The sequence below is a fragment of the uncultured Flavobacterium sp. genome (assembly GCF_951805225.1).
Taxonomy (GTDB): Bacteria; Bacteroidota; Bacteroidia; order Flavobacteriales; family Flavobacteriaceae; genus Flavobacterium.
In genome coordinates, this window is the sequence record NZ_OX638201.1 from 2,249,185 (window position 1) to 2,306,855 (window position 57,671).

Annotated in this window: 26 protein-coding genes (2 of these 26 only partly in view); 5 read left to right on the forward strand and 21 right to left on the reverse strand. The window is 36.0% G+C overall.

All coding sequences use genetic code 11. The features are described from left to right. On the reverse strand, positions 1-20,750 hold the 5' portion of the coding sequence (locus tag WN975_RS09300) for a gliding motility-associated C-terminal domain-containing protein (protein ID WP_337966295.1). The gene continues 1,162 nt to the left of window position 1, outside the view; only the first 20,750 of its 21,912 coding nucleotides appear in the window; its start codon is at positions 20,748-20,750; its stop codon lies beyond the left edge, outside the window. A gap of 1,298 nt (positions 20,751-22,048) precedes the next feature. Between WN975_RS09300 and WN975_RS09305 the strand changes: the two genes are divergently transcribed. Continuing rightward, positions 22,049-22,744 carry a LytTR family DNA-binding domain-containing protein gene (locus WN975_RS09305; RefSeq protein WP_337966296.1) on the forward strand — a complete coding sequence of 232 codons (696 nt, stop codon included), beginning with the start codon at positions 22,049-22,051 and terminating at the stop codon, positions 22,742-22,744. Positions 22,745-22,795: 51 nt separating this feature from the next. Here WN975_RS09305 and WN975_RS09310 read toward each other — a convergent pair whose 3' ends face one another. From WN975_RS09310 to WN975_RS09325, 4 genes are all read right to left on the reverse strand, one after another. Beyond that, positions 22,796-24,874, reverse strand: coding sequence for a hypothetical protein (locus WN975_RS09310; protein WP_337966297.1), 2,079 nt, complete (start codon positions 24,872-24,874; stop codon positions 22,796-22,798). 559 nt (positions 24,875-25,433) lie between these two features. Beyond that, positions 25,434-26,987, reverse strand: coding sequence for a cellulase family glycosylhydrolase (locus tag WN975_RS09315; protein WP_337966298.1), 1,554 nt, complete (start codon positions 26,985-26,987; stop codon positions 25,434-25,436). Beyond that, a complete protein-coding gene (locus WN975_RS09320) occupies positions 26,974-28,203 on the reverse strand; it encodes a hypothetical protein (RefSeq protein ID WP_337966299.1) in 1,230 nt (409 codons plus the stop codon). The genes WN975_RS09315 and WN975_RS09320 overlap by 14 nt, the downstream gene beginning before the upstream one ends. Next, positions 28,203-31,295 (reverse strand): hypothetical protein, encoded by a 3,093-nt coding sequence (locus tag WN975_RS09325; protein WP_337966300.1) that lies wholly within the window; start codon positions 31,293-31,295, stop codon positions 28,203-28,205. The genes WN975_RS09320 and WN975_RS09325 overlap by 1 nt, the downstream gene beginning before the upstream one ends. A gap of 465 nt (positions 31,296-31,760) precedes the next feature. Between WN975_RS09325 and WN975_RS09330 the strand changes: the two genes are divergently transcribed. From WN975_RS09330 to WN975_RS09340, 3 genes are read left to right on the forward strand one after another with little or no spacing between them, the layout of a single operon-like run. Further along, a complete protein-coding gene (locus tag WN975_RS09330) occupies positions 31,761-32,999 on the forward strand; it encodes a sugar isomerase (RefSeq protein WP_338140816.1) in 1,239 nt (412 codons plus the stop codon). A gap of 10 nt (positions 33,000-33,009) precedes the next feature. Further along, entirely contained in the window at positions 33,010-34,176 is a 1,167-nt protein-coding gene (locus tag WN975_RS09335; RefSeq protein ID WP_337966301.1) for a glycosyltransferase, read from the forward strand. Between the two features lie 16 nt (positions 34,177-34,192). Next, positions 34,193-35,365: a response regulator gene (locus WN975_RS09340; protein ID WP_337966302.1), complete on the forward strand. Its 1,173-nt coding sequence runs from the start codon at positions 34,193-34,195 to the stop codon at positions 35,363-35,365. A gap of 239 nt (positions 35,366-35,604) precedes the next feature. On the opposite strand, the gene WN975_RS09345 is transcribed toward WN975_RS09340, so the two are convergent. The 5 genes from WN975_RS09345 to WN975_RS09365 all read right to left on the reverse strand — a co-directional run bounded on the left by WN975_RS09345 (position 35,605) and on the right by WN975_RS09365 (position 41,739). Further along, positions 35,605-35,922: a histidine kinase gene (locus WN975_RS09345; protein ID WP_089479752.1), complete on the reverse strand. Its 318-nt coding sequence runs from the start codon at positions 35,920-35,922 to the stop codon at positions 35,605-35,607. Continuing rightward, complete coding sequence (locus tag WN975_RS09350) at positions 35,909-36,946, reverse strand: ATP-binding protein (protein WP_089479751.1); 1,038 nt, start codon at positions 36,944-36,946, stop codon at positions 35,909-35,911. Before WN975_RS09350 ends, WN975_RS09345 begins: the two co-directional genes overlap by 14 nt. Continuing rightward, complete coding sequence (locus WN975_RS09355) at positions 36,946-38,079, reverse strand: FIST N-terminal domain-containing protein (RefSeq protein ID WP_089479750.1); 1,134 nt, start codon at positions 38,077-38,079, stop codon at positions 36,946-36,948. The genes WN975_RS09350 and WN975_RS09355 overlap by 1 nt, the downstream gene beginning before the upstream one ends. 5 nt (positions 38,080-38,084) lie before the next feature. Next, on the reverse strand, positions 38,085-41,033 hold the full coding sequence (locus WN975_RS09360; RefSeq protein ID WP_337966303.1) for a PAS domain S-box protein: 2,949 nt from the start codon (positions 41,031-41,033) through the stop codon (positions 38,085-38,087). A gap of 292 nt (positions 41,034-41,325) precedes the next feature. Next, complete coding sequence (locus WN975_RS09365) at positions 41,326-41,739, reverse strand: response regulator (protein ID WP_078228836.1); 414 nt, start codon at positions 41,737-41,739, stop codon at positions 41,326-41,328. 648 nt (positions 41,740-42,387) lie between these two features. On the opposite strand from WN975_RS09365, the gene WN975_RS09370 reads away from it, so the two are divergent. Next, the gene (locus tag WN975_RS09370) at positions 42,388-42,627 is read left to right on the forward strand and encodes a hypothetical protein (RefSeq protein ID WP_337966304.1); all 240 of its coding nucleotides are present in this window, start codon (positions 42,388-42,390) and stop codon (positions 42,625-42,627) included. A 417-nt stretch (positions 42,628-43,044) separates the two neighbouring features. Here the strand turns inward: WN975_RS09370 and WN975_RS09375 are convergent, their stop codons facing one another. The 11 genes from WN975_RS09375 to WN975_RS09425 all read right to left on the reverse strand — a co-directional run. Then, positions 43,045-44,259: an ATP-binding protein gene (locus WN975_RS09375; RefSeq protein WP_337966305.1), complete on the reverse strand. Its 1,215-nt coding sequence runs from the start codon at positions 44,257-44,259 to the stop codon at positions 43,045-43,047. A gap of 284 nt (positions 44,260-44,543) precedes the next feature. Further along, on the reverse strand, positions 44,544-45,374 hold the full coding sequence (locus tag WN975_RS09380; protein WP_337966306.1) for an endonuclease/exonuclease/phosphatase family protein: 831 nt from the start codon (positions 45,372-45,374) through the stop codon (positions 44,544-44,546). A gap of 122 nt (positions 45,375-45,496) precedes the next feature. Next, the gene (locus WN975_RS09385; RefSeq protein ID WP_337966307.1) at positions 45,497-47,014 is read right to left on the reverse strand and encodes a SusD/RagB family nutrient-binding outer membrane lipoprotein; all 1,518 of its coding nucleotides are present in this window, start codon (positions 47,012-47,014) and stop codon (positions 45,497-45,499) included. A gap of 33 nt (positions 47,015-47,047) precedes the next feature. Next, the gene (locus WN975_RS09390; protein ID WP_337966308.1) at positions 47,048-50,458 is read right to left on the reverse strand and encodes a SusC/RagA family TonB-linked outer membrane protein; all 3,411 of its coding nucleotides are present in this window, start codon (positions 50,456-50,458) and stop codon (positions 47,048-47,050) included. Between the two features lie 120 nt (positions 50,459-50,578). Beyond that, positions 50,579-51,517, reverse strand: coding sequence for a FecR domain-containing protein (locus WN975_RS09395; RefSeq protein WP_337966309.1), 939 nt, complete (start codon positions 51,515-51,517; stop codon positions 50,579-50,581). A gap of 118 nt (positions 51,518-51,635) precedes the next feature. Next, the gene (locus WN975_RS09400; protein WP_337966310.1) at positions 51,636-52,193 is read right to left on the reverse strand and encodes a sigma-70 family RNA polymerase sigma factor; all 558 of its coding nucleotides are present in this window, start codon (positions 52,191-52,193) and stop codon (positions 51,636-51,638) included. A 1,834-nt stretch (positions 52,194-54,027) separates the two neighbouring features. Further along, entirely contained in the window at positions 54,028-55,332 is a 1,305-nt protein-coding gene (hemA, locus tag WN975_RS09405; protein WP_337966311.1) for a glutamyl-tRNA reductase, read from the reverse strand. Positions 55,333-55,590: 258 nt separating this feature from the next. Beyond that, the gene (locus tag WN975_RS09410) at positions 55,591-56,184 is read right to left on the reverse strand and encodes a hypothetical protein (protein ID WP_035625449.1); all 594 of its coding nucleotides are present in this window, start codon (positions 56,182-56,184) and stop codon (positions 55,591-55,593) included. Between the two features lie 20 nt (positions 56,185-56,204). After that, complete coding sequence (locus WN975_RS09415; protein ID WP_035625451.1) at positions 56,205-56,639, reverse strand: hypothetical protein; 435 nt, start codon at positions 56,637-56,639, stop codon at positions 56,205-56,207. 128 nt (positions 56,640-56,767) lie between these two features. Then, positions 56,768-57,607, reverse strand: a complete 840-nt coding sequence (locus WN975_RS09420) for a DUF5777 family beta-barrel protein (RefSeq protein ID WP_337966312.1) — start codon at positions 57,605-57,607, stop codon at positions 56,768-56,770. Positions 57,608-57,634: 27 nt separating this feature from the next. Continuing rightward, positions 57,635-57,671: the end of a hypothetical protein gene (locus WN975_RS09425; protein ID WP_035625455.1), read on the reverse strand. The gene runs 353 nt beyond the window's last position; only the last 37 of its 390 coding nucleotides appear in the window; its start codon lies beyond the right edge, outside the window; it ends in the stop codon at positions 57,635-57,637.

Sequence of the window (57,671 nt, forward strand, 5' to 3'; positions counted from 1 at the left end):
CTTGATGTGATTTGTACATTCCCTGCTGCAGTACCTACTATTACTGGGCTTCCATTTAAGGTATCGTTGTTCGTTAATGCCGTGGTGGTGCCACCTGGTAATCCATTAACCGAAGGGGTCGTGTCTGTTACCGCAACAATCGCCGGGGCACTTACTACTACCGTAGAGCTAATAGTACTACAATTCAATGGGTTGTTTACTTCACAAATCGTATAGCTTACTGAATAGTTTCCAGATGGGGTGTTGGCCGCAACTGTTACTGTTCCATCTGCATTTACTACTAGTCCTGATCCTACTGGAACCGTACTTGATGTGATTTGTACATTCCCTGCTGCAGTACCTACTATTACTGGGCTTCCATTTAAGGTGTCGTTGCCCGTTAATGCCGTGGTGGTGCCACCTGGTAATCCATTAACCGAAGGGGTCGTTTCTGTTACCGCAACAATCGCCGGGGCACTTACTACTACCGTAGAGCTAATAGTACTACAATTCAATGGGTTGTTTACTTCACAAATCGTATAGCTTACTGAATAGTTTCCAGATGGAGTGTTGGCCGCAACTGTTACTGTTCCATCTGCATTTACTACTAGTCCTGATCCTACTGGAACCGTACTTGATGTGATTTGTACATTCCCTGCTGCAGTACCTACTATTACTGGGCTTCCATTTAAGGTGTCGTTGCCCGTTAATGCCGTGGTGGTGCCACCTGGTAATCCATTAACCGAAGGGGTCGTTTCTGTTACCGCAACAATCGCCGGGGCACTTACTACTACCGTAGAGCTAATAGTACTACAATTCAATGGGTTGTTTACTTCACAAATCGTATAGCTTACTGAATAGTTTCCAGATGGGGTGTTGGCCGCAACTGTTACTGTTCCATCTGAATTTACTACTAGTCCTGATCCTACTGGAACCGTACTTGATGTGATTTGTACATTCCCTGCTGCAGTACCTACTATTACTGGGCTTCCATTTAAGGTGTCGTTGTTCGTTAATGCCGTGGTGGTGCCACCTGGTAATCCATTAACCGAAGGGGTCGTGTCTGTTACCGCAACAATCGCCGGGGCACTTACTACTACCGTAGAGCTAATAGTACTACAATTCAATGGGTTGTTTACTTCACAAATCGTATAGCTTACTGAATAGTTTCCAGATGGGGTGTTGGCCGCAACTGTTACTGTTCCATCTGAATTTACTACTAGTCCTGATCCTACTGGAACCGTACTTGATGTGATTTGTACATTCCCTGCTGCAGTACCTACTATTACTGGGCTTCCATTTAAGGTATCGTTGTTCGTTAATGCCGTGGTGGTGCCACCTGGTAATCCATTAACCGAAGGGGTCGTGTCTGTTACCGCAACAATCGCCGGGGCACTTACTACTACCGTAGAGCTAATAGTACTACAATTCAATGGGTTGTTTACTTCACAAATCGTATAGCTTACTGAATAGTTTCCAGATGGGGTGTTGGCCGCAACTGTTACTGTTCCATCTGCATTTACTACTAGTCCTGATCCTACTGGAACCGTACTTGATGTGATTTGTACATTCCCTGCTGCAGTACCTACTACTACTGGGCTTCCATTTAAGGTGTCGTTGCCCGTTAATGCCGTGGTGGTGCCACCTGGTAATCCATTAACCGAAGGGGTCGTTTCTGTTACCGCAACAATCGCCGGGGCACTTACTACTACCGTAGAGCTAATAGTACTACAATTCAATGGGTTGTTTACTTCACAAATCGTATAGCTTACTGAATAGTTTCCAGATGGAGTGTTAGCCGCAACTGTTACTGTTCCATCTGCATTTACTACTAGTCCTGATCCTACTGGAACCGTACTTGATGTGATTTGTACATTCCCTGCTGCAGTACCTACTATTACTGGGCTTCCATTTAAGGTGTCGTTGCCCGTTAATGCCGTGGTGGTGCCACCTGGTAATCCATTAACCGAAGGGGTCGTTTCTGTTACCGCAACAATCGCCGGGGCACTTACTACTACCGTAGAGCTAATTGTACTACAATTCAATGGGTTGTTTACTTCACAAATCGTATAGCTTACTGAATAGTTTCCAGATGGGGTGTTGGCCGCAACTGTTACTGTTCCATCTGAATTTACTACTAGTCCTGATCCTACTGGAACCGTACTTGATGTAATTTGTACATTCCCTGCTGCAGTACCTACTACTACTGGGCTTCCATTTAAGGTGTCGTTGCCCGTTAATGCCGTGGTGGTGCCACCTGGTAATCCATTAACCGAAGGGGTCGTTTCTGTTACCGCAACAATCGCCGGGGCACTTACTACTACCGTAGAGCTAATAGTACTACAATTCAATGGGTTGTTTACTTCACAAATCGTATAGCTTACTGAATAGTTTCCAGATGGGGTGTTGGCCGCAACTGTTACTGTTCCATCTGCATTTACTACTAGTCCTGATCCTACTGGAACCGTACTTGATGTGATTTGTACATTCCCTGCTGCAGTACCTACTACTACTGGGCTTCCATTTAAGGTGTCGTTGCCCGTTAATGCCGTGGTGGTGCCACCTGGTAATCCATTAACCGAAGGGGTCGTTTCTGTTACCGCAACAATCGCCGGGGCACTTACTACTACCGTAGAGCTAATAGTACTACAATTCAATGGGTTGTTTACTTCACAAATCGTATAGCTTACTGAATAGTTTCCAGATGGGGTGTTGGCCGCAACTGTTACTGTTCCATCTGCATTTACTACTAGTCCTGATCCTACTGGAACCGTACTTGATGTGATTTGTACATTCCCTGCTGCAGTACCTACTATTACTGGGCTTCCATTTAAGGTATCGTTGTTCGTTAATGCCGTGGTGGTGCCACCTGGTAATCCATTAACCGAAGGGGTCGTTTCTGTTACCGCAACAATCGCCGGGGCACTTACTACTACCGTAGAGCTAATAGTACTACAATTCAATGGGTTGTTTACTTCACAAATCGTATAGCTTACTGAATAGTTTCCAGATGGGGTGTTGGCCGCAACTGTTACTGTTCCATCTGAATTTACTACTAGTCCTGATCCTACTGGAACCGTACTTGATGTGATTTGTACATTCCCTGCTGCAGTACCTACTACTACTGGGCTTCCATTTAAGGTGTCGTTGCCCGTTAATGCCGTGGTGGTGCCACCTGGTAATCCATTAACCGAAGGGGTCGTTTCTGTTACCGCAACAATCGCCGGGGCACTTACTACTACCGTAGAGCTAATAGTACTACAATTCAATGGGTTGTTTACTTCACAAATCGTATAGCTTACTGAATAGTTTCCAGATGGGGTGTTGGCCGCAACTGTTACTGTTCCATCTGAATTTACTACTAGTCCTGATCCTACTGGAACCGTACTTGATGTGATTTGTACATTCCCTGCTGCAGTACCTACTATTACTGGGCTTCCATTTAAGGTATCGTTGTTCGTTAATGCCGTGGTGGTGCCACCTGGTAATCCATTAACCGAAGGGGTCGTGTCTGTTACCGCAACAATCGCCGGGGCACTTACTACTACCGTAGAGCTAATAGTACTACAATTCAATGGGTTGTTTACTTCACAAATCGTATAGCTTACTGAATAGTTTCCAGATGGGGTGTTGGCCGCAACTGTTACTGTTCCATCTGCATTTACTACTAGTCCTGATCCTACTGGAACCGTACTTGATGTGATTTGTACATTCCCTGCTGCAGTACCTACTACTACTGGGCTTCCATTTAAGGTGTCGTTGCCCGTTAATGCCGTGGTGGTGCCACCTGGTAATCCATTAACCGAAGGGGTCGTTTCTGTTACCGCAACAATCGCCGGGGCACTTACTACTACCGTAGAGCTAATAGTACTACAATTCAATGGGTTGTTTACTTCACAAATCGTATAGCTTACTGAATAGTTTCCAGATGGAGTGTTGGCCGCAACTGTTACTGTTCCATCTGCATTTACTACTAGTCCTGATCCTACTGGAACCGTACTTGATGTGATTTGTACATTCCCTGCTGCAGTACCTACTATTACTGGGCTTCCATTTAAGGTGTCGTTGCCCGTTAATGCCGTGGTGGTGCCACCTGGTAATCCATTAACCGAAGGGGTCGTTTCTGTTACCGCAACAATCGCCGGGGCACTTACTACTACCGTAGAGCTAATTGTACTACAATTCAATGGGTTGTTTACTTCACAAATCGTATAGCTTACTGAATAGTTTCCAGATGGGGTGTTGGCCGCAACTGTTACTGTTCCATCTGAATTTACTACTAGTCCTGATCCTACTGGAACCGTACTTGATGTAATTTGTACATTCCCTGCTGCAGTACCTACTACTACTGGGCTTCCATTTAAGGTGTCGTTGCCCGTTAATGCCGTGGTGGTGCCACCTGGTAATCCATTAACCGAAGGGGTCGTTTCTGTTACCGCAACAATCGCCGGGGCACTTACTACTACCGTAGAGCTAATAGTACTACAATTCAATGGGTTGTTTACTTCACAAATCGTATAGCTTACTGAATAGTTTCCAGATGGGGTGTTGGCCGCAACTGTTACTGTTCCATCTGCATTTACTACTAGTCCTGATCCTACTGGAACCGTACTTGATGTGATTTGTACATTCCCTGCTGCAGTACCTACTACTACTGGGCTTCCATTTAAGGTGTCGTTGCCCGTTAATGCCGTGGTGGTGCCACCTGGTAATCCATTAACCGAAGGGGTCGTTTCTGTTACCGCAACAATCGCCGGGGCACTTACTACTACCGTAGAGCTAATAGTACTACAATTCAATGGGTTGTTTACTTCACAAATCGTATAGCTTACTGAATAGTTTCCAGATGGGGTGTTGGCCGCAACTGTTACTGTTCCATCTGCATTTACTACTAGTCCTGATCCTACTGGAACCGTACTTGATGTGATTTGTACATTCCCTGCTGCAGTACCTACTATTACTGGGCTTCCATTTAAGGTATCGTTGTTCGTTAATGCCGTGGTGGTGCCACCTGGTAATCCATTAACCGAAGGGGTCGTTTCTGTTACCGCAACAATCGCCGGGGCACTTACTACTACCGTAGAGCTAATAGTACTACAATTCAATGGGTTGTTTACTTCACAAATCGTATAGCTTACTGAATAGTTTCCAGATGGGGTGTTGGCCGCAACTGTTACTGTTCCATCTGAATTTACTACTAGTCCTGATCCTACTGGAACCGTACTTGATGTGATTTGTACATTCCCTGCTGCAGTACCTACTACTACTGGGCTTCCATTTAAGGTGTCGTTGCCCGTTAATGCCGTGGTGGTGCCACCTGGTAATCCATTAACCGAAGGGGTCGTTTCTGTTACCGCAACAATCGCCGGGGCACTTACTACTACCGTAGAGCTAATAGTACTACAATTCAATGGGTTGTTTACTTCACAAATCGTATAGCTTACTGAATAGTTTCCAGATGGGGTGTTGGCCGCAACTGTTACTGTTCCATCTGCATTTACTACTAGTCCTGATCCTACTGGAACCGTACTTGATGTGATTTGTACATTCCCTGCTGCAGTACCTACTACTATTGGGCTTCCATTTAAGGTGTCGTTGCCCGTTAATGCCGTGGTGGTGCCACCTGGTAATCCATTAACCGAAGGGGTCGTTTCTGTTACCGCAACAATCGCCGGGGCACTTACTACTACCGTAGAGCTAATAGTACTACAATTCAATGGGTTGTTTACTTCACAAATCGTATAGCTTACTGAATAGTTTCCAGATGGGGTGTTGGCCGCAACTGTTACTGTTCCATCTGAATTTACTACTAGTCCTGATCCTACTGGAACCGTACTTGATGTGATTTGTACATTCCCTGCTGCAGTACCTACTATTACTGGGCTTCCATTTAAGGTGTCGTTGTTCGTTAATGCCGTGGTGGTGCCACCTGGTAATCCATTAACCGAAGGGGTCGTTTCTGTTACCGCAACAATCGCCGGGGCACTTACTACTACCGTAGAGCTAATAGTACTACAATTCAATGGGTTGTTTACTTCACAAATCGTATAGCTTACTGAATAGTTTCCAGATGGGGTGTTGGCCGCAACTGTTACTGTTCCATCTGAATTTACTACTAGTCCTGATCCTACTGGAACCGTACTTGATGTGATTTGTACATTCCCTGCTGCAGTACCTACTATTACTGGGCTTCCATTTAAGGTATCGTTGTTCGTTAATGCCGTGGTGGTGCCACCTGGTAATCCATTAACCGAAGGGGTCGTGTCTGTTACCGCAACAATCGCCGGGGCACTTACTACTACCGTAGAGCTAATAGTACTACAATTCAATGGGTTGTTTACTTCACAAATCGTATAGCTTACTGAATAGTTTCCAGATGGGGTGTTGGCCGCAACTGTTACTGTTCCATCTGCATTTACTACTAGTCCTGATCCTACTGGAACCGTACTTGATGTGATTTGTACATTCCCTGCTGCAGTACCTACTACTACTGGGCTTCCATTTAAGGTGTCGTTGTTCGTTAATGCCGTGGTGGTGCCACCTGGTAATCCATTAACCGAAGGGGTCGTTTCTGTTACCGCAACAATCGCCGGGGCACTTACTACTACCGTAGAGCTAATAGTACTACAATTCAATGGGTTGTTTACTTCACAAATCGTATAGCTTACTGAATAGTTTCCAGATGGGGTGTTGGCCGCAACTGTTACTGTTCCATCTGAATTTACTACTAGTCCTGATCCTACTGGAACCGTACTTGATGTGATTTGTACATTCCCTGCTGCAGTACCTACTACTACTGGGCTTCCATTTAAGGTGTCGTTGCCCGTTAATGCCGTGGTGGTGCCACCTGGTAATCCATTAACCGAAGGGGTCGTTTCTGTTACCGCAACAATCGCCGGGGCACTTACTACTACCGTAGAGCTAATAGTACTACAATTCAATGGGTTGTTTACTTCACAAATCGTATAGCTTACTGAATAGTTTCCAGATGGGGTGTTGGCCGCAACTGTTACTGTTCCATCTGCATTTACTACTAGTCCTGATCCTACTGGAACCGTACTTGATGTGATTTGTACATTCCCTGCTGCAGTACCTACTACTATTGGGCTTCCATTTAAGGTGTCGTTGCCCGTTAATGCCGTGGTGGTGCCACCTGGTAATCCATTAACCGAAGGGGTCGTTTCTGTTACCGCAACAATCGCCGGGGCACTTACTACTACCGTAGAGCTAATAGTACTACAATTCAATGGGTTGTTTACTTCACAAATCGTATAGCTTACTGAATAGTTTCCAGATGGGGTGTTGGCCGCAACTGTTACTGTTCCATCTGCATTTACTACTAGTCCTGATCCTACTGGAACCGTACTTGATGTGATTTGTACATTCCCTGCTGCAGTACCTACTATTACTGGGCTTCCATTTAAGGTATCGTTGTTCGTTAATGCCGTGGTGGTGCCACCTGGTAATCCATTAACCGAAGGGGTCGTTTCTGTTACCGCAACAATCGCCGGGGCACTTACTACTACCGTAGAGCTAATAGTACTACAATTCAATGGGTTGTTTACTTCACAAATCGTATAGCTTACTGAATAGTTTCCAGATGGGGTGTTGGCCGCAACTGTTACTGTTCCATCTGAATTTACTACTAGTCCTGATCCTACTGGAACCGTACTTGATGTGATTTGTACATTCCCTGCTGCAGTACCTACTACTACTGGGCTTCCATTTAAGGTGTCGTTGCCCGTTAATGCCGTGGTGGTGCCACCTGGTAATCCATTAACCGAAGGGGTCGTTTCTGTTACCGCAACAATCGCCGGGGCACTTACTACTACCGTAGAGCTAATAGTACTACAATTCAATGGGTTGTTTACTTCACAAATCGTATAGCTTACTGAATAGTTTCCAGATGGGGTGTTGGCCGCAACTGTTACTGTTCCATCTGCATTTACTACTAGTCCTGATCCTACTGGAACCGTACTTGATGTGATTTGTACATTCCCTGCTGCAGTACCTACTACTATTGGGCTTCCATTTAAGGTGTCGTTGCCCGTTAATGCCGTGGTGGTGCCACCTGGTAATCCATTAACCGAAGGGGTCGTTTCTGTTACCGCAACAATCGCCGGGGCACTTACTACTACCGTAGAGCTAATTGTACTACAATTCAATGGGTTGTTTACTTCACAAATCGTATAGCTTACTGAATAGTTTCCAGATGGGGTGTTGGCCGCAACTGTTACTGTTCCATCTGAATTTACTACTAGTCCTGATCCTACTGGAACCGTACTTGATGTGATTTGTACATTCCCTGCTGCAGTACCTACTATTACTGGGCTTCCATTTAAGGTATCGTTGTTCGTTAATGCCGTGGTGGTGCCACCTGGTAATCCATTAACCGAAGGGGTCGTGTCTGTTACCGCAACAATCGCCGGGGCACTTACTACTACCGTAGAGCTAATAGTACTACAATTCAATGGGTTGTTTACTTCACAAATCGTATAGCTTACTGAATAGTTTCCAGATGGGGTGTTGGCCGCAACTGTTACTGTTCCATCTGCATTTACTACTAGTCCTGATCCTACTGGAACCGTACTTGATGTGATTTGTACATTCCCTGCTGCAGTACCTACTACTACTGGGCTTCCATTTAAGGTGTCGTTGCCCGTTAATGCCGTGGTGGTGCCACCTGGTAATCCATTAACCGAAGGGGTCGTTTCTGTTACCGCAACAATCGCCGGGGCACTTACTACTACCGTAGAGCTAATAGTACTACAATTCAATGGGTTGTTTACTTCACAAATCGTATAGCTTACTGAATAGTTTCCAGATGGGGTGTTGGCCGCAACTGTTACTGTTCCATCTGAATTTACTACTAGTCCTGATCCTACTGGAACCGTACTTGATGTGATTTGTACATTCCCTGCTGCAGTACCTACTATTACTGGGCTTCCATTTAAGGTGTCGTTGCCCGTTAATGCCGTGGTGGTGCCACCTGGTAATCCATTAACCGAAGGGGTCGTTTCTGTTACCGCAACAATCGCCGGGGCACTTACTACTACCGTAGAGCTAATAGTACTACAATTCAATGGGTTGTTTACTTCACAAATCGTATAGCTTACTGAATAGTTTCCAGATGGGGTGTTGGCCGCAACTGTTACTGTTCCATCTGCATTTACTACTAGTCCTGATCCTACTGGAACCGTACTTGATGTGATTTGTACATTCCCTGCTGCAGTACCTACTACTACTGGGCTTCCATTTAAGGTGTCGTTGCCCGTTAATGCCGTGGTGGTGCCACCTGGTAATCCATTAACCGAAGGGGTCGTTTCTGTTACCGCAACAATCGCCGGGGCACTTACTACTACCGTAGAGCTAATAGTACTACAATTCAATGGGTTGTTTACTTCACAAATCGTATAGCTTACTGAATAGTTTCCAGATGGGGTGTTGGCCGCAACTGTTACTGTTCCATCTGCATTTACTACTAGTCCTGATCCTACTGGAACCGTACTTGATGTGATTTGTACATTCCCTGCTGCAGTACCTACTATTACTGGGCTTCCATTTAAGGTATCGTTGTTCGTTAATGCCGTGGTGGTGCCACCTGGTAATCCATTAACCGAAGGGGTCGTTTCTGTTACCGCAACAATCGCCGGGGCACTTACTACTACCGTAGAGCTAATAGTACTACAATTCAATGGGTTGTTTACTTCACAAATCGTATAGCTTACTGAATAGTTTCCAGATGGGGTGTTGGCCGCAACTGTTACTGTTCCATCTGAATTTACTACTAGTCCTGATCCTACTGGAACCGTACTTGATGTGATTTGTACATTCCCTGCTGCAGTACCTACTATTACTGGGCTTCCATTTAAGGTGTCGTTGTTCGTTAATGCCGTGGTGGTGCCACCTGGTAATCCATTAACCGAAGGGGTCGTGTCTGTTACCGCAACAATCGCCGGGGCACTTACTACTACCGTAGAGCTAATAGTACTACAATTCAATGGGTTGTTTACTTCACAAATCGTATAGCTTACTGAATAGTTTCCAGATGGGGTGTTGGCCGCAACTGTTACTGTTCCATCTGCATTTACTACTAGTCCTGATCCTACTGGAACCGTACTTGATGTGATTTGTACATTCCCTGCTGCAGTACCTACTATTACTGGGCTTCCATTTAAGGTGTCGTTGCCCGTTAATGCCGTGGTGGTGCCACCTGGTAATCCATTAACCGAAGGGGTCGTGTCTGTTACCGCAACAATCGCCGGGGCACTTACTACTACCGTAGAGCTAATAGTACTACAATTCAATGGGTTGTTTACTTCACAAATCGTATAGCTTACTGAATAGTTTCCAGATGGGGTGTTGGCCGCAACTGTTACTGTTCCATCTGCATTTACTACTAGTCCTGATCCTACTGGAACCGTACTTGATGTGATTTGTACATTCCCTGCTGCAGTACCTACTACTACTGGGCTTCCATTTAAGGTGTCGTTGTTCGTTAATGCCGTGGTGGTGCCACCTGGTAATCCATTAACCGAAGGGGTCGTTTCTGTTACCGCAACAATCGCCGGGGCACTTACTACTACCGTAGAGCTAATAGTACTACAATTCAATGGGTTGTTTACTTCACAAATCGTATAGCTTACTGAATAGTTTCCAGATGGAGTGTTGGCCGCAACTGTTACTGTTCCATCTGCATTTACTACTAGTCCTGATCCTACTGGAACCGTACTTGATGTGATTTGTACATTCCCTGCTGCAGTACCTACTATTACTGGGCTTCCATTTAAGGTGTCGTTGCCCGTTAATGCCGTGGTGGTGCCACCTGGTAATCCATTAACCGAAGGGGTCGTTTCTGTTACCGCAACAATCGCCGGGGCACTTACTACTACCGTAGAGCTAATAGTACTACAATTCAATGGGTTGTTTACTTCACAAATCGTATAGCTTACTGAATAGTTTCCAGATGGGGTGTTGGCCGCAACTGTTACTGTTCCATCTGCATTTACTACTAGTCCTGATCCTACTGGAACCGTACTTGATGTGATTTGTACATTCCCTGCTGCAGTACCTACTATTACTGGGCTTCCATTTAAGGTGTCGTTGTTCGTTAATGCCGTGGTGGTGCCACCTGGTAATCCATTAACCGAAGGGGTCGTTTCTGTTACCGCAACAATCGCCGGGGCACTTACTACTACCGTAGAGCTAATAGTACTACAATTCAATGGGTTGTTTACTTCACAAATCGTATAGCTTACTGAATAGTTTCCAGATGGGGTGTTGGCCGCAACTGTTACTGTTCCATCTGCATTTACTACTAGTCCTGATCCTACTGGAACCGTACTTGATGTGATTTGTACATTCCCTGCTGCAGTACCTACTACTACTGGGCTTCCATTTAAGGTATCGTTGCCCGTTAATGCCGTGGTGGTGCCACCTGGTAATCCATTAACCGAAGGGGTCGTTTCTGTTACCGCAACAATTATATTTATGGGTGTTGGGGTAACACTAGAGGTATTATTTCCAGGGGTAGGATCTGCTTCATTGGCAGTTATACTCGCACTGTTGGTATACGTTCCTGAGGCATTGACTGTGGCAATGATAGATAAGGTAGCATTAGCGCCATTGGCTAAAGTACCAATCGCCCAGATTCCAGTTCCACTTGTATAGGTTCCGCTAACTGTGCTGGCACTTACAAAAGTATAACCGGAAGGTAAAATATCTGTTACACTTACTCCTGTTGCGTTGCTTGGACCTGCATTGGTTGCTGTTAAAGTAAAAGTAACATTACTGCCAACATTAGGCGTAGCGCTACTTGCGGTTTTGGTTATACCAACATTAGACTGCGCAACCGGTGTTGGGGTAACACTAGAGGTATTATTTCCAGGGGTAGGATCTGCTTCATTGGCAGTTATACTCGCACTGTTGGTATACGTTCCTGAGGCATTGACTGTGGCAATGATAGATAAGGTAGCATTCGCTCCATTGGCTAAAGCACCAATCGCCCAGATTCCAGTTCCATTTGTATAGGTTCCTGCAGCTGTGCTGGAACTTACAAAAGTATAACCGGAAGGTAAAATATCTGTTACACTTACTCCTGTTGCGTTGCTTGGACCTGCATTGGTTGCTGTTAAAGTAAAAGTAACATTACTGCCAACATTAGGCGTAGCGCTACTTGCGGTTTTGGTTATACCAACATTAGACTGAGCAACCGGTGTTGGGGTAACACTAGAGGTATTATTTCCAGGGGTAGGATCTGCTTCATTGGCAGTTATACTCGCACTGTTGGTATACGTTCCTGAGGCATTGACTGTGGCAATGATAGATAATGTAGCATTCGCTCCATTGGCTAAAGCACCAATCGCCCAGATTCCAGTTCCACTTGTATAGGTTCCGCTAACTGTGCTGGCACTTACAAAAGTATAGCCGGAAGGTAAAATATCTGTTACACTTACTCCTGTTGCAGCACTTGGGCCTGCATTAGTTGCTGTTAAGGTAAAAGTAACATTACTGCCAACATTAGGCGTAGCGCTACTTGCGGTTTTGGTTATACCAACATTAGACTGCGCAACCGGGGTTGGGGTAACACTAGAGGTATTATTTCCAGGGGTAGGATCTGCTTCATTGGCAGTTATACTCGCACTGTTGGTATACGTTCCTGAGGCATTGACTGTGGCAATGATAGATAATGTAGCATTCGCTCCATTGGCTAAAGCACCAATCGCCCAGATTCCAGTTCCACTTGTATAGGTTCCGCTAACTGTGCTGGCACTTACAAAAGTATAACCGGAAGGTAAAATATCTGTTACACTTACTCCTGTTGCGTTGCTTGGACCTGCATTGGTTGCTGTTAAAGTAAAAGTAACATTACTGCCAACATTAGGCGTAGCGCTACTTGCGGTTTTGGTTATACCAACATTAGACTGAGCAACCGGTGTTGGGGTAACACTAGAGGTATTATTTCCAGGGGTAGGATCTGCTTCATTGGCAGTTATACTCGCACTGTTGGTATACGTTCCTGAGGCATTGACTGTGGCAATGATAGATAAGGTAGCATTAGCTCCATTGGCTAAAGCACCAATCGCCCAGATTCCAGTTCCACTTGTATAGGTTCCGCTAACTGTGCTGGCACTTACAAAAGTATAACCGGAAGGTAAAATATCTGTTACACTTACTCCTGTTGCGTTGCTTGGACCTGCATTGGTTGCTGTTAAAGTAAAAGTAACATTACTGCCAACATTAGGCGTAGCGCTACTTGCGGTTTTGGTTATACCAACATTAGACTGAGCAACCGGTGTTGGGGTAACACTAGAGGTATTATTTCCAGGGGTAGGATCTGCTTCATTGGCAGTTATACTCGCACTGTTGGTATACGTTCCTGAGGCATTGACTGTGGCAATGATAGATAAGGTAGCATTAGCTCCATTGGCTAAAGCACCAATCGCCCAGATTCCAGTTCCATTTGTATAGGTTCCGCTAACTGTGCTGGCACTTACAAAAGTATAACCGGAAGGTAAAATATCTGTTACACTTACTCCTGTTGCGTTGCTTGGACCTGCATTGGTTGCTGTTAAAGTAAAAGTAACATTACTGCCAACATTAGGCGTAGCGCTACTTGCGGTTTTGGTTATACCAACATTAGACTGAGCAACCGGTGTTGGGGTAACACTAGAGGTATTATTTCCAGGGGTAGGATCTGCTTCATTGGCAGCGATACTCGCACTGTTGGTATACGTTCCAGAGGCATTGACTGTGGCAATGATAGATAAGGTAGCATTCGCTCCATTGGCTAAAGCACCAATCGCCCAGATTCCAGTTCCACTTGTATAGGTTCCGCTAACTGTGCTGGCACTTACAAAAGTATAACCGGAAGGTAAAATATCTGTTACACTTACTCCTGTTGCGTTGCTTGGACCTGCATTGGTTGCTGTTAAAGTAAAAGTAACATTACTGCCAACATTAGGCGTAGCGCTACTTGCGGTTTTGGTTATACCAACATTAGACTGCGCAACCGGTGTTGGGGTAACACTAGAGGTATTATTTCCAGGGGTAGGATCTGCTTCATTGGCAGTTATACTCGCACTGTTGGTATACGTTCCTGAGGCATTGACTGTGGCAATGATAGATAAGGTAGCATTAGCGCCATTGGCTAAAGTACCAATCGCCCAGATTCCAGTTCCACTTGTATAGGTTCCGCTAACTGTGCTGGCACTTACAAAAGTATAACCGGAAGGTAAAATATCTGTTACACTTACTCCTGTTGCGTTGCTTGGACCTGCATTGGTTGCTGTTAAAGTAAAAGTAACATTACTGCCAACATTAGGCGTAGCGCTACTTGCGGTTTTGGTTATACCAACATTAGACTGCGCAACCGGTGTTGGGGTAACACTAGAGGTATTATTTCCAGGGGTAGGATCTGCTTCATTGGCAGTTATACTCGCACTGTTGGTATACGTTCCTGAGGCATTGACTGTGGCAATGATAGATAAGGTAGCATTCGCTCCATTGGCTAAAGCACCAATCGCCCAGATTCCAGTTCCATTTGTATAGGTTCCTGCAGCTGTGCTGGAACTTACAAAAGTATAACCGGAAGGTAAAATATCTGTTACACTTACTCCTGTTGCGTTGCTTGGACCTGCATTGGTTGCTGTTAAAGTAAAAGTAACATTACTGCCAACATTAGGCGTAGCGCTACTTGCGGTTTTGGTTATACCAACATTAGACTGAGCAACCGGTGTTGGGGTAACACTAGAGGTATTATTTCCAGGGGTAGGATCTGCTTCATTGGCAGTTATACTCGCACTGTTGGTATACGTTCCTGAGGCATTGACTGTGGCAATGATAGATAAGGTAGCATTCGCTCCATTGGCTAAAGCACCAATCGCCCAGATTCCAGTTCCACTTGTATAGGTTCCGCTAACTGTGCTGGCACTTACAAAAGTATAACCGGAAGGTAAAATATCTGTTACACTTACTCCTGTTGCGTTGCTTGGACCTGCATTGGTTGCTGTTAAAGTAAAAGTAACATTACTGCCAACATTAGGCGTAGCGCTACTTGCGGTTTTGGTTATACCAACATTAGACTGCGCAACCGGTGTTGGGGTAACACTAGAGGTATTATTTCCAGGGGTAGGATCTGCTTCATTGGCAGTTATACTCGCACTGTTGGTATACGTTCCTGAGGCATTGACTGTGGCAATGATAGATAAGGTAGCATTAGCTCCATTGGCTAAAGCACCAATCGCCCAGATTCCAGTTCCACTTGTATAGGTTCCGCTAACTGTGCTGGCACTTACAAAAGTATAACCGGAAGGTAAAATATCTGTTACACTTACTCCTGTTGCGTTGCTTGGACCTGCATTGGTTGCTGTTAAAGTAAAAGTAACATTACTGCCAACATTAGGCGTAGCGCTACTTGCGGTTTTGGTTATACCAACATTAGACTGAGCAACCGGTGTTGGGGTAACACTAGAGGTATTATTTCCAGGGGTAGGATCTGCTTCATTGGCAGTTATACTCGCACTGTTGGTATACGTTCCTGAGGCATTGACTGTGGCAATGATAGATAAGGTAGCATTAGCTCCATTGGCTAAAGTACCAATCGCCCAGATTCCAGTTCCACTTGTATAGGTTCCGCTAACTGTGCTGGCACTTACAAAAGTATAACCGGAAGGTAAAATATCTGTTACACTTACTCCTGTTGCGTTGCTTGGACCTGCATTGGTTGCTGTTAAAGTAAAAGTAACATTACTGCCAACATTAGGCGTAGCGCTACTTGCGGTTTTGGTTATACCAACATTAGACTGCGCAACCGGTGTTGGGGTAACACTAGAGGTATTATTTCCAGGGGTAGGATCTGCTTCATTGGCAGTTATACTCGCACTGTTGGTATACGTTCCTGAGGCATTGACTGTGGCAATGATAGATAAGGTAGCATTCGCTCCATTGGCTAAAGCACCAATCGCCCAGATTCCAGTTCCACTTGTATAGGTTCCGCTAACTGTGCTGGCACTTACAAAAGTATAACCGGAAGGTAAAATATCTGTTACACTTACTCCTGTTGCGTTGCTTGGACCTGCATTGGTTGCTGTTAAAGTAAAAGTAACATTACTGCCAACATTAGGCGTAGCGCTACTTGCGGTTTTGGTTATACCAACATTAGACTGCGCAACCGGTGTTGGGGTAACACTAGAGGTATTATTTCCAGGGGTAGGATCTGCTTCATTGGCAGTTATACTCGCACTGTTGGTATACGTTCCTGAGGCATTGACTGTGGCAATGATAGATAAGGTAGCATTCGCTCCATTGGCTAAAGCACCAATCGCCCAGATTCCAGTTCCACTTGTATAGGTTCCGCTAACTGTGCTGGCACTTACAAAAGTATAACCGGAAGGTAAAATATCTGTTACACTTACTCCTGTTGCGTTGCTTGGACCTGCATTGGTTGCTGTTAAAGTAAAAGTAACATTACTGCCAACATTAGGCGTAGCGCTACTTGCGGTTTTGGTTATACCAACATTAGACTGAGCAACCGGTGTTGGGGTAACACTAGAGGTATTATTTCCAGGGGTAGGATCTGCTTCATTGGCAGTTATACTCGCACTGTTGGTATACGTTCCTGAGGCATTGACTGTGGCAATGATAGATAAGGTAGCATTAGCTCCATTGGCTAAAGCACCAATCGCCCAGATTCCAGTTCCACTTGTATAGGTTCCGCTAACTGTGCTGGCACTTACAAAAGTATAACCGGAAGGTAAAATATCTGTTACACTTACTCCTGTTGCGTTGCTTGGACCTGCATTGGTTGCTGTTAAAGTAAAAGTAACATTACTGCCAACATTAGGCGTAGCGCTACTTGCGGTTTTGGTTATACCAACATTAGACTGCGCAACCGGTGTTGGGGTAACACTAGAGGTATTATTTCCAGGGGTAGGATCTGCTTCATTGGCAGTTATACTCGCACTGTTGGTATACGTTCCTGAGGCATTGACTGTGGCAATGATAGATAAGGTAGCATTAGCGCCATTGGCTAAAGTACCAATCGCCCAGATTCCAGTTCCACTTGTATAGGTTCCGCTAACTGTGCTGGCACTTACAAAAGTATAACCGGAAGGTAAAATATCTGTTACACTTACTCCTGTTGCGTTGCTTGGACCTGCATTGGTTGCTGTTAAAGTAAAAGTAACATTACTGCCAACATTAGGCGTAGCGCTACTTGCGGTTTTGGTTATACCAACATTAGACTGCGCAACCGGTGTTGGGGTAACACTAGAGGTATTATTTCCAGGGGTAGGATCTGCTTCATTGGCAGTTATACTCGCACTGTTGGTATACGTTCCTGAGGCATTGACTGTGGCAATGATAGATAAGGTAGCATTCGCTCCATTGGCTAAAGCACCAATCGCCCAGATTCCAGTTCCATTTGTATAGGTTCCTGCAGCTGTGCTGGAACTTACAAAAGTATAACCGGAAGGTAAAATATCTGTTACACTTACTCCTGTTGCGTTGCTTGGACCTGCATTGGTTGCTGTTAAAGTAAAAGTAACATTACTGCCAACATTAGGCGTAGCGCTACTTGCGGTTTTGGTTATACCAACATTAGACTGAGCAACCGGTGTTGGGGTAACACTAGAGGTATTATTTCCAGGGGTAGGATCTGCTTCATTGGCAGTTATACTCGCACTGTTGGTATACGTTCCTGAGGCATTGACTGTGGCAATGATAGATAAGGTAGCATTCGCTCCATTGGCTAAAGCACCAATCGCCCAGATTCCAGTTCCACTTGTATAGGTTCCGCTAACTGTGCTGGCACTTACAAAAGTATAGCCGGAAGGTAAAATATCTGTTACACTTACTCCTGTTGCAGCACTTGGGCCTGCATTAGTTGCTGTTAAGGTAAAAGTAACATTACTGCCAACATTAGGCGTAGCGCTACTTGCGGTTTTGGTTATACCAACATTAGACTGCGCAACCGGGGTTGGGGTAACACTAGAGGTATTATTTCCAGGGGTAGGATCTGCTTCATTGGCAGTTATACTCGCACTGTTGGTATACGTTCCTGAGGCATTGACTGTGGCAATGATAGATAATGTAGCATTCGCTCCATTGGCTAAAGCACCAATCGCCCAGATTCCAGTTCCACTTGTATAGGTTCCGCTAACTGTGCTGGCACTTACAAAAGTATAGCCGGAAGGTAAAATATCTGTTACACTTACTCCTGTTGCGTTGCTTGGACCTGCATTGGTTGCTGTTAAAGTAAAAGTAACATTACTGCCAACATTAGGCGTAGCGCTACTTGCGGTTTTGGTTATACCAACATTAGACTGAGCAACCGGTGTTGGGGTAACACTAGAGGTATTATTTCCAGGGGTAGGATCTGCTTCATTGGCAGTTATACTCGCACTGTTGGTATACGTTCCAGAGGCATTGACTGTGGCAATGATAGATAAGGTAGCATTAGCTCCATTGGCTAAAGTACCAATCGCCCAGATTCCAGTTCCACTTGTATAGGTTCCGCTAACTGTGCTGGCACTTACAAAAGTATAACCGGAAGGTAAAATATCTGTTACACTTACTCCTGTTGCGTTGCTTGGACCTGCATTGGTTGCTGTTAAAGTAAAAGTAACATTACTGCCAACATTAGGCGTAGCGCTACTTGCGGTTTTGGTTATACCAACATTAGACTGCGCAACCGGTGTTGGGGTAACACTAGAGGTATTATTTCCAGGGGTAGGATCTGCTTCATTGGCAGTTATACTCGCACTGTTGGTATACGTTCCTGAGGCATTGACTGTGGCAATGATAGATAAGGTAGCATTCGCTCCATTGGCTAAAGCACCAATCGCCCAGATTCCAGTTCCACTTGTATAGGTTCCGCTAACTGTGCTGGCACTTACAAAAGTATAACCGGAAGGTAAAATATCTGTTACACTTACTCCTGTTGCGTTGCTTGGACCTGCATTGGTTGCTGTTAAAGTAAAAGTAACATTACTGCCAACATTAGGCGTAGCGCTACTTGCGGTTTTGGTTATACCAACATTAGACTGAGCAACCGGTGTTGGGGTAACACTAGAGGTATTATTTCCAGGGGTAGGATCTGCTTCATTGGCAGTTATACTCGCACTGTTGGTATACGTTCCTGAGGCATTGACTGTGGCAATGATAGATAAGGTAGCATTAGCTCCATTGGCTAAAGCACCAATCGCCCAGATTCCAGTTCCACTTGTATAGGTTCCGCTAACTGTGCTGGCACTTACAAAAGTATAGCCGGAAGGTAAAATATCTGTTACACTCACTCCTGTTGCAGCACTTGGGCCTGCATTAGTTGCTGTTAAGGTAAAAGTAACATTACTGCCAACATTAGGCGTAGCGCTACTTGCGGTTTTGGTTATACCAACATTAGACTGCGCAACCGGGGTTGGGGTAACACTAGAGGTATTATTTCCAGTCGCAGTATCTGCAATATCAGGAGAATCAATAGAGGCACTATTTAAATAGGAACCTACAGCATTTACCGTAGCAGTAATTTGTAAAGTTGGAGAAGAGCCTATATTTAATAAACCAATGTCCCAAACTCCTGTAGATGAATTGTAGGTCCCAACACTCGGAGTAGCCGACACAAAAGTATAGCCAGATGGCAACAAATCAGTAACTTTGGTGTTTGGTGCATTCCCGGGACCGGTATTGCCCGCTGTAAGTGTAAAGACAACATTACTTCCCACGTTTGGAGTTGGGTTACTTACAGTTTTAGAAATGGAGAGATCTGCAGAAATGATTCCTTCTATAATATTTAAAAAAACACCCGAATCCAACAATGCATCACCAGAATCAGCAATTACAATTTTAAAAGTATAAGTGCCACCAGGAGTTAAGCCCTTAATAGTTTTTTTTATCAATCTTGTTAAACCATTATGTTCCGTAAAAATCGGAAAAGGACCCGGTTGAGGTGCAGTATTCTGGTTGTATTTACCTCCAGTAATAGTTGTAGTATGACCATTATTTATATACAAAGAAGATTGAGAACCATCGTATGCAGCTACAGGCGTTGCGGGTGAGCCGAATCCAGGAATACCAGCATTCACTTTATTTATTGATGTGGCACTACCATTGGGTAATGTTGCGAAATTCTGAACTCCAGAAATACCTGGACCAGAAACAAAAAAACCAAAAGCATCATCAAAATTAGACCCCACAAAATCTGGATACTCCTCTGAACCAAATTGATAACTAAAAAGTAGCCCTGAAACATTCGGTGCTAAAGTTATTGTAAAAGAATACGATACTAAGTCACGGGTTGCAGTAGGATCAATTATAGATAAGTTGGGATCTGATACTGTAGCAGTTCCAGCTGGGTTAAAACTTTTTTGAATAGCCGTATTTCTATTTGCTAATTCGAAAGGCGCACTCCCTGTAGTAAAATACACACCACTCGCTATATCCAAACCAGCACCACCAACTCCATTCGAAAAGGTGGCAACTTGATTTGCACGTAAAGTTGCAGCAGCTGCACCTCCCGACAATGTTCCACCAACGATAACTATTCCAGGCCCATTTAAAGCAGTATTTATCTGCAAATTTGAAGGATTTGTTACAATAGTAGCTTGAGCATATATTGAAGATGATATATTAAAAAGAAAAAAAACATTTATAAAAAAAGAAAAAGAATTAAAATTTAATAACTTATTCAAAATCAATAGTCCTTTGCTAAATAGAAAATAGAAAATCGATAATAAACTTTTAATTACAGAATTAATGAGTGTAAAATTATTCATACTATAGAAATTTTAATTAAAAATTGGATATCAAATTAAAATACGAGATAAATTATAAATTGGTTTTTATAACGAAGAAAAAATCCGACAAAAAAAAACTAAAAACAACATCATAAACTTACAAATAAAAAGCAAAATCTTGCTAATTTTAAAAAAAAAGAGTTTTTTTTTTTTAATCATCCACGGACATCAATAACCACAAGGATTATTAATTTGAAATTCGAATTAAATACTATATAATATTTAATTTTATGAAAAAAAATATTAAAACTTATAGTTAAAATTTAGCCACTTGTACGAAATTATTTGCTTCATATTATTGGTTGCAAATAAGTATTAAACTTTTACCTACAGAAACAATGAGATTAAACTTTTGGCATTTTGCAATTAAAAACTTTAAATTAATTTAATAAATAAGGTATACTATTTTTTAAAAAAGTTATTTGTACTGATAGATTTGAAATACTTTTATAATAAATATTTCTGAATACATATCGATGAGTTAAATCTATTATCTAATACCAAAATTATCATCTATTTTTTTAGACGATTAAACATTTTCGTTAAGTCATTAACAAGTTACGGCAAATCACCAAAAAATATCGACAAACGGTTTCTAGCCTACTGACGTTGAACAAAAAATTAAAGAATATCGAACTTATCATCTGCAAGGGAATAGAGCTTGAATTCAGATCGAATTACAGCAAATGAAATAATATTAAAATATAGATAAGCAAAATATCTTAAGCTTTCAATTATTGCATATCAAAAAATTTTAAATTACATTCCATCAATACAAATCCGCTTTAAAACAATAAAAACTTCTTGCCACTTCTATCGTAATAAGTAATTTACAACTTAATTTAGTAGGGAAAATGTTTACAATATTCTAAATTCACTATGGATTAATCTTAGATTAGATATTGTCGCAAAAATATTTTTGGGTTCAAAGATTTAAAAATATCCGAACTATCAGTAATCTAGAAATCAATACTGATATATTAACAAAATCTTAATAATAATAATTTCAAAAAAACCAACAAGAAACTGCAAAACGCTTTAAAATAATAGAAAGATTAATTAAACTTTTACTTTAAACTATTCAAAAAAACTTTTTTAGAATCATTTAAAAATTAAAATCTAAAATTTCCATATTAGGTCTTGCAAAAAGTTCATATATTGCTAAAAAATAAGAAGAAAATTAAAAAAAGAAATAGTACTAACCGACAATATGAACTTTAGATTACTTTTAGGAACTACAATAGACTTGTAATATAATTATAATATCTTATTAAACTATGAATTGCATTATTATTGATGACGAAGAAATGGCAAGATCCATAATAGAAAAAATGATTGAAAATACATCTCAATTAAACTTGTTAAAAGAATTCTCAAATGCTATTCATGCCATAAAGTATTTAAATGAAAATAATGTCGATTTAATTTTTCTAGACATCCACATGCCTGATTTTACAGGTTTTGATTTTATTAAAACAATTAAAAGTCCACCCAAAATTATACTGATAACTTCTGATAAAAATTTTGCTATCGAAGCTTTTGAATACGACTGTATTGTAGATTATTTAGTAAAACCAATTACCGAAGATCGCTTTCAAAAAGCAATTCAAAAAGCGAATACTACAACAACAATTTTAAATAGAAGTGCTAATGAAGATAATGCAAACGAATTTTACATCAATATTGATCGCCGTCTGATCAAAATTGAATTTGCTTTCGTCAATATTATAGAAGCTAAAGGAGATTATATTCATATCAAAACGGAAAACAAAAACTATGTGGTCCACTCAACCCTTAAAAAAATAGAATACAAATTACCTAAAGATTTGTTTTTGAAAGTGCATCGTTCCTTTATTATCAATACAAAAAAAATTATTGACATTGAAGACAATAGTGTCTTAATTGGCAAAGACGTCATTCCTGTAAGTCGCGCCAATAGACCAGATTTAATGAAACGACTGAACTTATTGTAGCATTTTATAAAAGAAAATACTACCTCTTTAATACTAAGTTGAAAAAAGCTGTTATTTCTCGTTTTTCTTCACTTTGAATACTGGTTTAGATGTCAACATCCATCTAAGACGCAAACCTACTTCTGTATATTGAAACCCGGCAGCAGTAGCAGACGCAATATTACTTTTAACACCATAAAAATTCGCCAAAAAACGATCTGAAAATTTATAGCCAAATTTAGCTTGCACTCGATAAGTCGATTGCTTGCTATCATTTTCAATGTATTGAAATCCTGTTGCAGCACTTAGTGTGTAAAAGATAGCATTGTTTTCAGCCGATTTTTCATCTTTCAAAAAATCAACAAAAATCTCATAAGCATTAAATTTACTTGGACTAAAATAAATTGTTGGCACTTGTTTTTGAAAGGCAATAAATTGATAATTAAAGCCTGCTTTCAAAATTGGTTTTGATAAAAAATTATAATATAATGAGGTAAATAATAAGTTTCGCTGGTTACTATCACTTTGCGCGCTGTAATAATATTGTGTAAACCATCCTAATTTGAAGTTTGTGCCAATATTATAATTGAAATAAAAATTATTAGCTGTTATCTCTCTACTTACCAGATCAGCATTGAAGTTCTGAATATCTCGCTTATACCCTAATTCTAAATCTTGCAATTTTAAGGGCTTTATTTTGAAAAATACGTCTACTAATAATTGACTATAATTACTAACGAAAGATCTTGCATTACTTGAACCTACTAAAACATTAAAATTTATTTTGGGATGAAATTGCCATTGTGCGCCGACCTTGAAGTCATTAGAGACTGCCGAATTTTTAGTGACTGTATTTTCAGTTTTTCTGTATTGATACATTCCTAAAAAAGCCCATTCCGTCGATATTGGAAAATTCAAAACTGTATTATTAGCGTAGGCTTCATTCTTTCCATTATCAAATGAATAACTTATTATCTCCTCTACACTTGGTGTGAAATTTTCATTTATTTTTTTTAGAAATCCAATAGCATCTTTTTGGTTTTCAAATATTTTCAAGGTAGTATCAACTGCTTCATAAGCTTTTAATGGTTCGCCATCTGCAAAGTAAGCATTCGATATTCCTAAGTTTCCATCAAATGATTTTGCATCGTTGACCAATATATTTTGGTAGTCAGCAATACTTTCTTTAAAATCACTACGATACATTCCTAAAGTTGCAGAAAGCGCTAATACCCAATTTTCATTGGGATTACTAATTTGGTATTCCTTTATTTTTGCTGCTGCTTCTTTGTACTTTTTATTCCAAATTAGTGCCTGAACATAGCGTTCTTTTGTTTGACTTTGTAATTTTATGTCCTCAATAAATTGGCTATTTTTTAATGCTTTTTTAGCTATAGATAAAGCTTCGCTATCTCTTTCGGCTATATGCGAAACTAATGACAATCCGTTTAAAGAAAACAAGCTATCCTTTTTGGATACTGCTAATTCTTGATATGCCTTGGTTGCATTTTTTTTATCCTTAGTGATTAAATAAATATTAGCTTTATTCATTAATGTTTCCTTGTCTTTCGGAAAATCCTCAAAATTTTCATCTAATAAAGAAAGTGCAGTTTTATAATTTTGTTGTTGTACCAATTGATTGGCGTATCCCATGCGAATGTATTTCTTAGAAACTAAGGCATTTGGATTTTTAACAGAAACTGCCAAAGCTTTATTTACATATATTAAAGCCTCCGTATATTCTTTTAAATTAGACAAAGTATTTGCATAGCCTAGTAAAGCCGGAAAACTTTCGGGATGCTTTGCTATCAGGCCAAAGTAATAAGGTTTTGCCTCAGAAAAATTTTTATTCCATAACATGCATTCAGCATAATTCAGCTGGATTTCAAAATCATCTGGATACGTTTTTAGTAGTTCAGAAAAAATCACTGTAGCTTTTTCAGGACTTGAATTTAAACCGACGGCTCTCCCATAACATAGCTTTGCCGTTTTATTATCTGGATATGTCTTTAAAATTTTGCTGAAAAAATTTTCGGCTTGAGCAAATTCTCCTTTCTCTAAATTGTTAAAACCCTCTTGCATATCTTGCGCTTGGATTGATAATCCAAGGAGAAAGCAAAAAACTAAGACTATTTCCTTTTTAATGTTCATTTTTTAACATCTAATTTGTAATTAACTGCAAGTTAAGCATAAACATTGATTATCCGTCTACAGTAAACTGCCGATCATCGAAAAAATAAAAAAAAATCTTATACGCAACTTAGATTTGTATCAGAATTAAGAAACAAAAAAAATAAATATTAATTATAAATAACAGATGAAATTTCCTGAGTATGTAATACTATCAAGAAAAGAAACAATTTTAAAAGCTGTCTGAAAGATGACAAACTAAATCACTTTTTTATTTCACTTTTGTCATTGCCATTATCCTGTTTACACCAATATTATGCCACTATTGCAGTTACTTCCAGAATTACATTGCCGTTTATTGTTTGACTTTTGTATTTAAAATCAATTTTGAAATTGCCTGCAAATTCAAAAAAGACTTGCTAAGTACCAAAAACATGATCGCCTTTTTTGCCCCAAAAGCTATACGTTTTTTTTTAAATTAAAATCAGTACAGGCAATGTAATTCTAATGAAGTACTATTTTAAAAGTTTAATTCAATGTCAAATAAAAAGACTTAATTGTTTTTATTTAAAAATTAAAATCAATAATTTATATACAAAAAAGAAGGTTTGTTTTTTCCTTCTGAATCGATGAATCCAAACTGTTTTTGTTTGTTTTTTATCCACGGCCATTTTCCAGCAACTTTATCTGGAATTTTCGGAAAATCATATAAAGTCCAGGAAACAAATGCAAGTTGCTTCTTTTTGAATATAGATTGCATTTTTTTATGATAATTAGCCTGCTCTTCTTTTGAATTACCAAACCAACTCCACAGTCCTCGATTGGACGAAAGCCCATATTCTTGCATTACCAAAGGCTTTTTGGCTGCTTTTTCTAAAACAGCAAGTTTGTCTTCAAAAAGCGAAATATCTTCATAATAATGATACGATACAAAATCTACCTTATCTTTTAGTATCTCTCCCGCTGCAATATTAGAATATCCAATAGTGACCAAATGATTAGCATCGAATTTCTTGACTGCTGCAATCATTTGTTCCAACCACGGCTTTACATTTTGTTCCCCACGTGATTCAAAATCTAAATCAGGTTCGTTTTTAATATCCCAAGCAATAATATTTTTGCAGTCCTTAAAAGTCGTTACAATTTTCTCTGCATGTCGATGCGTTAAATTCCAGCTTTCTGGAGCATAATCTCCATAAAAATCGAATAATGTAACGATTACAGCTAGTTTTTTTTCTTCGGCCAAGTCTAAAACTATTTTTAGCTTGTCTAATTTCTCTTGTGAAACCTCTGCTTTACCAAATTCTTCATAAGGAACAAAAATCCTAATCGTATTGAGTTTTGCTTTTGTTATAATCTCAAAATCAGCAGCTATAGTATCTTTATTAAATTTATTTCCAAACATATCCCAAGCAGAATTTTTAGGATAATAATTAATACCTTTTATGATATAGGGAGCACCATTTTTTAAAATTTCATTTCCTTTTACCGTGTATATTTTTTTATTCAATTCTACAGCAACCAAACTCTTTTCTTTTTGCATCCGAACATAGTGTCGAATACGCCAAAAACCATCCTCTAGCAACATTAAAACCTTATAATTTGCAGTATCCCGAACAGAAGTTATAAGCTTATTATCTTGATAAATATTTTGAAATTCAACTACATTTTTATCGGTAATAACGACTTGTTGGCCGTCTTCGCTATAAAAATCTAACGATGCATGATGTTCTATTGTTGTACTCTGGATCGAAATTTTTTTGGCCTTATTATATGCTATAATTTGTTCTAATTGCTTTCTCGAACTTTCTGTAAAATAATCGTCAATTCCATCATTGACATTGTTTTTAAGAGCATTATTTTTTATTACATAAGAAAACAAATAATGCTTCTCAATTTTCTGGATGGTTTGATTTTCCATCCGTCTACCTTGATTTTTGAAGGTTTCCCACGTTACTTTGGGTAAATATGTATCTGAAGTCTCTTTCTCTAAATGCAGCATCGAACTTCTATCTGCTCCCGAATTTAAATAGCCCAAAATTTCACTCATTCCAAATAATACCAAAATATTAATCGCAATAAATGAAACTATTAAAATTGCCCGATAATTATTTTTATTGTTAATTACTATCATAATTTTTTTCTTCTACTTTTTGAATACTTCCTAAGGTTGAAATTTCAAATGAATATTTTTTTTCTTTATAATATTCAGATGAAATAGTAAAAACAGCATGGCCTTTTACGCTATCTTCTTGCAAAGTTGCTACGAGTTGATTATGATGATACACTTTTAGAGTCACTTTAATTCCGTCTGGAACTAACTGATTCATAAAACTACGCAACGGGCCGACTATTATAGTGCGCTTATCTTTTGAAAATTCAAATTCAATTTTCGGATTAATCGGTTCGTAGTTAATTGCTATAGAATTACTTTCTGCTATTCCCGCTACATACGCTTTTGCAGTATAAACATCTTGGTGATCAGGATGCAAAATCTGAGCAGTTGCAACTCCGTTTATAGTTGTGCCAAATGATTTTAAAACCATATTATTAGCAGTAGAAATCACAAATGAGACCATGGTTCCGTCGCTTACAACGTTACCAAATTTATCTTTAATAACAGCTGTTTTTAAGGTCGTAATTTGATTTCCATCAGCATATTGATGATTTCTAGTAAAAGAAATTATGAAATTTGTAGCGATTCCAGGAAAAATTACAGCGTTAAATTCTTTAGTAATGGTAGCATTGCATTGAGCAGAAACCAAAACTATTCCAGATTTTGTAGGAGCATCAATTATTTTCCAAGCAATGAGATTTTTCGTTTTTACCGTTTGATTTGTAATAGTATTTAAAAACTGACTTCTAAAAATTACAGGAGTATTTTCTGGTTTCGGATTATCAAAGCCATCTGTCGGAATGGTAACGTACATTACAAAATGACCATCTCCTACCAATGTACTTGGTGGACCTAAATAATTTTCGATATCCGTTTTAGTGTCGTTATTGGGCAAAATTTCAAAGTTTCCCTTTAGTTTATTTTCTCCGTTTACAACCAAAAACCAATCAATACGACCCGATTTTTTAGCATAACTTTTAGGGAGGGCAAAAGTTAATTTATCATTTTTTACGGTGGCATCTAAAAGTGTTTTTCCTAAAGAATGAATTAAAAACAACTGCGGTCTATTTGACGAATTTACCTTAAAATCTAAAGCTATTTTGGCACCTGCTATAAAAGTCTTTTGTTGGGTCATTAGTATAATAGCGCCCGTTTGTTTTTTAGGCAATAAAGTGACTGATACCAATAATATGGTAAACAAACAAAAACAAAATATATAGATTTTATTCTTCATTATCTAGGATTTCCAATGTAATTATTAATTTCAATTTTAATAAACGAATACCCTTTATGTCCTTTAACCCTTTGCATTTGTGCACTTTCTTGTTTACTGTTTCGTACCGGAATTACCGCACGAGCAAGAGCTTCTGATTTTAAACCATTTACAAAACAATTTTCTGTTGAAGATTTTATAATCACAGGATTCAAATCTCTTGGCAAATTATAAGTAAAATATTGCTTACGCTGAATGCGAACACCCTCTTTTATAAACTGGTGATCAACATAAACCAATTCTTTTTTATCATTGTAATATGAAATTAAGAGCTCTGGAATGGTTACTTCTTGAATTCCGTAATTGAATAAAGTACCTTTGATCTGGTTGTTATCTATCACTAAATCTGAAATAGCAACCGAATTATACAAGTCGGTGGTTGCGACATTTCCAGCACTTTGAATATCAAATGTAGCTGGAATATTTTTCAATTCTTTTGGTGTAAATTCATTGGGGTTAAAAGTTGTTGGCTTTACATCAGTTGGCTTTAACCACGCAATATCTTCAAAATTCACCTTAAAACTCGTGACTTCTTTTGGCATCAACTTATGTTTAATATTATACTTTGCGTTGAAAACGGCAATCGATTTATCATTTCGATCATATAAAGTAGCTTTCAAGACCACATCTGCAGGAACATTATCTATATTTTGAACTTCACCAATCACGATATATTGACTGTCTATTTTTACCAAACTTGCAGATATAATTTCTAAATCTGGTTGGCGCAGTACATCTTCATGATAGGTCTGCTGGGTAGTTATCTTTCGTCTCCCTTGCTTGTAATACGAATTAATATTATCTGAAATAAATTCGTCTGGAGGAATATCGGTATCTTTTTTATCTGGAATAATAAACCATTTCCCTTTTATTTTCTGAACGTTATGTGTGTACTTTTTTTCAATTAATTCTAATGGTGTAACCCATTTGGTCGTTGCAATAACTCTGGCTTTGTCTTTACTTTGCTGAACAATTTTAGTTTCGATAGCATCTAACTTGGCGTAAGAATTAAGAATACCATCAGAAACAGAAATTTCCAGCATAAACTGAGCCACCGAGTATTCTTTATTAGGAACAACATAAGAGTGCGCTTTATCATAAAACTTAAAATCTAGAGCATCATAATACGCTTTTACAACATTTTCAGGACTAATCTGCCTAGCATTTTTGATGTAAATGCGATATACTCCAAAGCTTATAATTAGCAGTAAAATCCCTGTCCAAATGTGTAGAAATTTTATCATCGCTCTTGGAAAATTAGCATAAACAATTCCATACTTATTGAAAGAAGGTTTTTCTAAAGGCTTTATTTTTAAGGCCTGCAACCAAATCATCTGAACATTAAGTATAAAAGCCAGAAGAATGGTTAACATCGGAATTATTCCCCACATTAATTTCAAATAGATCGGTACTTCATCTTTTGGAAGAATTTTAGACAAGGGCTGCACATTTAGTTTTTCCCACACCATTATACCATTTTCTAATTGTGATAATCGATGCCAACCGCAGAAATATAGAATTGGATCGTAGAATTTATCGTTAGAAAAAACATATTTCAAATTGTATTTTTCAGGAACGGTTAGAAATTGCTGCAAGGAACCAATACCTTCGAGTCCTCGAAATTTAGAGTTTTCAAGCCGCTCTACTGCACGAGAAGTTAATTCTGGTAATCTTCTTGCAGAATGGTAATTTCCATCAACCGTCATTGCCTTTGTTTGTGTCGATAAGTAGGCCATCTGATCGCCAAAACCTAATGGTAGAAACCTCCAATGATCATGCTGATCCTGATTTAAGAAATTGACAATTGGCAAAAAGTTAATTTTTTGCGGTTGCAAGGGTCTAAAATAACCTAACGTGATGGTAAACACTCCAAAAAGCAAAAAGCAACCAGCAAATAACCCGCCTACGATTCTCCTATAAACACTCCCAAATTTTACTTGCAAAGCCGTTCTTAAGTCACCTTCAACTAATCGGTACACAAATTCACCAAAAATGGGCAAACTCATTATAGAAGCCCAAAGTGTAAAGCGATCCAAGGTTAGGATATTAAAAGCATTTTCTCCTAAAATTGCTAAGGGAATTGGAGTTGTGCCGCCAGTTCCTAAAACAGTTAGCAAGGTTAAGGATAATCCGAAAAAAATATACCTTTTGCTGAAATATCTATAAAATATATAAGGCAATATAAAAAGTAATATTCCCCAAGGTATCAAGAAGAACATCAAGCCCGAAGAGGTTACTTCTATAAAATTGTCGCGACTCCCATGCGGAATAGGAACCTGAGTGATGGGATTGGCTTTAGAATTAATCCAATACGGCAGTATACAAAATACTAGCAGAAAAACGGCGCTACCACAGAAAAGAATAATCCGTTTTAATAATGATAGAAATTTTTTATAGAATATTTTGAATGTGATTTCCTTGAATGAATTGACATTTTCGCGAGCGGTATCCATTACTATCATACCGATTAAAGGCGAAACAAAAAATACCATTCCAAATAAAGGTGTAACATGATGCGAACAAACGGTTACGGCCATCAAAGACAGAGAGGTGAAGTAATATTTCTTTTTGCCTGTTTTGATAAAAAGATAAATCTCTGGAAGTGCATGCATTAAAACAGAAACTCCAATAATACTGGGCAGCTGTCCAAAAATATGCAATGTTTCTACAAAAGAAGAAGAAACCACCGCCAGAATAGCAGAATAGCCTGCAACGGTTCTATTTCCAGTTATTAAAAATGAAAATCTAAAAGTTCCTGTAATGAATAAAATAATCCCAACGATGGCAACAGTAAACATACCAAATTTCAAACCTCCAATTAAAGAAAGTAACCCAATGGTTTGGTGCACTAATGGAGGATAACTCATCACATTAAAACCCGTATACCAACTATAATTCCAAGGTTCAAACCAACTGTGGGCATAATGATTTCCGAAAAACATATGAATTAGAGCATCGTAAGTACTTTCTAAAGTAAAAAAAATAGCGCTGCCATGGAAAATCAATCCAAAAAGTAAGGCTACTATCAAATATTTATTAGAAGTCTCTTTCAATCACTCTTGTTTTAGATTATTGTTTTTGTAAATATAGCGATATCGTTCTATAGACGAAAACAATATAACTGTACAAAATGTCCTTTCATCGAAAGAAACAGTACCAAACATCTAAAATATGAAAAAAAGTCATACAAGAGCTCTAATTTTACATCAGAATAATATTCTAAAAATAAGTATTGCCAGAATCATGTAATTAGAGCATTTACAATGATGTTATTTTCAAAAAAACAAAACATCGTTTGTTAAATCTCTTGTAGAGACTTTCGTTGAAAGTACTGTTTAATTTCAAAAATTACAATTCATAATAAATATGTTGATTTAGTTAATTGTTGCCGAAAAGGAATTTATCTTATAAATTCCTTTTCATTTTTGTTAAAGTTTTCTTATTTTTCTTATATTTGTTTATAAGAATAAGCTTTTTAAAATTTCATCATACTATTTTTTTAATACTACACACTTGAATTGAATATTAAAAATACTTATAAAAAGATCACTGCGGAGAATTTTTTTATGCTTACAATTTTATTTGTAAATGCAGGAAATTATTTGTACAATTTGCTATTAGGAAGAATACTTGGTCCTTCTGAGTTTGCTGACGCTGCGATTTTAATAACTTTACTTTTAGTATTGTCTTTTGTTGGAATGACATTTCAGGTTACTACTGCTAAATATGCAGTTTTGCTGGAAGGAAACCAATTGCATATCTTTTTAAAATTAATTTTTAAATACGCATTACTCTTTGGTATATTATTGGGGTGTATTGTACTATTACTCAGCCATCAATTGCAAGAAATTTTTAAAACCAAAACCTCACTAATGTTCGTTTTGTTTGGTTTGGGACTTCCAATGTATTTTATAATGAGTATTAATAGGGGTTTATATCAGGGGAAAAATGATCTGAGAAATTTGTCAAAAACCTACTATTTTGAAATGTTATGTCGTTTGATTTTGACACTTTTGTTACTCTGCCTTTTACCTCAAATTCAATCTTCTATTATCATCGCACTAGGAATTTTAATTTCTTTTGCCTTTGGTTTGATTCCCTTTCAAAAAATAATTAACAGCAAAAACAACCAAACTCTAAGTGACAATTTAGATACAAAATCCATTATTACATTTTTCGCTTTAACAGCCTTCTATGAATTAACGCAAATAATCATTAACAATAGTGATATTATGTTGGTTAAACATTATTTTGATAATGAAAAAGCAGGCTTATATGCTTCTTTAGCATTAATAGGCAGGGTAGTATATTTTGTCGCTTGGATGTTTGTAATGCTCCTTTTGCCTAAAGTAATACAGTTAAAAAAACAAGGAGCAGATACACTTCCGATTCTGTTAAAATATGTTTTATATATTGTTTGCTTGTCTACAATAATTGTTTTAAGTGCGCTCTTATTTCCCGAAATCGTAGTGCGATTAATGTTTGGCGATAAATACCTGCCCATTGCTTTCTTATTGTGGAAATATGCATTGGCAACTTCAATTTTTGCCATCGCAAATATTTTTGCTTACTATTTTCTTTCTATAAATAAATATATACCTGTCATAATATCAGCCTTTCTTGGACTTGCACAAATAATTCTAATAGTCCTCTATCATAATTCACTCGAACAGGTTGTTGTAATGCAAATCATTGCAATGGTGGTATTATTATTATTTCAATTGTTTTTTTTCTTTTTTAATAACAATAAAAAGTAACATTTTAAATATGAAAGTAGCTGTAGTCACTGCATTTCCGCCAAGTAAAGTTACACTGAATGAATATGGTTATCATTTGGTAAAAAACTTTGTTCAAAACTCAGAAGTATCCGAATTAATTTTATTATCCGATAAAACATCTGAAGCGAAACAATTAGACTTTGACCAAAAAGAAAAGGTAAAAGTAAAAGAATGTTGGAGATTTAACAGTTACATCACTATTTTTTCTGTTCTTAATGCAGTTCGAGAAGAACAACCAGATGTGATTTTGTTTAATCTTCAGTTTGTAAAATTTGGAGACAAAAAAACACCTTCTGCCTTAGGATTATTGTTACCCATGATTTTGAGATTTTTTGGATACAAAACAGTGGTTTTATTACACAATATCTTAGAACAAGTTGATCTAGAAAAAGCAGGATTCACAGAGAGTAAAATTATGCAGAAGATCTATAATTTTATTGGAACTAACATTACCAGATGCATTTTGAAAGCCAATAAAGTTGCTGTAACTATTCATAAATATGTAGATGTTTTAAATGCTAAATACCATACCCAAAATGTAATGCTAATCCCTCATGGGACATTCGAATCAGTCAAAAATCCTAATTTTGAAATTAAATCTGGCCCTAAACAAATTATGGCTTTTGGGAAATTTGGAACCTACAAAAAAGTGGGAATTTTAATTGATGCAGTCGAAATTGTTAGAAAAACAAATCCAGAAAAATTAGAAGTTGTAATTGCTGGAACAGATAGTCCAAACACACCTGGATATTTAGATGCAGTACAAGAAAAATACAAAAACGTTGAGGGAATTATTTTTACCGGCTATGTTGAAGAAAATGATGTAGAACGAATTTTTACTGATAGTACAATTGTCGTATTTCCTTATACATCTACGACTGGCAGTTCTGGAGTTTTGCATCAAGCAGGAAGCTACGGCAAAGCAGTTATCATGCCTGATTTGGGCGATTTGGCCTTGCTAATTAAAGATGAAGGGTATAAAGGAGAATTTTTTAATCCGGAAAGTGCCGATTCTTTAGCTATAGCGATTGACAAAATTATTTCAAACGATACCTATCGAAAAGAATTAGCAATTGCTAATTTTCAGGCCGCAAGCGCCCTATCAATGGACAAAATTATAATGATGTATATAGAATGTTTTAAATCAATACAATAAACTTAAATGTAATATTATGAAAATACTAATAGTAGATGATCAGCAATTGGTTCTGTTGTCTTTAGAAAAATTGTTAAGTGGTTTAGGATATGAAGTTATAAGTGCAGACAATATAATGGATGCTATTACTAGATATGACAGTGAAAAACCAAATTTAGTTATTGTTGACATTAATATGTCTAATCTTTCTAATACAGAATCTATAAATGAGCATGCGTCTGGTCTGGAAGTAGTCAAGCATATTAAACAAATCAAAAAAGACAATACACCTGTAATGGTTTTATCTGGTAATACTGATGAAGAAGTCATTATAAAAGGTTTTGATTTGGGAATTGATGATTACATGAAAAAACCTTTGAGCTTAAGCGAAATTGGCGCAAGAGTAAAAAGATTAATAGGCTCTACTATCGAAAAAAGTGTTACGGAAAAACCCAATTCGAAAGAGCGATATATCCAAAACAAGTGTGTTGGAGTTGTTATTCCGTGTTATAACGAGGAAACTCGTTTGTCTAGTGATGAATTTAAGTCTTTTGTACATAAAAATTTAGGATACCATTTGTGTTTTGTAAACGATGGAAGTAAAGACAATACACTAGCTGTATTGCATGAATTAACAAAAGGAAAAGAAGAATATATTAGCGTGTATGATTGTGAAAAAAATGGTGGAAAAGCAGAAGCTGTCCGTCTGGGAATGTTACACTTGGCCAAGCAAAATCAATTTGACTACATCGGTTTTTTAGACGCCGATTTATCTACCAATTTCGATGATTTTCAAGATTTGGCAGATACAATTTATAACTCTAAATACAAATTGGTTTTTGGCTCCAGAATTTCAAGAATGGGAGCTGATATTACCAAACAATCCGCAAGAGCTATCATTAGCAAAACCATAAATTATATCATCAGAAAAATTCTTGGAATGGAAATTAACGATACACAATGTGGCGCCAAAATAATGACAAAAGAAATTATAGAAAAAACCTTTAATGAAAAATTCATAACAAAATGGGTTTTTGATGTAGAGATTTTTATGCGAATGAAAAAAATATATGGCTCTACAAAGACTCAAGAGTTAATTTTAGAAAAACCCTTAAACAGATGGATTCACATGGATGGTTCGAAATTGTCATTTAAAGATTCCATAAAAATTATTGGCCAAATTGGCCAAATCGCAATTCATTACAGGTAAAAAACTACAACCAATAAAGTATAGAGCAAGTTAAAACCATAACTTGCTTTTCGCTTTTTTATTAAATAAGTACTTTTATGACAAACGGTTAAAGATTATTTTGACTCTATTTGTTTTTTAATATCTCTGACATATAATAGGAGAATGTAAAGTATGATCATATATGTTTTAACTACCAACCAATAATAATAATAATAATAATAATAATAATAATAATACCATTCGTAAACTAAGCTTTTTTACAAATCGTTTACAAAGTTTTGCATTAACTGTAAAATACTTTCAAATTTGTCTTCAGACTCAAGTGTGCCATTTAATAAGTGATTTTCGTATTCATGAGTAATATCATAGCTTTTTTCAAGGTCAAAAATAGATATTTTATGCTTTAATTTATGAACACACTCTGCAGCCAGCTTATAATGCTGCTCTTGCATAAATTTATGATAGGAATCTATTTCAAGAGGGAGTTCTTTTTTAATAATTGCAATCATTTTTTGCTTAAATGCATCGTCTTCTCCGCAGAGTTGGTCAATATAATTTAAATTAGGCTGTTCCATAGTTTTTAGGTAAGGTAAAATAAAATGTTGTTCCAATGTTTTCTTTACTTTCAAGCCAGATTGAACCTTTATAATACTCAATAATTTTGTTAACTATAGAAAGCCCTACTCCTGAATTTTGATTGTTGCTTTCTAATTTTGTGAATATTTTAAAAATTTTGTCGTGGTATTTTTCAGCGATTCCGATGCCATTATCTTTGATGTAAAATTCAAAATCTTGCTCTTTTTCTCTACAACCAATTTCAATTTGGCCTTGAGACTTATCATTATAATGGATGCTATTTTCAATTAAATTTTGCATTAATTGTTTGAATCGCCATGTATTTCCTTTTATTTTTGGTAAATCATTGATTATCGAAATTTCAATATTTTTCGGAATATGAATATCTCTCTTTATTTCGTCAATTACCTCATTAAGATCAATTAATCTTTCTTCAGATTCTAACTTGTCTACAGTAGAATAATCTAAAATTCCTTTGATGAGCAAATCCATTTTTTCGACATTAAAAAGTACCTGATTAAGCGAGTTTAAGCAACTTTCACCCATTTCTTTATTATCCTCAATGACCCAATTAATAAGGGTGTCTATATTTCTGAGTGGTGCTTTTAAATCATGAGAAACAACATGAGCATATTCGTTAAGTTCTTTATTATGATTTTCTAAACTCTTTAGTAATTCTTCTCTTTGCTTATTCATAGTCACAATTTCTATAGATTGTTTTTTTAAGAAATCGGATTGATTAAAATCTTTTTCATTACCTAATTTTTCAGCATCCAAATTCATAGAATTCAATATTTCTGTCAAATTTGAATTTATTTCTTTTAAACTATTGGCTTCATCGCGTAGTTTTTTATTGGCTTGGAAAAGTTCGTCAGAACTAATTTTCATCGCTCGCTGCAACATGTTCATCTGATCCTCGTGATTATCATAAGATTCATTGACTGCGTGCAAAAAATGCTTTAAATCTTTTAAGTGCTCAGGGTTTATAAATTTAGCAATTTGCCTTTTTAAAAGAGTATTCATTATTCGCTGATTAGGGTTAAAGTCATGGTTTGATTATGTAATTCACAAAAAGTATTCTCGCTAAATGGAGCCATTTCGCCATACGAGTAAAACCCGGTAATTGCTACTTCATTTCCTATTATTTCTTGCACTTGCTCTATTTCCTCTTCAACCCGTTGATTCATAACTAATTTTCTTCCTACGCAACTCACTAGTAAAGCAAGTTGTGGGTGATTTATTCTATTTTGCATTGCTAACATTGCCGCTTGTGAAGCTCCCTCGGCAATAGCATCTACAGAAGCCATCATGAGCTGTACTTTGGCATTTTCAGGCACTTCTCCAGCTAAAATCATCGACTGATCTTCGTTATTGATATTTAAAATGGTACGAACTACAGCTTGTGATTTACCTTCGGGCGTAACATTTAAAGGATATAACAAAGAAGCTTGCGGCAACTCATTAGCTTTGTCTCCTAAGTATTTTTTATACAAATCTAAAGCAGGTTGTCCATCGATTTCATACAATATATTGGCTTCTGATCTGGTAATAATTCTTTCGGGACCAAATGAGCTCCATCCTCCAAAACTGGAAAACGAAATTTCTAAAGTTTCTCCATAAAACCCAATTAAAACGACTTCTCCTTCTTTTGGATTTTCTTTATAAGAAGCCAATGTCTTCTCAAATTTTGCATCGTCTCCACACATTCCTCCTGAGATAGGCACTTTATTTTGAATGCCATTCTCAAGACCCTCAATAAGTGAGCTTCCGTTTACGAAACTACCTTCTGAAAGTACAAATAAATGCTTTAAGTTTTCTTTGGGTATTTGTTGGTAAAGAGATTCCCCTAAAGCATTTGCATCTTTATTATGATTAAAAATATTATCGGTTTTAATTGCAAACGTACTTTTTTCAAATTCTATAGCACTAACAACAATAGAATCATCAAAGACATTTGCATCTAAAATTTCACCCGCTGTAGAGCCAAAAACCAGATGTTCATAAGGAAACTCCTTTCTAATAGCATCAATGACTTCTGGAAGCTCTAATTGCATCCTATTGGCAAAAACAAGTACCAGCGGATTTTTTAATTCTTCCTTATTTGTTAGGTACTGCCAATTTTCATTCTTTTTTTTATAAGCTTGAATTATTTTCATAGTTTCTATTTTGGTAATTTAATAAAGAAGGTTGTACCTTTAGTCAGTTCACTTTCTATCCAAATGTTTCCTTTGTAATTCTCGACTATTTTTTTTACTATAGACAATCCAATACCTGTTGATTTTTTATTAGATGTAAAAGACTGAAATATTTTAAAAATTTTTTCCTGATTCTCTGTAGCAATTCCAGGACCATTATCCTTAATAGCAAAAATATAATGCTTTTTTTCCTCTTCAAAACTTATTTGAATAATTCCGAGAGGCTTATCAATATAATTCACCGCATTGCTGATGATATTTAGAAACAACTGTTGCATTCTAAATCGCTCAGCTTTGATTGTCGGTAGTTCGTTTTTTACTATAACTTCAATATTCTTAGGTATATGAATAATATCAATTATTTTATTGATTTCAACATTCAAATTAATATTCTCAGTAATCATCTCAATATCATCTACTTTAGAATAAGTTAGAATTCCTTCAATCAAATGATCCATTTTCTCGACTTTGTCTTCAATCATATCAAGATATTGACTCGTTTGCGCATTAAACTCTTTTTCATTATCTTCTTTAATCCATGTAACTAAAGAATGTATGCTCTGTAGTGGTGACTTTAAATCATGCGATACAATTTGAGCATAATCATTGAGCTGCTCGTTCTGTTTTTCTAATTTTTTAAGTAATTCTTCTTTTTGCAATTCCAGGCTCTTTTGTCGAGTTATGTCTAAATGTATAACTATCGAACCAATTACTTCACCATTTACATTATAATTTGGAGCGCCGCTAATTAACCAATATCTTGTTTCTCCTTTTTTATTGATAGAAGTAACTTCATACGAATCTGACTTACCTTTAACCCGTTCTTTATTTTTAAAATTTACTAATTTTTTATCCTCAGGATGCAACAAAATTTCAGATGCATTGTTGCCTAACAAATCAATTAAAGAGAAACCACTCATATCACAAAAAGACTGATTGGCTAATTGTATTACGTCATCCATATCCACTTCCAATAAACCCATATTCATATTGGCAATAATATTTCTATATTTTTCTTTTTCTGCTTCTAGACTTTCTTTGTACTTTTTCTTGATGGTAATATCTTCAAAACTCCATAAATGACCATCATTTTTCTTGCCTTTGGCTATCGGAATAAAACTCCTTTCGTAAACGCGTCCATCGGCCAATTCAATTTCTTCAGAAAAGACGTTTTTTTTATTTCTTAAAATTTCTTCTACCCTTTCAATAAATTCATCTGGTCTTTTAAAAAAGTGTTTATTTTCTTCAGTAGCCATTTTAGAATCAAAACCTATCATCTCTTCTGGTTCTCCTTTAAAATCGAATAAATTACAAAACCTTTTATTGGCAATTAGCACCTTTCTATCCTCATCTTCTAGTAAAATGCCTGATTGAAGATTGGTTATTAATGACGTTAAACGATTCTCAGAATCTATAAGCTGTTGATTGAACTCTTTTTCTTGGCTTATATTTTCTTCGATAGCAAAATATTTAATCACCTCTCCTTGTTTGTTATGAAGCGCCTGTCCTTGTACTCTAACCCAGTATTTCTTTTTATATTTTGTATAATTTAAGATCTCACAAGTAAAAGGAAGTCCTTGTTTTATTTGATTCTTTAAATAAGCAATCGTTTTTGGATTGGTTGCTTCACCTTGTAATAAACGACCAGGACTCTTACCAATCAATTCTTCCTTGGAGTAGCCAGTCATTGTGGTAAAACTACTATTGGCCCACTCAATTTTACCTTCACTGTCGCAAATAATGACTGCACTAATATTTTTATCTGCTATCGAGGAAAGTAATAAAACTTGTTCTTCTTTTTGTTTATCTTCAGAAATATCCTCAATCATTGCAAAATATTGAATCACCTTTTTGGAGGAATCAAAAATGGGTTGTCCCACTGTTTTAGACCAAAAAGTGCCACCGTTTTTTTTAGCATGCAAAATTTCTACTTCAAAAGTATTTCCCTCGTAAAATGCATTGATCATTCTGTGAATCTCCTCTTTATTCGATAGAGCGTCCGAACCTACTTCAACAGGTGTTTTACCAATGATTTCATCGTTCTCATATCCTGTCAATTTAAGATATGCATCATTACACCAAAATATCTTTCCATCCGGATAAGTGAATACAATGCCGTTTTTATTCGTTTTTGCTACCAAGGACAACTTATTTAGCTCTTCTTGATTTCTTTTTTGTTCTGTAATATCACGTCCATAGATATTTACACAGCCCTCTTGTTGCAGACTTTTACAAACAAAAGAATAGCACTTACCATTATTCTCCGCCTCAAACATCCATCTTTCTTTTCTCTTATCAATTTGATGAATGATAAATTTTAAAAAATCCTCAATTTCATAATCAATTCCCTGAAATATAAGATTTTTTAAATCTTCGGCTGCTGGATTCATTTTTAATAGATGACCCTCAAAATCAATGCGAATTAATGGATCTGGACTTTGAGTAGTAAAAAGAGCAATATCAACAATTTTCTTATTGGCTTCTTTTAATTGATTTTCTTGCTGATGTATTGTATTCAAAGAATTTTGTAATGCTGCATCGTAGTGAGCGAAATCATAAAGAGAGATTTTTTTTTCTTCAAAATAATTCAAGGAAGTATGCGATAGGCTACCTATAAATAAATAGCCATTTTCATAGTTTTCAAATTGTCCTCGAAGCGAAATTTTATCTTTAACAGATTCTATTATAACTAATTGATTGGTAACTTTATAAAAATTGTCAACATTTAGCTCTTCGATAAATGGATTGGTAATTGTAAATGATCTCAGGAAATATCCTCTGCATTTTAAGTCCGGAAGCACTTTGATTAAACCTTCACCTCGGTCTTGAATAAGTAAGTTGTGGTCTAGTAAAACATAAAAAGGGAAAATCCTATTGAATGTTTCACTATCAAAATGAAATTGAGAATTTTCCATGTTGTTACCTCCTTAGTTTTAAAAATTTCATGAATACGGCATCTGAATACATTCTATTATTTCGAATGTTTTTGATTACGAAAAGTAGATAAGACTACTGCTAAACCCAACTCAAATTCCAGCTATTCAACTCTTTTAGAATTGTAACGTAAAGTACTACTTTTTTCTTACACTACAAATGTTTTAAATCTCAAGTGGTTTTCAATTTGTTTATGACATAAAAAACAAAAAATATTTTAAAGCTTTAATTCTTATCTCTAGTACTAGATTCAAAAAATAACGCTACTTATTTTTACTGAGAAATTAATTCATTCGTGCTCCAATAATCTAGTATTTTTTTTATCCTATCTACATAATCCTCATATTTCAAAGGCTTTAAAATGTAGCCCGCAATACCTATTTTATAACACTCCATCACGTCTCTATGATTGTTAGAAGTAGTTAAGATAATTGCTGGTATATATTTTAATACATCATCTGCTTTTAAGATAGATAAAAACTCGATACCGTTTAGTTTAGGCATATTAAGGTCTAAAATAATAACATCTGGTATTATTTCTTTCCTTTTTAATACATCAACTGCTTCTTCTCCATTATTTGCTTCAATGATGCGATGATTGAGTTCTAAACTTTTTAGTACTCTATTGAATTTCATTACTTCAATTGCATCATCTTCTATTAATAGTATATTCAACGATTTTGCCATTTTATTAATTTTAAAGTTTGATGCATACTTATTCAACTTCAAAGGTATTTATTCCTTTTAAAGCAAGAGTCTTTTTTAGTTAATTCATAATAAAGTGTAGACAACTGCAAAAAAAGTGTCGACGAATGGTATTTTATATGTAATTCATTCATAAAAAATATCCGGAAGCCAGTAAAAACGAAATCTAAAAAGGGATCCTAATACTTCAATCTAATTTTTATCGAATAGCCATTGCATCTGATTTTTAAAATTTCTTATATATAAGTAGAACGTCTGTAACTATATAATAAGTAAACTGAATATTAAAAAAAACAAAAAAAAGGACGATTTCCATTTTTAATATTAATTTATCGACACAAAATCATAATCAACTGTAATTCAGACATAAATATTGATTATTGATCGACAGCAAACTGCTATTCATCGAAAAAACAAAAAACAATTCTTATAATCGTCTTAGATTTGTGTCAGAATTAAGGAACAAAAAAAATCAAAATAAAAATTAATAAAATAATTATTTCCAAAAACAATTTAACAATGTCAGCAGTGATTGCAACTTCGATAGATAATCTATTCGATTTAGTAAACACTCAAAATTAAAACTATTTATTAACAAGAAATGAAGTTTCATTCAAATACCACTGAAAAATGAAAACAGCAATTACTTTAGCAAACACAATTCCTATTGGAATCAAATCTGAGCACTATTTAGTATTCTCCATGATTATTATAACTATTGGAAAAAACCTAGAGCCAAAGATCCCTATCGAAGCAAACACTTTGATTATAATTTTTTTAGCCATTTCATTAATCGGAATAACACTTCAAATTGTTAATAACCGTTTAAAAAAGAAAATTTTATTCGATACATTTCAAAAACGGTATTAGTTACCATAAGTTATAGTATCAAGCAAAGAATTTTTTATAAGTTATTTGAAAAATGACAAACTAAAACTAATTTTTGTTTCATTTTTGTCACTGCCATTACCCTGTTTGCGCCAATATTGTTCCACTATTGCAGTTACTTCCAGAATTACATTGCCATTTATTGTTGTACTTTGCGCTTTTAAAAATCAATTTTGAAATTGCCTACACCTTCAAAAAAGAGTTGCTAAGTACCAAAAAATATTACCGCCTTTTTTGCCCAAAAAGCTCTGAGCTTTTATCCAAATTAAAATCATTAAAAGGCGATGTAATTCTAGTGAAGTGCTATTTTCTTGCTTCACAAACAAATTTTCGATACTACTTTTATTAAAAGAAAAAGTAAAATGCTTGTTGTAGGCTGATAAAATCTTCCGTCAAAAATTAACAGTTATACTCTTTTGGTAAAACAAAACAAAAGCAAGCACCTTTTTTATTATCTTCTCTATTCTTCAAATAAATAGTACCCACTACTCGATCTACTATGGCTTTTATTGTTGACAAGCCAATACCGGCATTTTTACCATATTTTGAGTTAACTGTTTCAAACAACTCAAATACTTTTAACCAATATTTTTCTGGTATACCTGGCCCATCATCTTCATAAACAAAAGAATAATTAGTTTCATTTTCTGTTAGTGAAATCCAAACATTACATTCTTCTTTGTCGGTATGTTTCGTTGTATTTGATAAAAGATTTTGAATAATTTGAACAAAACCTATTTTTGAATGCCTTATAAAGGTATCGCAATTCCTAAAATTTATATGAGTCGGAATATGTAAAGCACCATTATTAACTATATATTGAATAGTGCTTTCGACATTAAAATCTTCAAAACAAATTTGATCGTTACTAACTTTTGTATATTCTAAGATTCCATTAATTAAGAAATCCATGTATTCATTTCGAGAATAAATTAAATCGATGCAAGCTTCTAATTCTGTGTCTTCAAGGAGTGTTTTATAATCTTCTTTTATAAAAATTAATAATGAATTTATACCTCGTATTGGTACTTTTAAATCATGAGTAAGCCGATAAGCAAATTGGTCCAACTGCACATTTTTTTTAATAATTTCATCATTCAAATCTTCTAAAAATCTATTTTTTTTACGAAGTTCAAATTGCGAAATCACTTGATTGGCCAATGCCTTTAATGATTCTTGTTGGTTCTCTGTAAGACCTTCTCTTGGTTTTGTATCAATAACACAAAGCGTCCCTAAAGAATAACCGTCTTTGGTATTTAACGGAGCGCCTGCATAAAACACTACGTTTGGGTCATTAATTGTTAACGGATTATCATGAAACCTTTCGTCTTTAGTGGCATCCGGAATAATAAATAATTCATCCGGTGTGTTTATTGCATGTGCACAAAAAGCAAAATCCCTTGGAGTTTCGGTTGCATTTAAACCATGATGCGATTTGAACCATTGTCGATTATGATCAACTAAAGTGACCAATGCGATGGGTGTACCACAAATTTGTGCTGCTATTTTGGTTAAGGCATCATACTCATCTTCAGGCAATGTATCTAGTATTTTATAAGCATCTAAGGCTTCGAAACGAAGATGCTCGTTATCTGGTATTTCAGGTTTGTGCATATAACTGAATTTTTATTTTTTTCTATTATACCAAACGTAATTATGTAAGGAAGTTCTATTTCTTTTAACGATAAAAATAACTAATTTTCCTTAATAATATACCTAATTATTTTAAAACTAGCCTACATATAAAATTCAATCTTGTTCAAAGCGAATTTGTTTGTATCAAAATGAGGCTTCATTTTGTTCTTACTATCCCGTTTACCCTAATCCTACTTTAAATATATTAGTTTTTTTCTTACAAATTATCAAAAGGTTTTCTATTTAATCGGATATATATTCCTTCAATAACTCAATTCTACATAAGCAGGCAAATGGTCGGATGGATATTTTAAGTCTTTTGAATCACTTAAAACAGCAAATTTTTCTACTTTAAAACCAGTATCTTTAGATATCAAAATATAATCCAGCAATCGTGTTACGGGTTCATTGTGCTTAAAACCGTTAAAAGTTCCAGAAGGACCAAAAGGTAGTGTTTTTGAAACTTCTCTGGTATCTTTCATTTCTTTCTTTAGAAGAAAAATGCCCTCTGATTCAGGCTCTGAATTTAAATCTCCAGTAAAAATGACCGAATAATTTTTATTATTCACTTCTTTAATTTTAGCAAGAATAAGTTTTATACCATTAATTTTTGCCTGTTCACCAACATGATCTAAATGGGTATTGAAAATCCAGAAAAGCTGCTTGGTTTTTAGATCTTTAAACAAAGCATAGGTGCAAACTCTTTTATATGCCGCATCCCAACCCAAAGAAATTTCACCGGGTGTTTCTGAAAGCCAAAATGTTTTATTTAAAAGCATTTTTAAACGATCTCTATTATAAAAAATAGTAGAGGATTCCCCTTTTCCAACACCTTCTCTTCCTATACCAACAAAACTATATTGAGCAAGGTTACTTGCAATATCATTTACCTGATTTGGTGCCGCTTCCTGAATTCCAAATACATCGGGCTGATAAAACTGAATTTGGGATGTAAAAAAATCTTTGCGGTGGCTCCAGTCATTATCCCCATCAACTGCTAGGTCTACACGAATATTGTAAGTCATTATTTTTAAATTCTGTCCATTGATTTGCATGGCCAAAAGAATCACTATCAAAAATTTTACTCTTCTCATAACTTTATTTTTATTCTGTATTGAATTGAATTATTATTTTCTATTATTTGCCAATAAAAACGCTGCTCTAATTATAAAGAGCAGCGTTAAAAAAAACAAAACTAATCAATATGGTCTTTTTGCTAATTTGCTAAAAGCCACATTGTTTTATTAATTTCATCATAACCTCCAAATTGACGGTTTAAGGCCTCCATCAACTTTTGACTGTTATAATTCAATTCTGAAGAAGGATATAAATATCTCACTGGCATACTACCAAGGCTTTTAACATTTAAGTTCGTTGTTGGGTCAATATTAAAATCCGGGTATTTATTTCTTCTATATTCAAAATAAGAAGTTTCTGCATCAACTAAAAAATTCAGCAGATACCGCTGGATCCAAACTTGCTTTAATTGAGTATCTGCATCAGCAGCAAATGCTGCCTCACCGGTAAAATAAGTATCAATATCATTTTGTGCAATAGGATTTCCATGTGCAAAAGAAGCATCTGTACTCATAACATTTTTTAAGGCAGCTTTAACTCCGTTTTCATAATAAAGCTGCGCACTTGATGTAGTAATCCAGCCTTTGATACGCGCTTCAGCCAAAATCAATTCCTGCTCAGCATATGTAAGGAGTCTTCTTGGATCACTATTTTGTTTGGTTTGGTATCTCAGGTTTATTTTAGAATATTTACCCGCTGAATAATTGGCATTCATTAGTCCATAATCTAATGAAGTTTTTACACCTGTATAAGCCATAAAACTGTTTTGAGCTAATCCTTTTGCAATTTGATCTGCTGAGGGTTCTGCAAAATAAAACAATCGTTTATCATTTAGTCTTTTAAGATTATCCACTACAATATCACTTAAAATAGTTCTTCCGGTAAACATATCATTTGTACTGTATAATGGATGAAGGTTTACTGTATTATACTCTAAGCCAAAATAATCAGAATCATCTTTAAGAAGTATATTTTCATTAACAATATTGGCAAATTTCTCTTTAATTTTTAAATCAGCATCACTCTCTTTTGCACTGAGAGTCATTAGAACTTTAAGTTCAAATGCATTGCAGGCTCTCCTCCATCTTTCGGGATTTCCTTTAAAAATGGTCGGATCACCATCAAAGACTATCCCTTGTGAAAAATCAATACGTGCTTGCTCCAATTCACTAAGAATCCCCATAAAAACCTCTTTTTGAGAGTCGTATTTTGGTTTGTAATTTCCCTGCGTCCCAAGATTTGCTTCACTGTATGGAATATCTCCCATCTTCATAGTGAGAAGATAAAAAGTATATGCTCTTATAAAATGACCTACCCCTTTATATGAGTTTTCGGCTGGGTTGCCTTTTGCAGCCAGTAACATTTTATCAATATCAGGCAAAATGGTCATTTTGTTAAAACTTGAATTTGCTATGAAGTTATATTGAGTTCCTAATTGTCCCTCATTTGCATAACCAACATATTTTGGCAAAGCATTCTCAGCAATAAATTCTTTTGAATCAGTACCTTGATATTTAGCAATACTCAGAATTATATTTGTAGCTAATAGTGAAGCACTTACCCCGGTAGGCGTATTAGGGTTGGTATTGATTTCATCAAAATTACTACAGCTGGAAAACATTAGTATACCTGTAATTGCAACGATTATTTTTTTCATATCAATAATTTTAAATTATGTTTACTTTTCAATTTAGAATTCAAGCTTAATATTACAACCTACAAAACGTTGTGAGGGATCGCTAAAATTATCAACTCCTCCATCTGGATCAGAATATTTAAAATCTTTTGCCCAAAGGAATAAATTTTGACCTATTGCTGATACGGTAGCATTTTTTGCTTTTATAAAACGATATACTGACTTAGGAACATTATAAGTAAGTGAGACTTCTCTTAATTTCAAAAAAGTAGTGCTGTAAGTATCTCCAGGAGATGGATTACCTCCCCAGGCTGTACCCTTATGAATTCTTTTTACATAATTCTCATAAGTAACAGGAACGTCATTTGAAGCATATTGTCTGGTATCACTGGTAATATTTCCATACGCATTATAAGTTACTGCACCTGAAATTACTTTTACCCCATCTCCAATATAATTGCTTGTACCTGTGGTAATATCTTTATAACGAATATCATTTACAGAGTCAGGATGGTTTCCAGACTGCCACATATACATTTCGGTTGTAGTTTGTGCCAAACCTCCTACTCGACCATCAACAGAAATATTCAAAGTAAGATTTTTATAACGAAGTGAAGATGTCAGCCCCCAAATCCAATCAGGATCACCATATCCATAAACGGATTCATAAGCAGAATAGACCGGTAATCCATTCTCATAAATAACAGCTCCATCGGCACTTTTCTGGAAATCATTTAAAACAAATGCATCAACTCTGTTTCCTACTTTCACCCAAGGCCTGTCGGCCGAAAATTCTTTGTCCAGCTTGGTGTAATAGCGAGCATATTTAGACCAGTTTGCCATTACATCCCATTGCCAGTCAGCTGTTTTTATTGGGGTAAAGTTTAGTGTAAGCTCAACTCCTCTACGGGTAATTTCCTGATCTATATTAATATAATTTGAGCTAAAACCTGAAGCACTGCTAACATTTGTTGCCGTTAAAAAGTCGTACATTCTCTTTGAATAATAGGTAAAATCAAATGACAAACGTTTTTTGAACAAACTTGCAGTTGTTCCCATTTCCCAAGTACTTGCTGATTCGGGTCTAACCTGGTTTCCACGTATAACATCAGGATAAGAAGCCGAGTTTAAACCTCCCCATGCATTGGTTGTAATATTGTAAACCGAATTAACATCATAAACTCCTGCCGGGGTTTTAGATGATGTCCAGGAATCTCGAAGTTTCCATAAGGATAACCAATCAAATTTTGGCAAAACTTCTGAGACTAAAAAACTGCCTGAAACAGATGGATAAAGATAAGAACGTGTAGATTCAGGAAGTGTCGAACTCCAGTCCTTTCGTAAAGTACCTTCAAGAAAAGCCATTGCTTTCCATGATACGGCCAGTCTTCCATAAAAACTGTTTACCTGTCTTTTGTAAAGAGAAGAGTTTACAACAGCATTAGTAACAGAAGATTTTAAAGAATAGAAACCCGGAACAGAAAGTCCTCCCTGGGTTCTGGCCTCAATACCTTCATCCTGTGTATAATAAATAGTTCCTCCAAAAAGACCCTCAATATCAAAATCATTAATTTTTTTATTTCCAGTTAAGATAAAATCAGTATTAGAGCTATAACCACTTCCTAAACCTTCATTATAAGATCCTTTTAAAGATTCTCCCCAAATCTCAGTCCCGTTAAGAATAACTGTAGAGGTACCCGCACCAACCAGAGATCCTTTTGAAATCCTAACAGTCTGCTTATTATTATAGGTATCAAAACCAGTTCTGACAGTAGCATTAAGCCAGGGAGCTATTTGATAACTTGCCGAAACAAAACCGTTAAAAACATTTCGATCTAAACTGTGTAATCTTTCAAATCTGTCAAAGTAAGGATTATTATTTGTACCGGTATAACTGTTATTTTGCGACTCATTTTTTACAAGCCAATAATCTTTATATTTTCGTATGTCGTAATCCGGAGATGACCAAACCAGAATATTATACATTGGATCATAGCCCTTATAACCATTAAATCCAATATTTGGTGAACTTTGCTTATTTATCGATATTGACGAGGATAATTTGAATTTATCTAAACTAATGTCTCCTGCTAATGAATAGGTATATTTATCATATTGAGAATTTGGATATTGTCCTTTGTTGTTAACCCAGGTTGCAGATGATCTAAGATTCCCGAATTCTCCTTGCTGTGTTACACTTAAGTTGTTATTTAAAATATAACCCTGATGCAGAAAGTTTTTAAAATTATCCTTTCCTATTGGTAAATAAGGCATCGATTTATAGGATTTACTAACCGGATCCCACTGAACAACTTCTTGCCCCTGCATTGGTACTCCCCAAGAGCCTGTTCCTTTATACATATTGGTGGTAGCGTCTATCTGTCTTCCAAAAGTTGTTTGGGTTTCAGGAATTGCCAGATAACCCGCTGTAAACATTGTACTGCTATTTAGTGATACGGTAAGGCCTTTTTTAGAGCTTCCTTTTTTGGTTGTTACAACTATAGCACCGCTGGCACCACGATAGCCATACAAAGCTGATGCAGTTGCTCCTTTGAGTACACTCAAAGATTCGATATCATCAGCAGGAATGTCCCTGAGAGTCATGTTTCCATAAGGCACTCCATCAATAACCAATAAGGCACTTTCACCTCGAATTTCAACAGTAGGGGCTTCTGCAAATTCAGTACTGTTTTTCACAAGTAAACCTGATACCTTACCAGTTAATGAGGTTGCAACATCTACTCCTTTTACCGTTTGCATGGAAGATCCCTCGACTTTTTGTACAGCATATCCAAGAGCCTTTTCTTCTCGTTTAATTCCTAAGGCAGTAATTACTAACTCGTTTAGTGCTTCAGCTTCCTCTTCAAGGGTAATATTGATTATCCTTTCTTTTTCAACTTTTTGTTTAACGGTCTTAAATCCCATATAAACAAAAACTAGTATTTCTCCTTCCTGAGCCTCAATGCTGTATTTTCCGTCTAAATCTGTTTGCGCGCCTATTGATGTTCCTTCAATGAGAATTGTAGCTCCCGGAATAGGGTTACCTAAATTATCGGTAACTGTCCCTGAGATTTTTATTTGCTTTGCGACATTTACTGCCTTTTTACCTTTAACAGGACTATTTATTTTAAAAGTAATCAAACCATCATTTATTTGATAAGCAACGTTAAATTTAACAGCAGCTTCCTTAAGTAATAATGCTATTGTTTGTGTTCCAGAGCTAACAGGAACCTGAGTTTTAAGTTTTGCAACCTCATCGGAATAAAGAAGCGAAAAATCAGTTTGACTTTCAATAGCTTTAAATAATGCTTTGAGTTCATAAACATTTTTTGAAATTGATACTGGAGTAGATTCTGTGCTTTGCGAGGTGAATGCTGAGGCAAAAGTCACTTGTGTCCATAGTGTAACCAAAAAAAAGAAAAGTATGTTCTTTTTATTATTGTTTTTATTTCTTACAAGATACATAATTTGAATATATTTGTTTTATGTTAATTATTTGCAATTAATGTGACCCGATGATTGGTGGCCGCCATGTTCGGGTTTTTTTTATGTTTTTTTGAGTAGTTTTTCAGTTTTGCATAGGCGCTAGTTTTTACAGGGTTTTAGTTTAATTTTTATAGTGTTATTCTGAGTTGTGCTATATTCCATATCATTGATAAAACGAATACTGCTTAAGATTTTTTCGATGTCATTGCCTGAGAAATTTCCACTAATAGTATTGCATTGATACAGTTTTGAATCCAATTTCAGTACTACATTGTATTTCCTTTGAAGTGTTAGCAATACCTGATCTATCGGGGCGTGATCAAAAAAGATTCTTCCTTGTTTCCATGCCAGGTAATTTGATGATTCTATAGTATTGGATCTTATAAGAGACCCCGAAATATCATCATAAGTCACCCTCTGATTTTTAGTAATAATTTCAGATTTAGAGCAGTGCTGATCTGTAACTTTTACCTTTCCCGAAACAACCGTTACCGAAGCAACACCTTTTTCATAATTGGTCACAATAAATCTGGTCCCAAGAACCTGTGTTTTTAAATGGCCTGAAGAAATGATAAAGGGATGTTTTTCTTTGTGTACAACTTCAAAATAAGCTTCTCCTTTTAAAGTAATTTCCCTGGAATCTTCTCCAAAGTGCTCCGGATAAACTATACTGCTTCCCGAATTTAAATAAACCATGGAGGAATCAGGTAATCTCACATTTTTTTGCTCGCCAAATTGGGCAGCAACAGTAATAAAATGATTCTTTTTAAAAATAGAATTAAAAGTAAACAGCAAGCATCCTAAAAGTATAACCGCCGCAACAGATGCCGAAATTCCATAATAATAGGCTTTCTTTTTTCTTTCTAAACGCTCTTCTATTTTAAGCAAAATACGATCTCCCAAAACATTATCAATATCATCCTTGGTAATACCGTTATCCTGAATTTTGTTAAAATAAGTGTTTACTATTTTTTTTTCCTTTTCAAAAGATTTCTCTTCACTGTATCTTTTAAAAAGATGCTTGTACTGTTTTTGCATATGACTATCAAATAAGGTCTTTATTATATAGTACACGAAAAGCAGGCAGCACCTATAAAATTTTTAAAGCATTACAATTTGTTAACATTCTTAACAAAAAGCTTGAAAAGAACTCTAACTAAGAACAAAAAATAAGGATGGCTAATAATTTAATGTAGTAATCATTTTCTGTCTTTAACATTTTTAAAGCCTTATTGATTTGATTTTCGACCGTACTTACCGATATGTTTTTAAGTTCAGCAATATCTTTAATACTCATATTTTCATAAAACCTAAGAGTAAAGATGTCAAGGCACTTTGGGGGTAAAATTTCATCTGCCTTTTCTCTGACTAGCTCAGCTAACTGCTCTTTTGGAAATTCAGCAAATTCCTGTTCCTCTATCAATTGTATAGATTCTTCTAACACTTGTAATTCAAAAGCTGTTAGTTTCTTATATATAAACCTTTTAGCGCATTGGTTTCGAACTGCCTGAAATAAATATGCAGTGTAACTTTGAATTTCAGTATCATTCATTCTGATCCAAAAATCAATAAATATTTCCTGAATAATATCTTCTGCTGATTCTTTATCACGCAAAATATTAAAAGCAAAAGCATATAAAGCTTTCCAGTTCTGCTGGTAAACTTTATTGAAAACAGGTTTTTTGTCTAAAAAAGTATTGTATTCTGCGTTCACTATATTAGTTTTAGTTTAATGCAAAACTATATGGCCCTTACCTAACTTTACTATTTATCAATATGATATTTTTATTAAATTTTTAATAAATCAGAAAACAGGCTTGATAACTTAAAAATGATCTTGATAAAGAGGTCAAATGTTATAATAATAAGTTCTATAGAATCTGTAAGCATAAAATATAAGCCTTTAAGTAATTTTAAAATTAAACTATTAATTTACAGAATGATGTAAACATAGTTATCCATGATCTAACCTCCTGAATCTTTCTAGGCATATGGATTTTAATCTTTGAGAATGACTTTTTTGTTATATACTTTTATGACTGCACTTTATTGTATTAAAGATGCTGGACACTCAGATTTGGATCACAAAATTGAATTAATTCCATTCGATAAGTTAGAGTCATTTTAAAAAAAATATTTATATTAAGAAATCTTAAGTTTTTAAAAAGTATAAATGAAGTACTGTTAAAGGAACTACAATTAAAACTAAGTGAAAAGACAATTAAATAATTTAAGCTCATGAATTTTTACATCAATCCCCAACGGAACATCCAAACCAAATTCATAAAGCCAATGGAAGAAAGACACTAAATATAGTAAGCTAATCACTTCAAACCTCCATAAATTTTGTTGAAATTTATCCCGTTCCTGTCACCACACTGCCAAAAGGCGCCAATTGAAGACAATTGACGCCTTTTTTATTATACTTTATAAATTTATTAGTCTAAAGAGCAGCACTATGCTATATTTTATTGCATCAGTATTAAAAGTTGCGTATTTAGTAGTTCTGAAAGGTACGTTCCAATGTTTAGATTCTTCATTTATTCTTTGCCGAAAGTACTAATAGCTTTAAGAGAATTGCAGCGTATGATATTAAAAAAAGTGATAATTTACAAAAAATACAACAATTGGCTTCGAATATGCAGTTTTCAAAAGATAAAATAGGACCTTTAGGCGGCCCTTAGCCCTGATAACAGTGAAAATCTTTTTGTGCCAGTGTTCTGCGCAAAAGATTGGAACCTAAAGCGGGAAGAAATCCAAATAATAATAATAATAATAATAATAATAAACCTAAAAAATAATATTATATACAATTGACGATGCTCACCACTCCAAAATAAATTCCGCCAACAACTCTTAACGCCTGATTAACTCAATACTCGATTACTCAAGCCCTGCAGAACGCTCCCGGCTTTTGTACAATCAAAAAGAGAAAAACTTTATTTTTTCGACAGCAAAACAAAGATCCCTAAATGTCCGAAAATAGCTATTGCGTGCATTTAAATCGGCATAAGCGCAATGTTGGATCCTAGCATAAACCACAATCACAGCCCTTATCTTTATTATTTCTTCAATATCCCGATAACTTAAAGTAAACCTAACTTTAAAATATACTGCCAGCCGAATAATTGACTGAGGATAACAATGAACTTCGGTATTCATTTTTCGCTAGGTTTAAAATTATAAAGATAAAGTTATCCTAATGCGACAGAACCATTTTTTTTCGATTTAAGACATTGTAAAATAAAAAAACAGCCCGAACGGCCGTTTTAATTTTTATGCGATATTACTATAAATCTATGATTTTCTTTAAATGTTAGATAGAATAATTAACCATCAATACATCTGGTATATTATCATAATACATTTTCTTTAGATTAAAATTTTTAGATACTTAAACTTCTTCCACTATCAATAATTTTCCCAGAACAAGCTGTGTGATCATTTAGAAAAATTTGGGCATCATTTTCAGTGCCGCTAAATCAACATTATCTTTAGAAAGTTATACTTTTAAAATTCCAGAATTAAGGCCTATTATTTTAGAATTTTTATGACAGGTTAATTTTATATTTTTCTTCTACTGGTGAAAGGCTTATTTTTTGCGTAAACTGTCCAATTTGGAACACTTTTTCAATAAACTCGATCTTTTCATCCAAGGAAGTATTTTCATTTTTTAAGTGGACTGCAAAATGGTTTGTTAATTTTTGAATAATTCTGGAACTGATTAAATCAATCTGAAGATCATCAAAATTGGTTGTTTTCTTTTTTTGAAAAGCAAATTCAGCCGATACAATATCATTTAGTTTCGCTTTCAATGCATGGATGGTTGGTGCACATTTTCGACCGTTTACCCATGTATTTAGTTCTAATTTCATATCGTCAATAATAGCTTCTGCAGCTGGAATATGCTGTTTTCTTCTTTCCAGCGTGTCATCAGTAATTTGAGATAAATAATCCAGATGTATTAAAGTTACACTGGGTACTTCTTCTACATTAGTATTTACATTACGTGGAATGGATAAGTCCAGAATCAATAAGGGTTTCTGTAAATTAAGCGATGTTTTGTCAATAGTCGGGTTTTGTGCTCCTGTAGCTACAACCAGCACATCTGCCTGCTGCAGTTCTTCTTTCAAATCGTCGTAATCTTTTACAATAACATTCAGTTTTCCAGCCAATAATTCGGCCTTATTTTTTGTTCTGTTTATAAGAGCGATATGGCTGTTTTTAGTATGTTTTACTAAGTTTTCGCAAGTATTTCTTCCTATTTTTCCTGTTCCGAATAACAAAATATTTTTATTTCCAATATCAGCTACATTTCGGATAATATACTGCACTGATGCAAAAGAAACGGATGTTGCGCCAGAAGAAATTTTAGTTTCTGTTTTAACTTTTTTGCTCGCTTGGATAACAGTATTTACCAAACGGTCCAGAAAAGTGTTTACCAAACCTTCTTGTTTACTATGATTAAAAGCGATTTTTATCTGGCTGATAATTTCAAAATCGCCCAGAATCTGACTGTCTAAGCCTGTCCCTACCCTAAACATATGATTGACAGCTTCTTCATTCTTATATATATAAGCAGCCTGCTGAAACTCTTCAACAGAACCATTGCTATTTTCGCAAAGCAATTTGATGAGTTCATAAGGATGATGGGCAAAACCATAAACTTCAGTTCTATTACAAGTAGAAGTCACAATCAATGATTCTATGCCTTCTGCTTTGGCCTGCATCAATAAATCAGATTGTGCTTGAGTATCTAAACTAAATTTTCCTCTAATTTCTGCATCTGCTTTCTTATAGCTTAGCCCTAATGCGTAAAAAGTGGTGGAACTGGACATATTAAAATTTTCCATATTTATGCTTTCCTTAAAAAGTTCAAAAAATTATTACTGACTAATTTATATATAACAACGCTAGAAGGACTTAATATATCGCTGTGGAATAAATTGATTCAAATTGGCAATTTTATATAATTTCCTGCCATTATACATTACATGAGAGTTTCAAAATATTTATATACTGATTCTATAATATTGTAAAGAATCCGGCACTGTAATAGTATTGAAATATAAAACGCTGCCTTTTTCAGGCAGCGTGTTTTGAGAAGAAAATTATTTTTGAACTATAGGAGTTCTCAATGATTCTAAAACAGCAACTATATCAGTATAAAGCTCTGTATTTGAAGCAACACCATTTGCATTGGCTGCAGCTCCAACATATCCTTCAAATTTTGTATAATCTGCACTGCTGGATTTTGTTCCCATACGAGGGTTTTTTGCAGGATCATGCGCCGCTGACATACTCAAGCCTGAATATGTATTTACAGCATTGGTACCTCCAGTGTTAAATGAAAAGAAATCAGTCAGATTATCTGATAATTTAGCAATATTGGTAGACTGGGTAGTTCCCGTTTCTGCTAATAAAGGAGCAAAATGTGCCTGCAGATTCCCTGAAGCATTCGATTGGATATCAGCAACAATCAATCCGATAGTTGAATTTACCACTTTGCGGAAACTCAAACGTCCCTGCTCAATCATCTGGCCGGAATTATCAGGATCAGAAACCATTTTAGTCCCGCCTAAGCGTTCATAAATTGATGCCTTTACAGGAGGTGCAGGGGTTTCGTCGTCATTACTGCTGCAGGAAATCATAGCTGCAGATGCAGCAAGCAATACACTAAGTGTAAGTTTTGAATAAATTTTCATAAATTTAAGGTATTAAAGGGTTAATTAAAAAAACGATTTATTTTTTGAGATAATTTATAACTCAAGCTATTTTGATTCATTGGGCAGACTTCTTTGTTTGCTAAATTTGCAGGTAGAATATAACGCTTAGCATCATAGTGTCTTTTAGACATCAACTCATTGAAAACTTTCTGTGAGTTTGTAATTTTATTATTGTGGAAATACACCACAACATTTCTTTTAACGATAATAGAGTCAGATGTCAGGCCTTTTATACTTCTTAAATCGGCACAGATTTGTCTGGCCTGCAGAGAATCGATATCTGATTGAAAATCGATTCTGCTTACCTGCAGATTTGGCGTATCATAAACGGGTGGTTTTACTGTTATAATGTGAAAAAGCAAAATGGCAATAAATAGCCCAAATATTCCGCTTAGTATAAAAAGTCCCTTTTTGATTATTTTATTAATTTTCATAATTTTTATGTTTTTAAAATTATCTACGTCTACTTAATCGCTGCGGTTTTAGAAATACTTGCAAATTGATCAATTTAGAATCGTTTTAAATACAGAAATTACCTAATAATTTAATTATAAAGGCGATACTAGAAAACTCTGGCAAGATTAAATCCAAAAAATATATCTCCTTTTCTCCAATCGCCTGTTGTTCTTCCCAGATATCCAGCTTCATCAATTGCCTGTGAACTGGTAAAATGCATCTGGAAAACATGCCCGCCGGTTTCTAAATCAAAACCGATAGACAGCGGGTTTTTATAAAGAGAATTCGGTGCCCTGTTTAAATGCGCTGCATAATCCATATTTAAAGACCAGCGTTTGGCGAATTTATATCTTCCTCCAAAACCTATAGCATATTGAGTATTGCTTTGGTCAACGTCGTCAACAAAATTCTGGTGAAAGAATGACGGCACAATTTCTAAAGACAGCTTTTCAGAAAATTTTCTGGAAATCAGCAGCTGTGCTACATAAGTAAGCCTGTCTTTAAATTCAAGTTTAGGGTACAAGCTTTCTTTTAACGTGTTATTAATAGACAAACTATTGAACCCGGCTATAGTGACGGGAAAACCATCTTTTATTTGAGGTAATAGCATATACTTTGTTGCAAAGTCATATGCAAATTCACTTCTGGCCGCACTTACATTAAGTCCATTTGTCAAACCGTAAATAAATTTAATTTGTGTATTGGCATTATCCAGTCCGTAGAAACCTTCAAAACCATCTTTAATGGATCCGAATCGGTGTGCAACAACAAAATACAAATCACCTTTTGCGGCCAATTTTGTAGACTCAAGATTAACGATTTTTAAGGCTTTGAATGCAGATGTCACTTTTTCTTTTGTAGAAGGAGTTTCTACTCCAGAGAGCAAATCGTTTTGGGAGAAGCTTAACAGCGGAAATAAAAAAAATAATAGAATAAAGTTTTTCATGAGGTTAGTTTTAAATTGTTATTTGTATTAGTGTACAACTGAAGATTGGTCTATTTTAAATTCC

What these genes read in the sequence shown, in the direction of transcription:
- WN975_RS09305 (WP_337966296.1), top strand. Translation starts at nt 22,049, where the DNA reads ATGAATTGCATTATTATTGATGACGAAGAAATGGCAAGATCCATAATA.
- WN975_RS09310 (WP_337966297.1), bottom strand. Translation starts at nt 24,874, where the DNA reads ATGAACATTAAAAAGGAAATAGTCTTAGTTTTTTGCTTTCTCCTTGGA.
- WN975_RS09315 (WP_337966298.1), bottom strand. Translation starts at nt 26,987, where the DNA reads ATGATAGTAATTAACAATAAAAATAATTATCGGGCAATTTTAATAGTT.
- WN975_RS09320 (WP_337966299.1), bottom strand. Translation starts at nt 28,203, where the DNA reads ATGAAGAATAAAATCTATATATTTTGTTTTTGTTTGTTTACCATATTA.
- WN975_RS09335 (WP_337966301.1), top strand. Translation starts at nt 33,010, where the DNA reads ATGAAAGTAGCTGTAGTCACTGCATTTCCGCCAAGTAAAGTTACACTG.
- WN975_RS09340 (WP_337966302.1), top strand. Translation starts at nt 34,193, where the DNA reads ATGAAAATACTAATAGTAGATGATCAGCAATTGGTTCTGTTGTCTTTA.
- WN975_RS09345 (WP_089479752.1), bottom strand. Translation starts at nt 35,922, where the DNA reads ATGGAACAGCCTAATTTAAATTATATTGACCAACTCTGCGGAGAAGAC.
- WN975_RS09350 (WP_089479751.1), bottom strand. Translation starts at nt 36,946, where the DNA reads ATGAATACTCTTTTAAAAAGGCAAATTGCTAAATTTATAAACCCTGAG.
- WN975_RS09355 (WP_089479750.1), bottom strand. Translation starts at nt 38,079, where the DNA reads ATGAAAATAATTCAAGCTTATAAAAAAAAGAATGAAAATTGGCAGTAC.
- WN975_RS09360 (WP_337966303.1), bottom strand. Translation starts at nt 41,033, where the DNA reads ATGGAAAATTCTCAATTTCATTTTGATAGTGAAACATTCAATAGGATT.
- WN975_RS09365 (WP_078228836.1), bottom strand. Translation starts at nt 41,739, where the DNA reads ATGGCAAAATCGTTGAATATACTATTAATAGAAGATGATGCAATTGAA.
- WN975_RS09370 (WP_337966304.1), top strand. Translation starts at nt 42,388, where the DNA reads ATGAAAACAGCAATTACTTTAGCAAACACAATTCCTATTGGAATCAAA.
- WN975_RS09375 (WP_337966305.1), bottom strand. Translation starts at nt 44,259, where the DNA reads ATGCACAAACCTGAAATACCAGATAACGAGCATCTTCGTTTCGAAGCC.
- WN975_RS09380 (WP_337966306.1), bottom strand. Translation starts at nt 45,374, where the DNA reads ATGAGAAGAGTAAAATTTTTGATAGTGATTCTTTTGGCCATGCAAATC.
- WN975_RS09385 (WP_337966307.1), bottom strand. Translation starts at nt 47,014, where the DNA reads ATGAAAAAAATAATCGTTGCAATTACAGGTATACTAATGTTTTCCAGC.
- WN975_RS09390 (WP_337966308.1), bottom strand. Translation starts at nt 50,458, where the DNA reads ATGTATCTTGTAAGAAATAAAAACAATAATAAAAAGAACATACTTTTC.
- WN975_RS09395 (WP_337966309.1), bottom strand. Translation starts at nt 51,517, where the DNA reads ATGCAAAAACAGTACAAGCATCTTTTTAAAAGATACAGTGAAGAGAAA.
- hemA (WP_337966311.1), bottom strand. Translation starts at nt 55,332, where the DNA reads ATGGAAAATTTTAATATGTCCAGTTCCACCACTTTTTACGCATTAGGG.
- WN975_RS09410 (WP_035625449.1), bottom strand. Translation starts at nt 56,184, where the DNA reads ATGAAAATTTATTCAAAACTTACACTTAGTGTATTGCTTGCTGCATCT.
- WN975_RS09415 (WP_035625451.1), bottom strand. Translation starts at nt 56,639, where the DNA reads ATGAAAATTAATAAAATAATCAAAAAGGGACTTTTTATACTAAGCGGA.
- WN975_RS09420 (WP_337966312.1), bottom strand. Translation starts at nt 57,607, where the DNA reads ATGAAAAACTTTATTCTATTATTTTTTTTATTTCCGCTGTTAAGCTTC.